This is a genomic window from Chromobacterium paludis (assembly GCF_008275125.1).
Classification (GTDB): domain Bacteria; phylum Pseudomonadota; class Gammaproteobacteria; order Burkholderiales; family Chromobacteriaceae; genus Chromobacterium; species Chromobacterium paludis.
The window spans coordinates 1713070-1764029 of record NZ_CP043473.1 but is presented as its reverse complement, the minus strand read 5'-3'; the positions used below and the strand labels follow the sequence as shown (position 1 = coordinate 1764029).

The following is a 50960-nucleotide window of genomic DNA, read 5'->3' as shown; positions in this document are numbered from 1 at the left end:
GGCGGCCAGCGCTTCGCTGAGTTCGGGGCCGGACAGGCGGCCGTCGCGGCCGATCACAATGGCTTTGACCTTGCGAGCCTTGGCCTCGGAGCCGACGGCCTGGCCGATCTGCTGAGCGACGGCTGCGGTCAGGGTCTTGCCGACGATGCCGCGGATGTCATAGGCCTTGAAAATGTCTTTGGATAGTTTGTTCATGATGTTCTGACACGGTCCAAGATTAATGGGCGCCACGCGCGCCGTGATTTCTCTGTCAATGGCCGAATTTTCCGGTCATTGCTATCAATTCATTGAGTTTCTGCCGAGCCTTGCCGCTATCCAAGGCTTCGCGCGCCATGGTAACACCATCGGCCAGACTTGCGGCGAGGTCCGCGGTGTAAATCGCCGCGCCGGCATTGTACAGCACGATGTCGCGCGCCGGACCCGGCTCGCCGTCCAGCACCGACAGCAGGCGATCCCGCGATTGTTCTGCCGTGTCGGCGCGCAAGGCCTTCAGTTCACAGGTCTGCAAGCCGAACTCGCCCGGTTCCAGCTCATATTCCAGGATCTCGCCATCCTTCAGTTCCGCTACCTGGCTGGGGCCGGACAGCGTCAGCTCGTCCAGGCCATCGCAGCCGTGCACGATCATCACGTGTTTGCTGCCCAGTTGCTTCAGCACGCGCGACTGGATGCCGACCAGATCGGGATGGAAGACGCCCATCAGTTGGTTTTCGGCATCCGCCGGATTGGTCAGCGGGCCCAGGATATTGAAGATGGTGCGCGCGCCCAGCTCCTTGCGTATCGGCGCCACATGCTTCATCGCGCTGTGGTGATTGGGCGCGAACATGAAGCCTAGGCCGATTTCATCCAGGCACAGGCCTACTTGTTCCGGCGTCAGCTGCAGATTGACGCCCAGTTTTTCCAGCACGTCGGCGCTGCCGGAGCTGGACGATACGGAACGGCCGCCATGCTTGGCCACGCGCGCGCCGGCGGCGGCGGCGACGAAGGACGAGGTGGTGGAGATATTGAAGGTATGGGACTTGTCGCCGCCGGTGCCGCAGGTGTCCACCAAGTGGCGGCGCTGGGCCACGGGCACGTGGGTGGCGAATTCGCGCATCACGGTGGCGGCAGCGGCGATTTCCGATACCGATTCCACCTTGACGCGCAGGCCGATCAAAATGGCCGCGGTCTGCGCGGGCGTCAATTCGCCGCGCATGATCTGGCGCATCAGCGCCAGCATTTCATCGTAAAACAGTTCGTTGCCGTCTATCAGGCGGTTCAGGGCGGCTTGGGGGGTAATCATAAGGTGATTCCTAATCAGCTTTGCCGGCCCAGCTCGGCCAGTCTTTGCGTGTCGAGGTCAATTTCGCAGGCCTGGCGCGCGCGCCCGGCGCCGTTGCCGCTGGCGTAGCTGGCCTCCACCCAGTCGCATTGCTGGCGGCGATAGGCCTCGTAGGCTTGGCGGGCGCGGCGCAGCTCGCGCGCGGCATGGAATCGATTGTCGGTGGCGGCGTCCAGCTTGCGCATGGCCTCCAGCGCGCGGTCTTCTTGCGCCTGAAGCTTGGCCAGGATGTCGGCGTGGCGCTGCTGAAGGCAGGCGGCGATGGCGGGGGTGTTCGGCTGGCGCTGCGTGCATTCGTCCAGCGCGCCCGCGCTCGCTGCCAGCGGCATCAGCAATGCCGCGATGAGCAACCGCGCCGAACGCATCAGGCGAACTCTTTCAGGAAATTGTCCAGCATGCGGTGGCCATGCTCGGTGAGGATGGATTCCGGATGGAACTGCACGCCCTCAATGGGCAGCGTTTTGTGGCGCACGCCCATGATTTCGCCGTCATCGGTCCAGGCGGTGATTTCCAGGCAGTCTGGCAGGGTCTCGCGTTCGATGACCAGCGAGTGGTAGCGGGTGCAGGTCACCGGATTGGGCAGGCCGCGGAACATGCCCTTGTCCAAATGGCTCACGGGGGAGACCTTGCCGTGCATCAACTGTTTGGCGTGGATGATCTTGCCGCCGAAGGCCTGGCCTATGCCCTGGTGGCCCAGGCATACGCCCATGATGGGCAGCTTGCCGGCGAAGTGCAGGATGGCCGGGACCGATACGCCTGCCTCGTTGGGGGTGCAAGGTCCGGGCGAAATGACGAGGTATTGAGGTTTCAGCGCCTCGATTTGTTCCACTGATATCTCGTCGTTGCGGAACACCTTCACCTCCTGCCCCAGCTCGCCGAAGTATTGCACCAGGTTGTAAGTGAAGGAGTCGTAGTTATCAATCATCAATAGCATTTTTGGCCTATATCCTTGATTTTACTGGCGTAAATTAGATGGCCAGCTATTTGATACCCCCATATGTACCCCCAATTTGTTTTGCTGGGGGAAGGGTAGGGTGAAATGTTACGGATTACTATACCGGATGATCGCCGGGTTCGCAGCAGGGCGGGTGCGATCAGCAACAGAGGAGTCTCCGTCATATCCCCACCGCTCGTCGGATGCCAGTTGCCGGCGGCGCGCCTATTCCGCATATTGAAATTGTACAAATTCAAGATGCGAATCACCCCATGACACGCCCCTATGACCTGATGGACTTGGCCGATGAGCTGGACATGGCCATGCCCGACATGATTCGCCCCTCGTACCAGTGTTTTGTCAATTCCGCTTGACAGTTTAAAGACAATCTGTGCACAATGAAAAAGCAGGATATTCAAGCGCCATATCTATCGACACCTCGTTGCCCATCCAAGTTGGTCTTCATTGTTTCCTTATCTATTCCTTGATTATCATGCCTTTGGCAATTTTATTGCCCTTAATTGACACGCAAGGAGTACATTATGGAAACTGGGATCGTTAAATTTTTCAACGACGCAAAAGGTTTTGGTTTTATCACCCCGGACAATGGTGGTGATGATCTGTTCGCACACTTTTCTGAAATTCGTGCAGATGGATTCAAATCTCTGAATGAAGGCCAAAAAGTGGGCTTCACCAGAGCGATGGGCCAAAAGGGCCCGGCAGCGACTGGCATTCAGCCGCTTTAAGCATTGCCGCTATCAAAAAAGCCCCATAGGGGCTTTTTTTGTTTTGGAGTAGAGCGGCAGCTGGCGATCAGCCTGCAAAATCACTTGGCAGGCGCTAAGCTGTTTTACGACGTCATCGGCCTCGCCGGCGAGTCGGAGAGCATCTTCTCCATGCGCTGCAAGAAAGTCGGCTGGCGGGGACGCATCACGTCGGCCGGCGCCGGCGGTAGTTGCGGGCAAATGCCCGGCACGGGCAAGCTGCTGGTCGCGCAGCCGGAGATTAGCACGCAGCCGATCAACGGCAGCAGCCAGGTCTTGTTTCCCATCTTCGAGTCCTTTCTGATATTGAGCGGAAGCCGCGGCTTCGCTGGCGGCCTTGGCATGCTCAGCTGCGCGCGCTGCCTGCACCTGATTCGCCAGCTGCTGAGCCTGCGCGGCCCTGGCGTCGGCAGCGTCTCGCTCCGCCATGACGGCGCGCGCCTCCCAGCCCAGTGCCACAAGGGCTGCGATGGCCAGCGCCAGCAGGATTTCGCGCCAGTATTTGAGGATGACCAGCATCACGGAGCCTCCTTGAATAGCGCCTGCTCAGCCTGCCGGCGCGACAGTAGCCCCAGCACTGCCTTGCCGCCGGCCTTGTCCCACAAGGGGAACTGCCTAGCCGCGCCCTGGTAGTCGCCCTGATTCAGCAGGCGCAGCAGGGTGGAGCTTTGCAGATTGCCCAGGCCCAGGTTGTAGCTGAAGCTGATCAAGGCGTCGAACTGGTTCTGATTGATGGGCGTCTTGACCAGATTGCCTACGCCTTGTTCAAAGCGGACCAGGTCCTGGCGCAGCAGCTGCTCCGCTTGATCGTTGCTGATGGTCAGGCCCGGCTTCACATCAGGACCGGTGTGGCCGTAGCCTATGGTCCAGACGCCTACCGAATCCTGGTAGGCGGCCAGTTTGAGCCCTTCGAACTGTTTGATCATATTGACGCCGTTGGCGCTGGTTTGCATTTCCGGTTCCTAAATGATTTTGGCCTGCACGGGCAGGCCATATGGACAGTTGGCGTTTGGAATGCTGCTGGATATAACGCATGCATCCCACATGAGAGAGTTCAGATGCTCCGCGCGTTACCGTTCGTGCTGTATGGCCTAGCCATTGCCGTCATCTTGTTTTTGCTGTCGCAATGGATCGAGTCTGCAAAAGCTCCCGGCGAATGCCCAGAGGCGGAACGGGTGGCCGGACTGAGCCTGGCATGCATCAAACAGCAGGCAGAGCGTGCCAGAGAGAACTAGCGCGGCAGCGCATCCGCCCGGCGCTTGAGCCAGGCTTCCAGGTATTGCGCGCCGAGTATGCCCAGGCCGGCGCCGATGCCGACCAGGGCGGGAAGCGGCAGATCCGGGAACTGCATCAGCGCCACTCCGGCGATTGTCGACGTGGCCCCGCCGAGGATGGCGCGGCCGACAGCCAGGCGAACGGTGATGGCTTCCTGGCTCACCAGCAATTTGCCCAGCCCGATCAGTGCGCCTACCACCAGCAGCGCGGCCAGCCCCTTCTCATGTTCCTGCATGTCCCCTCCCTTCAAAATGGCCCGGCCGGGCCGTTACACTTCAATCTCGATGAATGGCAAATCCGGCGCAGCCGACTTGACCGCGCCGCCCTGCAGGTAGACGCGCATCGGCGCCGCGAACTCAGCCGCGGCGCGGACGCGAAGCGTCCCGCCCTCGGCGAGCTGGACCAGCACCGTCCCATCCGCATAACGTTGCGAGATAGTGCCGACGCGCAGCGGATCATCGGCCAGCAGGTCGGTCAGCCGCTCATACAGGTTTTTCATGCTCGACGCTCCATATCCAGGGTTTGGCGCACTACCAGCGCGCTGCGCCGCTCGGCGCTGATCCGCACGCCGCGCACCATGGCGCGGAACGGATCGCCGCCGGTGACGGCCACCAGATCGCCCGGCAGGGCCAGGCGGGTATCGCTGAATACCGGCAGGCTGATGCTGACGCGGCAGCTGCGGCCCGATTGTGCGATGGCGTTGAGGCCGCGCATGCGTGCGGCGGCGGCATCCGTCACCAGCGGGTCGATGATGGTTTCGCCGACGCTGGCGCCAGCCGTGCCGGCCCGCTTGACGCGCGCGATCACGCCGGCGCGTTCGCCGGTGACGATCACGCTGTCGATGGCCGGCGTCTCGTCCCAATCCTCGCTCAGCGTCTCCAGCACCGCCTCGGGTAGTTGCAGCTGCGGCATGACGCTGCCCCAGCCCCATGGCGCAGCCGAATAAAGCGGCCTGGCCAGCAGCTGGCGCGCGCCCGGCGCGCCGATAACTGTGCCGCCGGCCGCCTCGGCCAGCCTAGCCACCCGAGCCAGCGGCGTCATCTGCTCCCAGCTCCAGGCGCCGGCCGGCACCAGCCAATCCGGCAGTTTCCAATCCAAGGTGTAGCCGCTCATTTCTAGGGCCTGGTCGGCCAGCTGGCGCGCATTCGTCGGCGCGCTGACGACGCCGCTGGCGGCCGGCCACAGCGGGGCATCCAGCTCGGCGTGGACCGAGCGGCCGGTCATGCGGATGGCGCGCGCGCCGCCGAATTGCCGGCTGCGGCTCCAGCGTTCGGCCAGCCACAGCACCTCGTGGCCGTTGATCGATAGGCGCATCACTTCTCGGGCAGAAAGGTCGCGCAGGGCCGCCTCGGGCAGGGTCACATCGACGCCCCACAGGGCAGTACCAGCGTCCAGCGAGACGGCGGCGGCCAGCACCGGGATTTCTTGCCCGTCGCGTTCGCGGGTCAGGATGACGGTTGCGGTCATCAAATACGTCCTCATGGCGGGGATCACGTCCGGGCCGTCGTCGCAGCAACGGAGCGCAAAATCCAGGTTGAGCTGGCAGGGCAGCAGTTCGCAGCGGAAATCCAGATCGATGCTGTGCTCGTGAATCGGCGGCTCGACGGGCGGCGGCGCCCACCAGCCTGGCCCCAGCACAGGCTGGCCGCGCTGGAAGCGGTTGCTGGCCAGGTGTGGCAGGCGCTTCGCTGGCTGATACTGCCCCAGCAGCAGAAATAGCGCGCTCCGCGCCGTCTGCCAGCCGCCGGAAGTGCCCGCGCGCGCCGCACCCATCACCTGATGCGGGCTGGCCATCTGCATCAACCGATGGTCGGAGACCTCCCAGGCAGCGCAGCGATGGGCGGGCGCGGGCAGCAGCGAGCGCGATGGCCCGGCAGTCGCCGCCGGCATCCGTTCAGTCAGCTGCCATTGGCCCACGCGGTCAAACTGCGTCCGGGGCGGGACGATCCACCCGGCAGCCGGCGCCGCCATCTGATGCGCGCCGCTCTGCCATGGCTCGCATCGTTCGACGTGCCGGCGGGCACTGGTTTCGTGCGCGCTGGCGGTCTGCGGAGCCGCGGTCAATCCGACGTGCCAGCCCGGCGCCGGACCTCCGGTTTTGCCGCGCCAGACATTGACGTCATAGGCGATAGAGGCGGTGTCCCTGGGCTTGGCTGCGGTCCCGGCCAGCGCTGCCGGCAGCAGGATCTGCATCGAGGCGTGAGCATGCGCAGCGGCAGCGCGGCCCTCGAGGCTGATTGGGAAGCTGGATTGCTCTATCCCCAGCGCCAGCTGCGCGCGCGGAGAGCCGGCGCGAGCCAGGAGGGTGCCGGCGTTGACGTCGGGCGGATTGAAGTCCAGCGCCACCTGGCTGCCGGGTGGCGGCGTGTACGGCCCGACGAATTCCAGATCGACTGGTCCGCTGGATGTTGAGAACGTCAGATTGACGGCGCCAGGGTCGGCCGGCGTGGCGATGCCGCGAAATTCCAAATCAGTGCGCGGCATCGTGTTTACTCCAGATTAGGGTTCCAGCAGCTTGGCGCCGCTGAGCCGGACCAGCGCGCCGGGTTGCAGGTCAATAATTGGCAACTCCACAGCCGCGCCAGCGCCGGGCAGGCCGACATCCATGTCCGCTACCGGCTGGCCATCACCGGTCACGAGGCGAGCCCATGCGGCGCGGCCTGCGGCAGAGACCATGCCCTCAGTCGCTCCAGCCAGGACCAGCTCAGCGGCGTCGCTGATCGTGCCGGACGGCTTGGACAGCGCGATTTCCACCAGCGCGCCGGAGACCGGGGCGAAGTCTTGCGGCGGCGAGCCGCCATACAGCAACAACTTGGCTGGTTTGCTGGCGCTGTCCAAGGTGTTCAGCACCGCCAGCGCGCGAGCGCGCCGGGCTGCGAGAGCGTAGCGAATTACGTCGCTCATTTCGGCATCTCCGGGGTGATGTTGTCGGCGATGACGGCGTTTTTTTGGCCGGCAGGGTCTGAACTGATAACCATGTAGCGCATACTCATGTCCAGATTATTGAATGCATATTTGCCACTTTCGTCAGAAATCGTGCGCGCAACCGGCGTCAGTGGCTTGGCAAGGAGGTACAAAACGGCACGCAAGCCGCTGCCATCTGATTTTATCGATCCCGATATTGAACCTGGTCCGCCAATTCCCGATCCAGGTCGTGTCAGATTGCTAGTAATGGTTTTGATTTCAATGATTACCGCCATGGCCCAATTACATCCATTATTATGCAGCCTATGAGTGAGTTATCTCTAATCTCATTTGTGGATCTTGCTGGATAGTTATCACATATACAATGCACGCAAAGGTACCGATTTTCTAGGTAGTATAAGTCCGGGAAGAGAAATGAGCTAATTTTTACACCAGGCGACATTCCGATAAAATATCCGCCTGCGGAGATTATGTCTGGAATAATTGCGGCAGAATCTTGAGTTGATTTGTTGCAGCAATCTTTGAAGTTGATAATATTTATTATCCTGTTTGGCGTGATGGGCGAGCCATTCGCAGACACATCATTTAATCCTCTTGACATGCTTGCGCTAGAGAATGAACCATTGAAGTATCTGCAATAGGTTGTGATAGTATAGGTCGTCCCGCCGCTCTCAAGATCCGCCTTTGGTCGCACGACACATGCGGCTCCTGGAGCAATTGGCGGAGTTGCATAACAAGGGTCGCCAAAGAAGAAGCTACCTCTAGCCTTTATTGAGCTATTTACACCTTTGTAGTCGCAAAATAGATAAAATGATTGATTGTCGCCAATCAATAGCCATGCCACCTCGTTGCTTCCATCGTAATTGCATAGCTTAGTGATTCCTCCATCTGCAAATATTCCAGTTGCAGTATTAATGTCAGACATCCTCTCTGATGCCTTAATAAGAGTGTATGGAGTTCCGGAATTTGACTTATCTGGATTGCTATCATCAATACGCAGATAGGCACCTGATGATCCAATTGCTTGCGATTTAAACACGCCAACATTGCCAGCGGCAAACGGCTTGCTAAAACCCAGCGGCGCCCGGCGCAGGCTGGCCGCCGAGACCGTTGTGATCGCAATCGGGCAGTCGACCTTGATGAAGTCCGCGCCGGCCTCTTTGACGCGATATTCGCCATTCGCGTCCGATGGCACCGCATCGCGCAGTTCGACCACGTCTGGCCACTTATAGCCATGGCCCTGGTCGAGCGAGATCGTCGCGACGCCGTTCGCCCACGAAACCGCGCGGCAGGGGCGGAGGTTGAAGCCGGTCACCAGGCAGGATTCCAGGATCGCCAACACCGAGCCTGGGGAGCGGTTCCACACCGGCGCGCCGGTATCGGTGCTGAAATAGGCTTTGACGGGCAGTTTGGCCATATCGACTCCAAAAATGAAGAACCCGGCGCGAGGCCGGGCTTGGGTTTAGGTTCTATCCGTGTCCCCGCGGATTTGCAGGGTGAAGCGGTCGTCGTTGACGGTTGGCGGTCCCATCAGCACGGTGCGGGCCAGCCAGATGGGCGAGTTCGCCGGCACCGTGTTGAAGCGCAGCACATTGCCGGCCGACCAGCCGCTGCCCCAGCCGACGTCGCGCAGCTGGAAGTAAGGCGTGCCGCTGACCGGGTTGATCGGCTTGCAGTCGGTGTTGATGGTGCCGACGCCGATCTGGCCCAGCGTCTCGCCAATGATGCGGAACTCGCTGGGGCTGGTAAAAATGAGCGCCCAGCGCTGCTGGATGGCGCCGTCGTTGCCGCACTCCACCGGATACTGCGCCTCGTTGTACTGCGCCAGGATGGGCGCGCCGTCCAGCACGTCCTGCCAGCGGTTGGTCCAGCTCTGCTGGCTGAACAGCTTGGTGGCGCGGGCCTTCAGATTGCCCAGCAGCATGGCACTGGACACCAGGGTCTCGCCGGCCGGGTAGTCGTGGCTGAGCTGGCGGGTCAGGGCGATGTCGCCGCTGATCTGCACGTCGTAGCAGCGCGCCATGTCCTCGATGCGATGCTCGGCCGTCAGCGGCGGAATCAGCCCGTCCAGTTTCAGCGGCGTTTTCAGGGTCAGCGTGCCGATATCCAGATCCGTCCAATACAGAGCCGGGTCCATCAGCGTGCCGACGCTGTCGCGGATGCGCAGGCTGGCCAGGCGTCCGCGGCCCACGTTGTACGGCACCCCGGCGCTGACGGGATTGGGCAGCGGAAACTTGCCGGTGTGATGCACCACCAGCACGTTATCGCTGGTGAATACCGGCACCCGGCCGTCCACCGGCAGGCGCACCGCGTCCAGGCCCAGAATGGCGCTGTCCATCGGCAGATAGGTGAAGCCGACCGCGTTGTAACGCAGGGTGTCGGCCAGCACCGGCTCCGGCCGCCAGATTTTGCCGTCGGCGTCCACCAGGTCGGCGCGATACCAGATTTGTTTCTCGTTGCCGGCGGCCGGCACCAGCTGGCCGAAGCGGATATGAACCACGCCGGTGGCGTAGTCCACCCGGCCCTGCATCTTGTCGTTGCCGAAGTAGCTGTCCATGTCGCTGTCCACGCGCAGCTGCGCGCCGCTGACCGAGGTGGCCGATACGCTGAGCGAGCCCGGCCGCATCGGCGCGACCGGCACGCGGAAGGTGATCTCGTCCACCGGCTGGCCGCCGATCTCGGTCAGCAGGGATTGCAGCGCAACTGTGGCGCTGGCGCCCGGCGTCCACGTTTTCAGCGTGGCCACACCGGTCTGGTAGTCCAGCGAGCCGGCCGTGGTGCCGGCACCGGTCGTCGGGTCGATATCCGTCACCAGCCGGCCGCCCACGTCGCGGTAGGTTTTACCCGCGCAGGCAAACTGGACGCTGCCGGACACGATGCGTTCGGCAAACTGGTCCGTCAGGTCCATGCTGAGCGTGGACACCGTGACCTGCTGCTGGGCGGATGTCGCGCCATTATCCGTGCGGTAGCGCACGGTGATGGTGCCGCTGATTCGACAATCCACCGGCCGGTAACTCCAACCCACGTAGGTCCAGCGGGCGGAACCGCCGCTTCCTATATCGGGGCGCCGATATTGCCAGTCCTCCACCGGGATCTGCACGCGCGCGGTTGGCTGGATGCGTAGTTTGCCGGCGGCGTAATCGATGGTGGCCACCACGTCGCCGCTGGTCCCGCCGGCACGGTTATCACGGCCGCGCGCCGTTCCCGGCGATCCGACGTATTTCTCGCGCATCGCGCCCCAGTCAGCGGGCTGGCCCAGATCGGACGAAGGCGGCACCGACAGCGGGAACTCGATTTCCAGCGAACCCGGCACAATGCCGGCATCCGGCAGAGACAGCGAGATGACGCCGTCCGCCCCCACCGATGGGCTGTCGAAGGTTGCGCGCAGCGGATTGCCAAACTGGTACTGGAAGGACAGCACGGCCCCGCCCAGCGGAGCGGCGGCCGGCTCGACGCGAACCTCGCCGGTGCTGTAACGGATGGTGCCACTGGCATCGCCCGTGATGGCGCCGTTGCCGTCGTCGCGGGCTGTGCGCGTTGCGTTGCCGTCCGGCCAGCTGATGGTCAGGGTGCCAGGTTGCACCGGACTGCGCTCCAGCGTCACCTCGATGGCCGGCCGGCGTACGGCCAGGCCGGCGCGGTTGAAATAGTTGGTCGGCGTGGCCCAGCTCAGCAGCACCACCGAGCCGACGTCGGGCAGGGCGCCCAGGGTGACCAGCACGGTGCCGGTGCTGAAGTTGATGTTGCCGGCGCCGAACGAGGCATCCTCGCCACGCAGCGCGCCGCTGCCATCGTCGCGCAGGTCATACCAGCGCCCTTGCGTCATGTAGGAGACCAGCAGCGAGCCCGGCGTGGGCGTCACGGGCAGCGTCATCGCATAGCTGAATCCACGGTTTTCCAGGGTGATGTCGATGCTGGCGGTGTCCATCACGCGGGACGGGCTGCCGGCCGGGCCGAACTGGACCGTTTTGGCCCCGCTGTAACTGCTGCCGCCTGGCGCGACGCTCACCACGCCGCGGGCATAGTCCACCGTACCGATGGCGGCCGAGCCGGCCAGCACCTGGCCGCCGGCATCGGTCAGCCGGTAGCCTGGCCCGGTGATCTGCAGCGTGCCGGGCAGGATGCTGCCGCCGACATACAGCGGCAGGATGGGCGACAGCATGGCGCCGTAATCGAAGCGCAGCGTGTCGCCGGACTTCACCAGCGCGATGCTGTCGCCGGCGGCGTTGACGTCGACAATCGGCGTTTCAGCGCGCGCGCTGGGCACCAGCTGGGAAAAGATGCTCTCCACGCGGATGCGCAGATCGCCGAGCTTGGCCGGCCGGGCCAGCTTGGCCGCACCATAGTATTTCGCCGCGTCCGCCACCACCGTTTGCAGGATCGCCGCGCGGGAGCTGGCTTGTGCCACGTTATCGAACGGGGAGACCGGCGCGCCGATGAAGTCATAGCGCAATGGGTCGCTGATGTCGCAGGTCACGATGCGCACGCGGTAGGTGATGGGTTGGCCGCCCGAGCCACCGTCCTGGGTGAACTCGCGCACCACCGCGTTGACGCGGGTGATGCGGACATACTGCTCCACCTCGCTCGGCTTGTCGGCATCGTTGACCAGGCACAGCACACTGCCCACCGCCGGCAACTCCACGCGCTCGCGCTGCCAGATCTGGATCACGCGCTGGCCGGCCAGCTGCCGCTCCCACAAATAGCCCTGCCAACGACCGCCGCGCGCCAGGTAGCGCTCCACGAAGTCGCGCGCATTGGCGCGTTTGTCGTTCCAGCTGCCGCTGGTGAACAGGGTCACGCTGACACGCGGGTCGGACGGCGGCGCATCCAGGATGACGTGGGAGCCGAAATAGGTGTCGGCCAGCGCCGTGCGCACCGCGGCATAGCATTTGCGCAGGCTGACCCGTCCATAGGTGCGGTCCAGCTCGCTGATGTCATCAAACAGATTGTTGCTGGCGCCGTCCACCACGACATTGCCGGTCATCATGCCGCCGCCGTCGTCAAAGTCGGTCAGGCGCTCGCTGGCCAGCAGCTGGATGGCGGAATCGGTGATGGGCATTTCAGGGCTCCAGAATAGAAAACGCCACGCGTGGGGCGTGGCGGGTGAGTACGAATTTTTACTTAGGTCCGGCATTGAGAGCACAGCGCCATCTAGGCGGGGTTGTGTGTCCCTTCGGGATGCCTATTTTTTCTTGGCGGGTGGTTTTTGAGCAAGTGCAGAGCCTGCAGCGGATTTTGCATTGCTTCCGGTGCTGCCACTTTTAAGTACATTTGAAGCCTGGGTTGCTGCAGGCTTAGATGTAACTTTCTTGGGTGCTTTGGTTTGAGAAAGAGCACTAGCCGCTGCAGTCTTGGATGCTTGGCTGGTGGAGTTGCTCGTTAACGTTTTGGAGGCGGCGGTTGCAGCCTTAGGCTGAGTGACTTTCTTTCTTGGATCCGATGGCATATAAACTCCAAAAATGAAAAAAATGATGTCAACGATACTGGGGTCGTTGCATTTTTAACTTATCACTATCAATAGCCATATGCCTAGATGACTTATTTCAGTGGAGTATGAAATCGTTTTATGATTGTAATTGTGTGCATTATTTGCACTTTTGATATCGCCTGTGAATTGCAGCCCCCGCTAAGGGGGCTCAAATTTGAGTTTCTTGAGAAGATTTTCGACCTATGCAGATGCACCCATGGCAATCATCTCCGCCAGCTTGGCCAAACCCTTCGGCGTGATCAGGGGCTGTAGCACCGTCTCAGCCTCGCCGCTGTTGTGGTGGATGGTTACTGGCTTGTGGGTCAGCACCCCTTGGCGCTCGCGCACCGCATTGCCGACGAGCCGACCGTTGCTCATCCTGCGGTAGACCCACTCCTGCTGGATCAGTAAAGCCTTGAAGTGCTTCTCCTGAATGTTGAGGGCTTTGGCAGCGTCTCGGATGCAAAGATCGCCCTTGGATATAGCCAGCATGTCTTGGGCGGCGACTTTCGGCGCCTGCTCAACGATCTGGTTTTCGAGCATCAGATTTTTCTGCTCAGCAATCTGCCTGCCTTCCAACTGATCCGCCCAGGCGCGTGCAGCGGCGACCGGGTCTTGGAAGTCCGGGAGGGCTGGGGCGACCGTTGCTTGCTCCAACTCAAGCCAGCGATCAATGATGCGCTTGCGCAGCTTCACGTTGTAGCCAGCGACCAGGGTTAAGGTCAGGTCTTTGGGGAGACGAAAGCAGGGGTATTCTTGCCCGTTTTGTTCATTACGGTAGGTATCCCCAAATTTGGGGACACCCTCTGCGCCATAAAGCTCAATCAGCATCAGGCGGATGTCACGCATAACGTGATCGTGGCGCTTTTCGCACAGCTCAGATATCTCCCGACTGCTCATGGTAATGGTCTGACCGTTTAGTGGCATCAGGTTCATGGCTCAGCCTCCGATCATCTGGATGGATTGGCGGCCAATCTGGAACGCGCGCTCCAAGTTGGCGAATAGGGTGGCGGTGTTGCCTTGCTTGGTGACGCGCATGGTGTTGTCTGGCAGCAGTTCGAGCAAGACCGCGCCTTGTGGGCGGGCTTGAGCTTTTTGCGCAGCACGCTGGGCACCCTCAAGTTTGGAGACGGCCCCTTCGCCTGGCCGATCTGCGGCCTTGCAGGTATTCATGGTCATTTGTTTCATGCTCGTCTCCTCAAGCGGCCAGCAAGTGGTTTTGGATCTGTTCGCGTAGCACATCGGCATCATTGTGCAAACCAGATGCCAGCACCTTGGCATGGATGGCCAAACCACGGATATCGTTGTCGTCGGCAGAAAGCCGAGCGATGGCGCTGGCCAGTGTGCGCAGGTCTTCCAGCTGGGAGGTGATGATGTCAAGTGTCTCGACGCTGTCGAGGAGGCTGAAGCCTTGACGAATAGGGGTTTTCTCACTATATTGCATAGCGAAATTTCCTTGAATTAGAGAGTTCAGGATTTTCGATACCGAGGCCTCAGCTGTTAGCGCAGCTGGGGCTTCACTCATTTCCGAGGTGGTTGTTTCAGGCTGCCTTGTCAAGTTGCTCCTCCTCGCGTTTTCGGCTTTCTTCAAGCCTTGCAATCACTTCGCCAGACAGTGTTCGCCTGTTGTCAACAGCCTTATGTTGAAGCCAGATCTTGAGATCATCTGGCAGCCTCATGCTTGTCGGCGGGGGCAGGTTGCTCATAGGTTCCTTTCATGGTTATTGAAGCACGGTGCTATGGTAGTACCGTGCTTTATTGAAGTCAAGCACCGTGCTGCACTACTATTCACCTCATGGCACGCACAGACCCCCAAGTAAACATGAGAATGCCGGCTGAGCTGAAGGACATGCTTCAGCAAGTCGCAGTTGCTAATGGCCGCTCGCTAAACGCAGAGATCGTCCATCGACTGCAGGGCAGCTTAGAACTGACTCCATCGGAAATTTCAGAGCATAAAAAAGTCGAAATCTTGTTGATCTTCGAAGACTGGTGCCCAAAAGCGCCAAGCGGTGGTGTGCCGAGATGTCATGAAGAAGATTTCGTCTTGTTTTGCCAGCTCTTGGAATCAAAGGCACCTGAATTACTTAATAAGTACGGCATGGACAGTCTTGATGTTTCGATCACGCCTCAATATCTGTCGGATCTATACTCGGCCTGGGGTGACTATGCCAACACCACTGAATCGGTTGTCTGGGACACGAAGCAACGCCTTGCTGACGAGCGCCGGAAAGGTGAGCTTTACTTTGGGTTCAGAAAGTGGTGGCAAGACCACCCAGTCCCAGAGTCCATGGCATTTACCATGTTTGTTGATCATTATAATTCCGGTAAATGCTATGAAACGCGAGGCAAGATCACAGACCTTACCAATATCACCAAGTCGTTTTTGGAATCGCTCCATTTTGTATGGGGTTGTGAGGTACCACACCGCTTGCGGGCACATGGCCTTCAAAATGATTGGGAGAGGTCTGACTATCAAAAGATCAGTGGCGAAATTGCTGAACTAAAGGCTCTTCTCCTCGCCAGGACAGCCCCGCCAGAGTCTGATAACTAAAGAATCAGAGGTTTGAAATGACCAAGCCCCGTAGTTACGGGGCTTGGTGTATCTTGACCTCATGCTCTTTTTTTCTAAGCTCCAGCCTCTCGCGGGAACTCACGGCAATTGGCGATTTCCTTGACCGCCTTCGTAGTCCATTTGGTTGCGTTGTCCTGCATGATGTACATCACGCCCTCGCGCTGGCTCATGAAGGCCAGGTAAGACGATATGCGGTCCTCCATCGAGAGCAGGACCTTGAGTTTTGCATCGTTGATGCAGGTGGAGAACGTCAGTTTTTGCAGCTTATCCTTGGCGTCCTTCATTCGAGTAACCGGCGTCGCCAATGAAATTCTTGGCGTGTTCGAAGCGATACGCTCCTCCTCGGTAAAGCTAGCCTCCAACTGCAACAGTTGCTGAGCCTCTCCCTCGGTTTTTGCGATCAGCGCATCTCGCTTGGCGCGGTCCGCCTCGACCTGCTTCCTGAAGGCTTCCCGCCCTTTGGCGAAAATTTCATCGGTGGAGAGTGGCGCCGATGCAGCGGCACCTGCAACTGCAACAGGAGCGGAGGCAGTTGCCCTCGGCGAGGTCTGCACGGGATCGGATCGGTGCTGTTTCATCAGCATGCCAAAGGCGGCAAGTGCAATGCCGATACCGATCAGCACATAGAACGAGGATGTTCTCATAGTAATGGGTGAATAGTTATGTCGTATGGATTATATCCCCAGTAGCCTGATTGTCAGCAGCATCCAGTCATTTTGCCGGGGCGATACCGCTAGCTCCAGCACCGGCCGCGCCTCCACCGCCTGACCATCCTGGCGGTTGAAGGTCACCGGGTAGTCTTGGCCATGCCTGGTCAGCTTGAGCCGGATACCCGGTTGCGAGGCCCACGCCTGGAGCTGGTCCACCGCCGCGCGGGGCACCCAGCCGGTATCGGGCTGACTCTGGAAGGTCATGGGCCGGCCCGCCTGCTTGATGCTCTCGTCCACCAGCAGCGCGCCGGTCAGGGTGTAGCTGATGGCCTGATCGACCGGCTGCCAGTAGGGCTGCAGCTCGGTCATGTCGTCGCTCAGCGTCACCGCCGTGGTTCCATCGCTTAGTATCATGCGCCTCTCCGTTTCAACGATTCCAGCGCGCGGACCAGCTGCTCGGCGTCGCCATCGCTGGCCACTTCCACGCTTTGCGATGGGCCGCCGGGCAGGGCCAGTTCGACGCGAACCGTCCGCGAAGGGCCAGCTGTCGCGGGTGAGGGCGTGGCGTCGTTTCTTCCAGCCGTTTGCCTGGCTTGCTCGTCTCGCTGCTGGGCCTCGCGGATGCGCTGGCGGGCCGCCTGCTCGACAGCGGCTCTCGCGGCCAGGGCCGCGGCGTTGTTGCCTGACTTCTGCGCCAGCTCATCCACTCGGGCCAGATCCTGCTGCAGCTTGCGCTGCTCGATGGCGGCAGTGTTGCCGGCCGAGCGGTCAAGCTCGTCCTGCGCGGCGGCGGCCATCTGCTCCAGCTGCTGCTGGGCTTGCGCCGCTTCTTCCTTCATGGTGCGGATGGCGCCGTTGACGCGCTCCACCTCGCTCTGCAGCCGGCCCAGGTCGGCATCATTCAGTAGATTGAATTGGCGCCGCAGATGGCCCGTGTTGATCTCCGCCGTCTGCGCGGTCACCGTCATCTGCTGGTAGCCGGCGATATTGGCCTCCAGCGCCTGTTGCTGCTCGCTGAATGCTGCTTTGGCGCCACGCAGCGATTGGTCAATCGCCCGCCACCACTGGTCTATCGAGCGCACGCCCTTCATGGCCTGCAGGTAGTTGGCGTTGGCCATCTGCGCCGTGGCTGCGCTGGTTTCCTGCGCCAGCCGTTGCAGCTCGACCGATATCATCGAGACGTAGCTGACGGTCTTCTCTTTCGCTTTGTTGGCACCGTCCGCCATATCGTCGCCGGCGGCTTTGGCTTCCTTGCCGGCGCTGCGCGCGGCGCTGGCCATCTTGTCCATGGAGGCCGCGCCGACGTTGCCGGCATGCTCGGCTTGCTCGGCTAGCTTGGCGAACTCCGTCCCCACGCCCAACACCTCGGCGCGCGACTTGAGCATGGCGCGCGTGATGAAGTCACCAGACGCCAGGGCCTTCTCGCTGTAAGCCAGGAAGGCGGCCTTCACATCTTTCTGCGTGGCCAGCCCCTTGCCGGCGGCTTGCTCGACTTGGTGAAAGGCCTTTTCCGCCTCGTTGGCCGCTTTCTTCAGCTCAGCCTGCGAGGTGATGCCCAGCGTGCGGTAGGCGGCCAGCGTGTCGTCAGCGTTCTTCTTGACCGCCGCGGCATGCGCGTCGGCGGCGCGGGTAGCGTTCTTCAGCGCCTGGACCTCGTCTTCCAGCGCGGTGATGCCTTGCCGGGCGGCCACTTCGCGTTGCCGGTCCGCGTCGGATAGCTTGGTCTTGGCGGCGTTTTGCTGTTCGATCAAGGCCAGCTCGCGCTGCGCCATTTCCAGTTCCGACGACTTGGCCTGCAGCTGCGCCTGTTGCAGCGCCAGCTCCGCCTGCGCCACAGCGACGGTCGCCGCGCGGGCGCCCTTGCTGTCCTCATTGGCCTGCGCCACCTCCAGCGTGGCCTTAGCCTCGTCCAGCCGCGCCTTGGCGCTGCGGATGGCGGTGCTGGAGGCCTCGTCGGCGGCCTTCTTGGCGTTCTGGTAGTCCAGCTGCAGCCGCTGCAACGATTGTCCGGTCAGCGCGTTGGCCGCCTGCGCCTGGGTCTGGCCATGCGCCTCTGCTTCCAGTGCCGCCAGTTTGCTGCGCGCGGCGGTCAGCTGCTGGTAGTCCTGCGCGGACAACACGCGCCGGCTGGCGTTCAGCTTCTCGATGCTGGCCAGCTCCGCGCGGGCCAGATCCAGCGCGCGGGCTTTTTCCGCGGCGCTGGCGCGCTCCAGCTCCTGCGCGGCGCCGGCTGCGCGGTTGGCCGCCGCTTTGGCGCCGGCCTCGTCGCCGGCGGCTTGGGCTGCCTGGCGGGCGGCTTCTGCCTCCTGAATCTTGGCCCGCGCCAGATTGGCGGCTTCGACGGCGGCATCATGCGAGGCGCGCGCCGCGGCTTCGGTTTTTTGTTCGGCGGACTGGAATATCAGGTCCAGCGCCGGTTTCACGGGGGATAGCTCCCGGAGCAGGCTGGCTGCCGCCTGGCTGAGCTGACTGAACGCGCTGACTTGGCCCTGGGCATCGCCGGACTGGAGCGCATCGCGGAAGTCCGACCAGCGCCGGCGCGCCTCTGTGATCTTGCCGTTGAACTGCTCAATGGCGCCGGACAGCTTGTCCATGCCGGCAGCCAGTACGCCGCCCAGCAGGCCATTGCCGGTCTCGCCGGCAGATGAGAACAGGCTGTTCTTCAGCCGTTGCCAGGCGCTGCCCAGCGATTCGACGCGCTGCGTCGAGTCGCCGAAGGTCTTGTTCAGCTCGACGGCGAGGCGCGGCAGCACTTGTTCGGCGGTCAGCGATCCCGTTTCCAGCAGTTTGGTCAGCTCGGAGTCGGTGACGCCGATGGCGCGTGCGGTGAGCTGAAAGGCGCCGGGCAGGCGCGAACCCAACTGCTCCTTCAGCTCCTCGCTTTGTATGGTGCCCTTTGACACCATTTGCTCCAGCGCGACCAGCGCTTCCTGCACGTCCTCCGAGCTTTTGCCCATGCGCGCCATCGAGGATGAGATCGCCTCGAACACGTCGCGCGCTTTCTGTCCTTCCAGCGCGCTGCCCTTGGTCGCGGACATGAAGCGCGCCCAAGCCTTGCCGGCGCTATCGACATCCAGGCCCAGCCGCTCGCACACCTCGCGCACGTATTTCAGCTCGGACGCGGCTTTCTGGCTACTGCCGGCCACCGTTTCCAGCGTCAGGCGCAGGCTGTCCATCGACAGCATGGCGTGAAAGCCGGCATCCACCGTCAGCGCGGCGGCGGCGGCCGATAGAGCGGCCAGCCCACCGCGTACAGCCAGCGCGGTGGCGTTCAGCTTATGGCCCGCCTGTTCGTGGGCGGCGGCCTGCTCGCGCGCGGCGGAGGCCGCGTGCCGGCTGGCGGCGCCGACTTGGTCCAGCGTGTTGCGCCAGCCGATGGCGGCCGTGCTCGATTGGTCCAGCGAGCGCACCACTTGCAGCTGGATCTGCATCAGCTGCTGCTCGGCGGCGCCGGTGCCGGCCAGCTGGTTGCGCAAGCCGGCCAGCGCCGGCTGCTGGGCGCGCAGCCGTTGTTCCAGCTGCATGGCGCTGCGCGCCGCGCTTTCGAATTCCCGCCGCTGCGCCGCGGTCGGGGCATTGGTTCTGGCCAGTTCAGCGCCGAGGCGCTGGGTCTCCGCGCGGGCCTTCTCGTATTCATTGCGCAGCCGGCCGATTTGCTGGCCAGCCTCCAGCGCTTCGCGGCGCTGCTGCGCCTGCGCGGCGGCGGCTTCGCGCTGGCTGGCTGCCAGAGCCTCGGCAGCCTGCTGAGCCTGGCGATCCTTCTCGGCCAGTTCCTGGGCGGCGGCAGCCGTCGCGCGCGCCAGCGCTTTTTCTTGCTCGGCCTGGCGGGCTGCGGCTTCTGTGGCAGCCGCCTGACGCGCGGCCAGCTCGGCAGGAAAGGCGCGCGCGGCTTGGGCGGTATCGGCCAGTTCCTTGGACAGCTTGCGCTGCGCGGCTGCGAGGGATTGCGTGCTGATGCCGCCATCAGCCAGTTCAGCACGCAGGGCGTTCAGCTGGCGCTGGGTGGTCTGGTAGCGCGCTTCCAGCGCGGCGGCGGCTTTGCGCGCGGCGTCGAACTCGCGGCGCTGCGCGGCGGTGGGTTTTTCCGACTCGGCCAGCGCGCGGCCCAGGCTGGTGGCGCGCTCCCGCGCCGTGTCCAGGGCGCCGCCCATCTCGCCGGCCTGCCGTTTCAGGTTGGCGAACTGCTGGATGGCGGCGTCTTGCCGCGCCAGTCCGCGCAGTTGCTCCGCCAGCGCCGCCGCCTCCGGCGCGGCCTGGCTGCCGCTTTGGGCAATGGCGTCCAGCTCGCGCGCCAGGGCCTTCAGTTCGTCGCCGCCTTCGCCCTTGGCTTGGACGGTGATCTGTACGCGCTTGTCGCTCATGGTCGTCATTCTCCAAAGCGCCCCGCGCGCGGCGGGGCAGGTGTGGATGGTTTAACTCAGTTGCAGCACTCGGCCGAAATAGCCGTAGGTGGGGTCTTGGCCGCGGTTCATGTCGGACAGCAGCTCGCCTTCCAGCTCCAGGCTGGCCGGGCTGTCGTTGATCAGGTCAAGCTTCTTCAACGGGTCCGGCAGGATGCGGTACAGCTCCACCAGCACCGGCTGGTTGCCGTTTGCCGTGTTCAGGCCCTGGAAGCGCAGGGCATAGGCCTGGTCGGTCTGCGTCAGGATGGCTACGCCGCTGGCGCCCTTGCTGGCGCCGCTGGCCTTGAACGGTTGCACATAGCCGTCCACCTTCAGCAACTTGATCGAGCCGTAGAGGTCGAAATCGAAATCCACGCCCTTGACCAGCGTCTTGGCCTTGTCCGGCGTGCTGTCGCTGAGGGTCAGGCTGGTGATGTTGGTGAGAGGCAGGGCGGCGATATCGCCGGCGGCGAGACCAGCCGGCAGCGCGATGTCCTTGAAGTCGCCGGCGGCCATGGTGCTGGCCGAACCGTACAGCGCCAGCTTGAGGTTGGCCTGATTCAGGGAATCCAGCGTGGCCTTGAAGCTGGCTTCCTTGCTCTTGGTCAGCGACAGCGCCTTGGTGCGGCTGCCGGTCATGGATTCGGTTTTTTCGACCTTCTCCACCTTCAGCGACAGCTCCAGATTGCTGACGTTGGACAGGTGGCGATACGGGCCGGGCAGGCCGGTCTTGGGGTCGATGGCGGCAATCAGCACATCGCCCTGGCCGGAGAAATACTCGATGGTGCGGTCAAACATGGCGGCTCCTATAAGCGCGAAGCCCGCCAGGTGGCGGGCGGGTTGGCCGTTTTACTCGGCCGGGTCGTCGTATTCCACCGTCAGCTCAACGGTGGCCAACGTGACGCCGGCGCCGTCATCCGGCATCGGCTCGATCTTGGTTTTGCTCAGCTGCACAGCGCCGCGCAGCAGGCCGGGCGGCATGCTGTTGGTGCGCAGGCAGCGCTTGATGTCGGCGAGGATGGCGTGAGCCTGGCGGCGGTAGTCTGGTCCGATGCCGCACACCTGGGCCTGCAGCGTCATGGTGGCGCTGCAGCGATACTGCCCGGCGCCGGCGCGGCCGGAGATGTCCTCCTCCAGCCCGCAGATCACCAGCACGGCCTCGTCATCGCGCAGCTGCGCGCCCTCGATCTGGACGAATTGGCCGATATTGGTCCGGTAGCCGTTGCTGCGCGTGATGCGGCACAGCAGTTCGGCCAGGCTATCCTCGACCTGCTGCGGCTTGGTCGGCGGCTTCTTGTCGCTCATTTGTCGATCTCCTTGGCGATTTCCAGCTCGAACTGCGCCTCCAGCCGCGCGCCGGCGTCGGCGACGAATTGGCTGTCGTACATTGCCTTCACCATCGAGGCGACGGAGGGCGCGAGCGCGGTGCGAGGGTAGGGCAGCGGCTTGTTGCGGCTGCGCGTGCGCATCGGCTTCAGCTTGCTGCCGGACGGGTTGACGAAGCCGGCCACCACCTTCTTGCCGCCGTCCACCCACGGAATCAGGATGCGCGCGCGGGTGCGGGTGATGGCTTGAACCTCGTAACGCCGGAACTCGGTCACGCGTATGCCCTTGGCGCTAGGCACGATGCGCGCCACATGCGGGCCACTGAGGATATTGGCGGTGCCGCCGTCCTTGCCGGGCTTGTCGAACTTCAGCGCCAACCGCTGGTTGACCGATTTGCGGCGCAGGCCGGTGCGGGCCATGATCGGCTCCACTACCATTTCCCGGCGGATGGTGGTGGCGGTGACCCGCACCGCGCGGCGCAGGGCGCGGTCGATCTGCTGGCCGGTAGCCACCAACTCGGCATTGGCCAACGCCAGCTCAGACAATTGCACGTCAATCTTCATCAATCGCCTTTCTGGCATCGCCCCATACCGCGCGGACGATGCCGTCATCGCCGTCATGCGCCAGCGCCGAAACGGTGTAGACCACGCCGCCGACTTCGATCTTGTCGCCGGGCTGCGGGCGCGGACATTCGATCAGCGGCACCTCCAGCCTGGCGCGGTACACCACGCGGCTGTTGTTCTCGCCCACCAGCACGGCATCGCGCTGCACATGGCAACGGGTCGGCACCGGCTGGCCCTCGCGTGGCAGATAGCGCGCCGGCTGGCCGGCCAGCTCCACCACGGCAGCAGCCTGGCCGCCCGGAGTAGCGCGCGAGAACATCACCACGAATAACCGCGCGCCGATCCGGACATGAGACATCGGGCTCAGCGGCGTATCCGCGCGGGCGCGCAGCTCGACAAACGAGGCCACGCGCAGGCCGGCGATGGCATTGTCGGCGCTGGCCGCTTTCTCCATCAAGCCGAACCAGGCGCGGCCCACGCCGATGATCTCGCCGCGGTGCCGAAGCAGGCCGGCCCTCATAGCGCCACCTCGTCCAGCCGGTACGGCGCCAGCAGGCCGTCCACGAAGTTGCTCGGCAGCTCGGTCAATGTGGCGCCGGCCAGCAAGGCCTCGCGGTGTTCGTAATAGGTGCCGACCCGGAACAGCAGCCAGTGCCGGATATCTTCCGGCACGGCGTCGCCGCTGTCGGCCAGGCCGGCGCGGTAGTCGATCTGGATCGCATCTGGCGCGGCATCCGTCGCCGGCCACGCGCCGGCGCGCGGCTTAAGCTGCAGCCGCGGCCCGCCCGCCAGTGCGATGAAGTCGGTCCAGGGCTGGCGCTGACCGCCTTGCAGCAGCTGGATGGCGGCCACCGTCCTGGCGTTCGCCGTGGGCAGGGTGAGCCAGGGCAGATCCGGCCAGGCGTCCAGCGTCAGCCGGTAGTTGGCTGCCAGCAGCGGCCCGCCGAGCTTGCCCTCGCCAGCGCGCACCGCGGCGCGCTCCAGCCGCTGCAGCAGCGCATCCTCGGCGGCGGTCTCCTCCGGCGACCAGCCGGCATCGATCCGGCACTGCTGCCGCATTTCCACGAGGGTCAGCACCGGCCCGTCATTTCGGTGAATGAGCGAGGCCGGCATGATCAATCCTTCTTATCAGGCTTGCTTGCCGATTCGGCGCTGAGTGCTTCGTCCGCCGGGCCGATGATGCCGGCTAGCGCCAGTCGCTCCAGCAGCTCGCGGTCGGCATCCGTGAAGCCGGCCACCTCGCCGGGGTTGTACTTGTTCCAGTGTTTGAGGATTTTCACGCTATGCATGGGGTTCTCCGGGATGGGTGGCCCGCCGAAGCGGGCCGGATGGGCTTACTTGCCCCACTTGACGCCGGTGCCGATGGCGACGCTTTCGACGTGGCGCGGGCCGAAGTCGTGCTTGGCGATCACGCGCACCAGGGTTTGGTCCTTGGAAAAGGCGCTGACCAATTTGCCGTCAGCGCCGGTGTAGGTGGCCTCCTTGGAGAAATCGATGGTCAGCGCCTTGTCCTCGCCGATGAAGCAGTCGGCGAAGTCGCAGAAATACAGCTCGGACTCGTTGCCGCCGGCGCCCAGGTTGTTAGGGATCTGGGTGGACTTGCCGACCGGGTAGCCCTTGAGCATGCCCTGGGCCAGCTCCGGATAAACCTTGTTGCTCTTGCCGTCGCGCAGGCCCTCCAGGAAACGGAAGGTACGCGGCGACATCACCCAGCCGGGGCTGACCATATTGGCGTCCACGCCCTCCAGCAGCAGAATCAGCGCGTTCAGGAAGTCCTCGACTGCCTGCAGGAAGGCAGCGTCCACCGTAGCCGGCGCCGGCGCGGCGATGCAGTTGCCGGGCAGCGCCCAGCCGCGCAGACCCTTGGGCGTATTGTTGCTGCCATCGCCGCGCAGAAAGGCCAGATCCTCGCGCGCGGCGACGGCGGAGGTCAGGTCGCCGACAACCACCTGTTCGACGTCCGGGCTGATGCCGGCGTTATCCAGCAAGTCATTGCTGATCGGCACCAGCGCCGCCATTTTCTTGGCCGACAGCTTCAGGTCATCGAAGCTCTGTTCGGTCGCCGGGATATCGTTGTCGGCGCCGATGTAGCCGACCGATGCGCCGCCCTTCAAGCGCGGAATGGCCAGATTGCCGTTTTTCAGCGGCAGGGAGCGAGCGCCCAAGCGGCGCACCACGGCCTTAGGCCGCAGCAGCTCGATGATCTCTGTCGCCATATTGGCCGGGATCAGCACGCCGCCGGCGGAGGGACTGCCGCCGTTCAGCGCCGCGGCCACGTCGGCGCCGAAGCCGTTCTTGTCGGCGTAATCGGCCGCCATGCGGTAGTTGCCCTGGGCGTGGATCAGCGCCACCGCCATGCGGGCGACGGAGGCACCCTTCACCGTAGGTTGGGCCGGGGTGGCATACGGACGAGCCGGCAAACCGGCGGCCACGCGAAGCACCTCCAAATCGTTGGCACTCGCACGATAGACGCCTCCTGCCGGCGGTGCGCCTTGGGCATTCAGGGTATCGACCTGCTGCGCGGCGGCGGCGATCATGCGCTCGGCGTCTTCCAGACGGGCCAGCTGCGCGCCCAGTTGGTCAAACTCGGCTTTCAGCGCATCCAACTGCTGCAGTTGTTCAGCGCTCAGCGCGGTGCCGCCGGACTCTTGCATGGCGAGGGTTTGCACGGTCGCCGCGATATCGGCACGGCGCTGCTTCAGTTCCAGAATCTTGGACATCAGGTTCTCCAGACGTAAAAAAACCGCCATCTAGGCGGGTGGTTGGCTTGCCCTGTCGGGCGCTGACGCCGTGCGGCGGTCAGGTGTGAATGCTCATCTGCATGGCGGCGGCCAGCGCGTTGGCGCGTCGGGTAGTAGGCGCGGTCGATTTGCGGCGCGCAGCCACCTCGGCAGCGATGCGGTTGGCGGCTTGCTGCTGGCTCTCCACGCGGTCGGCCAGACCGGCCTCCACGGCTTGCTGGCCGTAGAACAAACCTGCCTCGGTGTCTCGTATGGCTTGAACGTCCAGCCCCCGATAGTCGGCGACGGTTTGGCAGAATTGCTCGTAGTACAGGTCCAGCAGCCGGTCAGCGTTCGCGCGCGCGTCATCCGACAGTTGCGTGTCGCTGGCCATGTCGTTCTTGCGCGCGCCGCGGTACAGCGTGGTGACGGTGACGCCTTCGGCTTCCAGCTGCTTGCTGATGTCGACGTGCTTCATGATCACGCCGATGGAGCCGACGCCGGAGGTCTGGGACAGCACGATATCGGAGCAGGCGCAGGCGAGGGCATAGCCGGCGCTGAATGCGCTGTAGTGGACTAGAGCTGTGATCGGCTTTACCTCGCGGGCGGCGCGGATGTCGGCGGCCAGCTCGAAGCAGCCGGTAACGGCGCCGCCCGGCGTGGCCAGGTCAAGGATGATGTGCTCGATCTGCGGATCGGCCAGGCCGGCGTTCAGCTGCGCGCGGATGCTCTCGTAGCTGGTCTGGTTGGCGCACAGGCCGACATCGTTGGCGCGGGGCACCAGGATGCCGGACACAGGGGTGACCAGCACGCCGGTCTGCTGCGCGGCCTGCTGGCGGCGGTCGGCCGGGCTGGCGGCCGGGCTGGCGGCCTCGACTACGCCGGCGCCGTCGCCCTTCCAGGCCATGGCCGGCAGGCTGACGTTGACTTGTTGCAGATTCACGCCCATGCGCGTGCCGGCCCAGGCCACGGCCTCATGCAGCATGTCCGGCAGCACCATATGTGGCTGATTGAACAGCTGATGCAGGAAGAGGTGTTGTTTCATCAGGTCTCCAGAATCTGGTGGATGGCCGCTACGCTAGCGGGCGGCTGGCTCGCGCCGGCCTGCACCATGTTGAGCGGCTGCAGATAGATGTCGCCGCCCGGTATCGGCGGCAAGTTTTCCAGGCGGCGGATGTCGTTGACCGACAGCCAGCCCCATTGCCGGCCCACGGCATACGCGGCGTAGCGGCTGGCGGTGTCGCCGCGCATCAGGCCGCCGACGTTGAACTCGATGTAGTAGTCGCCGCGCTCGCTGGGCAGCAGCAGGTCGCGCATCATGGCCTGCTCGTGGCGGCGCAGCCACGGCAGCAGGCAGTAGATGACGAACTCGATGGCCTGGTGCTCGATATTGTTGTTGGTGGCGCGCTCCAACAACCCCACCTTGTGCGGCGGCACCTTGAAGATCTGCGCCAGCTCCAGCGCCGACATCTTGCGGCTGTCGATCAGCTGCGCGTCCTCGTTGGTCATCGACAGTGGGCGGAAGGTCATGCCGTCCTGCAGCAGCGCCACCTTCATGGCGTTGTCCGATCCGGCGTACTCGTTTTTCCAGGCCGCCTTGATCTGCTTCACGCGCTCCGGATCCAGCGGTTTGAGCTCCTGTTGCCCTACGACTGCGGGACGTTCAAGCACACCGGCCAGGTGGGTGCCGTTGGCGAACACCTTGGAGGCGTGGTTTTGCGTGGCCAGCGCCAGGCCGATGGTGTCGCAATGCAGCTGGACCGGACTGACGCCGGTATAGCCATTCAGCGTCCACCAGCGCACATGGTGGATCAGCCGCATCGGCACCGGTTCGGCACCGCCGATGCGGTAGTAGGGCAGGTTGTCGCTGCCGCGCAGCACCTGCACCTTGTTGAAGTCCAGCGGCAGCAGGGCGGTGGGCCGCCCCGCGCCGTCTCGCTCGATGAAAGAGAAGGCGCTGCCGCGCAAGGCTGCGCTGATCTGGCATTGCTCGCGGTATTCGATGGGCGTTTGCCACGCATTCGGCGTGTCGTGGACCAGGTTATAGACCGGATGATCGGTGGCGCGCTCGCGCGTGTCGCCCTGGCGGCGGTACAGTTCGCACGGCAACTGAGCCACAGATTCGGCGATCAGCGAGACGCAGGCCTGCAGTGTGGTCAGCGCCAGCGCCCGCTCCGGTGTCACCCGCAAGCCGGCTGCGCTTTGCGCGCTGGCGCCGAGCAGGCTGGAAATCCAGCCGGAATCCGGGCTGCCGACGCGCTGATCGCCAAATTGGCGGGACATGAACATCAGGTGACTCCTCTCGCGGCGGCGCGCGCCGTCAGGTAGGACCAGGCCAGCCCGAACAGGCCGCCCACGATCCAGCCGGCGGCCGGATGGAGCAGGGCGGCGCCGGTGGTGACGGCGCTCGCGCCGAGCAGGCCGATGGCCAGGGTGGCTTTGTCGGTGGGGGTCATAGGTAAACCTCGTCTTCGTAGGCCGACTTGTAGCCGGTGTCGGGTTGCTCCGGCGCCATGGCCCGCGTCATGCCGATGATCAGCGCGACCGCGCCGTCTATCTTGTTTTGCGGAGCCTGCTTGTCCGGGAACAGGTTGTCGTTCTTGTCGGCGCGGGCGGTCACGTTGGACATCATCCAAGTCAGCACCGGGTCGCCGTTGTGGTGCAGCCGGCCGGCCTTCAACGCGGCCTCGATTTCGCGCATGGCCGGCGTCAGGTAGATGGCCTTCATCGGCACGTCGACCACAGTCGCGCCGCCCTGCGTGAGTTGCTGCGCGACCCAGGCCGCGCCGAACTTGTCCTGGCAATACTCCGTCACCTGGAACTGGCTCGGGAGGTCTTCCAGATCCTGCAGGATCATGGCGAAGTCGTTCTCCGGCCCATCGTGCTGCTCGATCCAGCCGGCGTTGCGCCAGCGCACATAGGCGGCGCGGTTAGGGTTGTCGTCGGACTCTAGCGTCTGCTCCGGCAGGTAGTGCTTGGCAAAGACGTAGTAGTGGGCCTTGCCGAATACCTCGCGCTTGAAGATTTTCAGGATCGCGGCGAAGTCCAGCTTGCTTGCTAAGTCGTAGGCCGCGACGCACTCCTCGCCGGCGAAGTCCTCCTCGCGCAGCGTGGCATCCGCCGCGGCGTGCCAATGGACCATATTGACCCAGGCCGATTTGGCCGAGCACCAGACGTTCAGATGCTTGGTTTTGAAGGCGGTTTGCTTGGACGGGTTCTGCGCCGCTTGGCGCTGCTGCGCCAGCAGGTAGTCTTCAAGTACCGAGACGCCGAAATTCGGATTGGCCTTGCGCAGCGTGGCCGGGTCATACGGGTCGTCGTCTTCGTCGGCGCCGAACATGACGCAGAACAGCTGCTCATTCTCCACCAGCCCCTGCAGCACCTTCTCCGCCTCGATCCGCTTCTCGTAGCAGGGCCCGGCCAGGTTATAGCCGGCGGTGGTGATGATGAAGGCCAGCGGCTGCTCGCGCGCGCCCATGCCGGTGATCATGGTGTCGTACAGGTCCGGCGAGTCGTGCTCGTGAAACTCGTCGATGATCGCGCAGGACGGTGATGCGCCGTCGCCAGGCTTGCCAATGATGGGCTCGAAGCGGCTGCCGTCCTCCGGCAGGGCCATGGCCTTGGCGTAGATCTCCGCGCCGGCGGCCTCGACCAGCTCCGGCGACCGCTCCAGCATCAGCTTGGCCGGGCGAAACACCTCCCAGGCTTGTTTCTCGCTCGACGCGCCGCTGTATACCTCGGCGCCATACTCGCCATCGGCGGTGAAGCAGTACAGGCCGACGCCGGCGGCGATCACCGATTTGCCATTCTTCCGCGGCACCTCGTTGTAGGCCTCGCGGAAGCGGCGCAGCCGGGTCTTCTTGTGCAGCCAGCCGAAGGTGTTGACGAAGATGAAGGACTGCCAACCGGCCAACTTGATCAGTTGCTGCTCGCGCGCCCACTTGCCTTTGGTGTGCGGCAGCTGCTCGACAAAGGCGCAGGCGCGCTCGGCTTCCGCCTGGTCCAGCTTGAACGGAAAGGCCTTGGTTTTGCTGCGCCTCAGGTCATCGAGGAAGCGCTGGGCGGCAAGTCGCGTCCACTTGCCCGCCGGGATGCGGCCAGCCACCACGTCGCGCGCCCATTTCGTGGCAGCGGTGACGTGCTGTTGAGCCATGGATTCATGAGGCCTTCTTGGGTTTCAGCAGTTTGGTGAATCGGTTTTGCGTGGGCTTGTCGCCGCTCACGCCAATGCGCGTGCGGCTGGACGGATCCAGCCCCAGCAGGGCCCCGAAGCTGGCCAGCTGCCGGCCGGTCTCGTTGATGATGGTGCAGGCCGGGTTCTTCTTCGGCCCGAACGGCGTTTCCACCACCACGCCGGTGCGATGCACGATGTCCTCGGCGTCGCGCCAACGGCTATAGGCCTGGCAGAACATCTCCAGATTGTGCAGATCGACGCCGGTCAGCACGCGGGTGCCGGCCAACTGCGGCGCGAGTTCGTGCCACTTCTCTGTAGCCAGCGGCGCCAGCCAGGGCGGCGGGGCGGGGACGTCGATAGTTTCGTATTGCGGCTCGTCATCCCGCAGCGGGCGCTTGCCCGGATTGCCCTCAATCACCCGCAGCCGGTTGGGCTTCGGTTTACGCCCGCCGCCAGGCGCTCGCGGTCCTCCCATGCGCGACCCCCAAATTTTTTATTTCGCGGCGAAAAAATAAGGCCGAGACACGCGGTTCCGGCCGCCGTTTCCCCCTGAAGGATTGACTACCCCCTACCCATCTGGGCAGAAGCTGGCTGACACGCATCAGCGATTGCCGAATCCGCCATCCTCGCGCGCCGTCTTGCGCGAGTGGCAGGGCCGGCACAAGGACTGCCAGTTGCTGGCGTCCCAAAACAGCCGTTTGGCCTCGGCTATCCTGGCTGGATCACCGCTCTCCATTGCCTCGCGGTAGCGCGGCGGCTGGATGTGGTCCACATGCTCGGCGGCCACCAGCCGGCCGTCGCGCTGCTGACATTCCACGCAGAACGGATGCTGGGCCCGGTAAGCGCGCGAGGCGCGAGTCCACGCATTGCTGTAGCCGCGCTCATGCCGGCTGCCTCGGCGCTGGTCCGCCTGTTTGGCCTCTGCTTGTGTCCGCTGCTCATGGAAGGCACAGCGCCGTGCCGGTGGCCGGACCAGCGCGCCACAGCCCGGCGCGGCGCACAGCTGAGCTGTCAGCCCCGCCATAACCAGTCCTCCATCAACACCAGCCACGCCTCGCCCTTGCTAGCAGCCTCGCAGCTATCCAGCTCATGGAAGCCGCTGCGCACATGGTCATCGACCACATAGTCGCGGCCGTTGAATTGCAGATACCAGATGGGCATGAGGCGGGCTCCAGATACGACAAAGCCCCGCGCGGTGGCGGGGCTGCAGAATGCAAAAAGCCCGAACTCTAGACGTAGTTCGGGCTGCTGTAAAAATGGTAGTTTTGTTGCATCAGGCTGTCAAGCCCAATGTGCTATCTAGCCAAAATACTTCGACTATTCGCAAGGCCAGGCGTCATGTTGTGGTTTTTACGTAGCTCTGTGCCACTTCCCGGCTGCTAAACTATTCGGATCGAAATGCAAGTTCTAACAACGGCAAATAGAGGATGTGATTATGGATCAGGCAAAACTGACAGAAGCAAACGAACTGGCATATGAGGCGTCCAGGCAGTTAAATGCGATTATTGTGCGACGGGTTGCCATCCAAGATGCCATCATCCGCTGGCTTGCCAAAGGTGAAGACGAAATCTGCGATATTGTCCTTAGCAATGGAGCGGGAGAGAGCCAATTAAGACTCACTGTTTTTGGGTGGCCAATTGAGTTGCAGTTTCATACAGTTGCACAAAAAGGGTCTGCCTGCGAATTGGTTCTATTACTTGATTTTGTCTACCTGAACTTGGATAAGCCTGAGTCCATCTACACAGCCTGGGTTCCTTCAAATGGTCGATTATTTGATGCTTCAGGGTCGTCAGACTTCCCTTGCGATAAACCGATTTCTATTGAGAAACTGCTGAAAATGCTCATGCTTAGTGTATACAAGAGTAAACTCATGCAGGTTGATACAAGTTCTGGAAAATCATCCGGATTCTTTGAGATTTTCTAGGTAATGATGTGGGGCTGTGCATGGCCCCAATATTCGGTTCGTAAAAATCACCTCAACACCGCCTGCGCGCCGAAATAGATCACAACCATGCCGACGATGCTTCCTACGGTCTGGCCAATCTTCCGGCGCGCGCTTCTACTCAGGTTTGTGTTGCTCAGTAGCACCCGCGAGACAAGCAGTCCTGATACGAGTATTGCTAACGTTGCGATGAGGACGACATAGGCCAGCATTTTTACTGGCTCCATGGCGTGTTGGATCGGGCCGACGAGATCGATTTGGAGTGGCATAACAGTATCCATTCATATCATTTGGATAGATTGTAATGCCTTCTGCAGGCTAAAGCAGCCACCTCGTAAAACAAGGAGTAGCAGCGATGAGGGGAAATTTCAGGAGAGATCATGTCGAATAGAGCACAGCAAAGCAGTATGAAAAAAGAGGCTCGCACCACCGCGGAGGATGAGCTGGGCAATTCAGTAACAGATTTGTTGGTCGGTGCCGCCGGCAAGGTAGCTGAGGCGGCAGGGGCGGTAGATGCTGAATCGGCCCAAGTAACTATCGATAGCATTGATCAGAGTCTAGCTCGCCGTAAAGATCTGCAAGGCAAGCGATAAGCCTCACGCCGCTGCCGCCTCATATGCCGCCTCATACCTTAGCCGACTAATCATCTCCGCCAGCGGCGCCTCCAGAGCGGCGTAGGCCTGGTGCATCGCCTGCTCCAGCTGGCGGACGATCTTCTTGCCGTAGCGGTGCAGGGTAGTGTGGTGAACGCCGTGGCGGTCGCCCAGGTCGCGGCAGCCGGGGCCTTTGCCGGTGGCCCATTTACGGATGATGTCCAGGTCGGTCTTGTAGCCGTATTTGCAGGGCGTGTGGGTGGTCAGGTAGATCATTTCGGTTTCGCGCTTGGTGTGCAGCGCCCATAGCACAGCGCGCTGAAGGTTGGGCAGCCGGTTGATCTTTGCCATGATCATGCCCGTCTGTGCAATCTTCTCGTGCATCGTCAGCGACTCAAACTCCGGCGGCTCGTACACGCCGAATTTCTGGGTCTTAAGCAGCAGGGTGGTTTCCATTTGGAAGCACAGCCCCACCAGATTCTGAATTGTCGATGCGTGCATCTCACTCCCCCTGCTTGTTCATCATGCTGCCTGGGCGTTTTCGATCGGCTTGATCGTGACCTTTACGCCTGGTTGTTCTGCGTACCGCTTGCTCTTCACCACGTCACACACCAGCACGTCGTCCTGCCAGACGACTTTGTTCAGCGCGTCGTAAACCGCCTTTTCGATGTTGTCGATGTCCGGCTTCACCGTGGGCAACACCAGCCCGGCCAGGGCCAGCGCGCGGCGGCGCTTGGACCAACTGGCCGGCACCGGCACGAAGATCCGCATCACCACGTCAACGGGGCCGGTCAGCAGCGGCTGGCTGCCGATGGCCTGTTTGGCGATCCACGACACCAGCGCCTCGTAGTTGGCGGTTTTGGCCGGGGTGTAGTGCCGGGTCATGGCTTTGGCCTGGCCGTCGGCGCCCTTGCCGATGCGGGTGGCGCTGCGCGCGCGCTGCTTGCCGACCGGCGGGCCAGGGATGAAGAAGGTGATGGTGTTCAGGGTCTGGCCTCCGCGTCTTCAGCCTCGCACGATCCCTGTGTCTTGATCACGACAGGAATGGATGCTGATATCTCACGGGGCTCTCGCAGAGCAATAGCCATCCGGTCGCACCATTCGGCCATCTTTTCCAGCGCAGCATCGAAGCTCGGCGCATTCAGATCCGTCAGCGTCAGCTTGGCTGCCACCTCGCCGATGCGTGGATCAAAGACGACGATCAGTTCTTGGGACAGCCTTGTGCCATCCAGCCCAGACGTTTCGTGCGAAACCTCGTAGCATGCAAGGAGCGATCTTCCGAAAGGTCCGACTTGTTTCTCCTCGATTTTCTTAAGCTTGATGCTCATCCCAACTCCTTCAGCCGCTGCTTATCGATCTTCACCAAGCCGGCCAGCGCCAGCTTTTCCAGGGTCTGCACAATGGCGCGGTCCATTTCCTTGCGCCGGAATTCCAGGTTGAAGCGGTTGCCATTGTCGATGGCGTGGTGGCAGGGCAGGCAAAGGGCCGCGGTCAGGGCGTCGGGGTTCTTCAGCGCCAGGCCTTTGCCTTCGTTGCGATGCGCCACCTGGACGGCCAGATTGCTGCCGCAGCGGACGCATTGGCGGATGGTGCCCACGGCGGCCAGCCAGTCCGGGTTCTTGCGGTAGTCTTCGCGACGGCCGGTGCCGGGCAGGTCGCCTGGGCGCGGCACGACTTTGTCAGGCCGGGCGGTGCTGCTGCTCATTCGTCAAAACCTCCTGAGTGTTTGCGGTGGCCAATAGCGGGGCGGGGCGCCCAGCCGGCCTGCAGGTTGGTCATGCGTACGTATTGCCCCTCCCAGCCCAGGCGGACGGGCTTCACTTCGCCCTGGCGCAGCTTGCCGATGATGATTTCCACGGTGCCGATGTCCGGGCTGTCAGGGTTGTAGTATTCGTCGCGGTATGGAAACAGCACGGCGTCGGCGTCTTGCTCGATGGCGCCGGAGTCGCGCAGGTCGGACATCATCGGCCGCTTGTTCGCGCGGCTCTCAACCGCTCGGGACAGCTGGCTCAGCACCACAACCGGGCAGCCCATCTCTTTGGCTAGCGCCTTCAGGGCGGCGGAGATGTAGCCAATCTCGTAGTTCCGGTTGTCGCTGGATCCGTGGCCGGGACCGCGCATCAGCTGCAGGTAGTCGATGACGATCAAGGCCGGGCGGCCATGGCGGCGTGCCAGCTGGCGGCATTTGTTGCGGACTTGCTCCGGCGTGAGTTGCGCGCGGAAATCGATCTGCATCCTCAGTTCCTGCACCACGCCGGCGTAGTAGGTGAGGCGCTGCCAATCCTCGTCCTCAAACCTGCCGGAGCGAACGCGGTTAAGCGGGATACCGGCCAGGCTGGCGACCTGCCTGTCGCCCAGCTGCTTCTCGTCCATTTCCTGGCTGAAAACGAACGCGGGGCCGATGAAGCGCGAGACGTGTTCCGCGATGTTGATGCCCATGACGGTTTTGCCCATGGCCGGGCGGCCAGCGATGATGATCAGCTCGCCGGGCTGCATGCCGCCCATGCGTTGGTCCAGCTCGGCAAATCCTGTCGGCGTGCCGTCCATCTCCCCCTCGGGCATGGTGTAGCGGCGGTCGATATTTTCGATGGTGCGGCGGGCCAACTCGACGGCATCCAGGGTCTTTTCCTCCGAGCCGCGGTTGGTGGTCAGCATCTCCAGCGCGCCGGCGGCGCGGTCCACCAGCTCGGCGGACTTCACGCCCTTGGGCGTCTGTAGCCCCCCCACTAGCTCGCCGGTGATGTGGATGGCCTGGCGGGCAATGGTCTTGTCCAGCAGGATGGAGGCGTAGCGGCGGATATTGGCGGCGGACGGGGTGTTCTGCGCCATGGTGGCCAGGTAACCAAACCCGCCAGCAGCGTCCAGCTTGCCCTGGGCGTCGAGGGCTTCGCCAACGGTGACTACGTCTGCGGGCTTCCCATCGCTCAGCATGGCGAACAGCACCTGGGCGATGTAGCGGTGAGCCGGGTCGAAAAATTGCTCTGCAGCCAGGGTGTCGCTCACCTTGTCCCAGGCCAGGTTGTCCAGCAGCAGGCCGCCCAGCACTGCCTGTTCTGCTTCCGGGCTGTGCAGCTGGATGAACTCGCGGTCGTCGTGCATCAGTTTGCTCCCTTCCTGTCAGCGGCTTGGGCGGCGTTGCGCGCCTGCAGGCCGGCGGTGGTCAGTTCGCAGGTGCCGTCGTCTTTCAGGAACCACAGCTTGTACCAGTTGCGGCGCACGGCATCGCGGAAGTGGGCACGCCAGTCGAGCTGCTGCTTGCTGGCTTGCTTCTCGGTGTACGTGGTACGGAATTCAACCCAGGCCAGGCGCAGGAACTCGCGAGGCAGGCCGGCCTCGTCGGCGTAGGTGAACACCGGATCGTCCTCAGGGATCAACTTCACGGCGGCGGCCTTCATGGCGTCGCGCCATTGGGCGAAGGTCTGTTTCACGCCCTTGGCCCTCGGCTTGCGCTTGGGTTTGGGCGGCGTAGCGTCTGCAGCAGGGCTGTCGGCGGTGGCCGGTTCGCCCTGGGGGGATACAGGGGGGTTATTACTTGTCTTTTGGGATTGTTTATTGTGTGTATCGTTTTGATACGCTCCAGCGTATCGTTTTGATACGTCCGTATCGTCAGGCGTATCAATTTGATACGGGGAGGAGTCCCAAGCCGCCGGCGGGTTAATCGACACCAGCATGCCAAAGCGGCCCTTGCTGGCGCTGACGATTTTCATGCCCAGCAGCTGCTGCAAGGTCTTGCTGGCGGCTGGGCGCTGCATGCCTGCCACCTCGGCCAGCTGGGTGATGGTGCAGTCGTCCTGCTCTTTGCCGTAGCCTATGGTCTTGCGCACCACGGCCAGGGCCAGCTTGAGCTGGCGCGCGGTCAGGTCGGCCGCCAGCAGGGCGTCCATCAGTTCGTTGGGGAAGGCCAGATATCCCTCCTTGCGCGGCGGAGCGCTCTCCACCACGCGCGCGGCGCGGCGCTCAGCCAGGCTCACCACATTCTCGGCGGCGCTCATGGCTATGCCTCTCCGGACAGGGCAGTGAAGTGGTTGAAATCCTTGTTCATGTTCTGCATACTCATCACGAAACCTCCTCATAACCCCCGCGAGCCGCGCCAACGGCGTTGACCGGGGGTTTGGTTTTTCTGTGGGCCTGCCAGCCCGCCATTTCGATCAGTGCGCCGTTACGCGGGCCTGCGCCATAATCGTCCTCGACGGTCATCCTTCTTTCCTCTCGCCTGATTGCATGCCATGGCACGGGCGAGGGCTTTCTTTGATGACCAGTCGTCTCCAGGTAACAGCTTGCCTATGTATGGGCTCGCATCCCGGCAGTTCTTTCTGGCCTGTTGGGATGCGGTTTTTCTTCCATTTGCCATGCAAGTTGCTGTTTGAATTGGGTAATTCGTGCCCCATAATTCAAAGGCCATGTCGTTACCACTCGATGTGGCAGCCCTGCGTGGTTTGTGAGTACTGGCGCCACGTGTTTGTACGCCTCGCCTCGTGATCCCCAGGACGGGGCGAGGGCTTTTTCCCCTTCTCATTCCCGCCCACCTGACAACGCCGCGTTGAAGGCTTTCTCCCAGCCGGCCATCTGGCCCTTTAGGATGCGCATCTGCTGCTGAGCGCGGACAATGTCTTCCCTGTCCTGCTCGTCCACTACGCCATCCGCCACAATGCAGGCGAGGGCGCCTATCATGTCCGCGGTGGTGTGCATGGTCTTGGCGAAGGTGGCGGCGTCGGCGCGGTCAATGGCCGGCACCGCGGTCATGTTGTGCCGCTCAAGCAAGTCCGCCACGCAGCCGGCGCGGTACTCGCCCTGCAGAGTGGCGATCCAGGCATCCAGAATCTCCAGCGGCAGCTTGATGGTGCCCTTCACCCAGCGCTCCACGGCGAGGGCGTTTTTCTTCTGGATGCGGTAGTGGTCGTCCACGCTGCCGTCGATGGGGATTTCATCCAGCGGGCAGGTGCGGCGGTCCTCCGGCACCATGTCGAGGTAGGTGTCGGTCAGCGCTTCAGCGAACTTCAGCAGCGGCTGCCGGGTCTCGGTCATCTGCCGATCCGCCCAGAGGATCAGGGTGTCGGTGGGAGATTGAAACTGTGGTTTTCTCATCGTGGATTCCTTGCAAGGTGCTTGCCATACTTCACTCAGTAGATGGCCCTGATGAACTCGACTTTGCCCAGTCTTCCTTATCCATCCGGTCCAACTCAGGGAAACGTCGGATCAACTGGTAAGCGCTGCCGTCGGGCACGGTCTCGCCCCACTTTGCAACCGCAGCAGTGGAGACGCCTAGCGACCTGGCGATGCGAGCTTTTGAGCCGCGGCCAGGACCAAAGTACGAAACGACAATGGCTGTTCTCATGCTCAGGATGATAACTATGGTTTACACTCAATGCAATCCTAGGTTTGCAAAATATCCGCTAACCTTGGTTATCATGGAAAATACTCTTGGAAGCCGGATTCGCAAGGCGCTAGACGTCCTTAGCGAGAAGACCGGAAGCAAAAAAACGCCAAACTGGCTTGCTAACCAGGTTGGCGTGTCACGTCCTGCTGCCTACAAGTGGATGAACAATCCAACAGCCGGGATTGACGGGGAAAACCTCTACAAAGCTGCTAAAGCTCTGCAGGTCAGTGCGGACTGGTTGGCATCTGGTAAGGGCGAAATGCAATCAGAGGCTAGTGGCGGGGGATATGTTGCTGCCAATACTCTGGAAGAGTTGGTGCGCCAGGTGAAGGAGAAGGGGCCTGACGAGGTGCTGCAAGTCATTAGATTGCTTGCGGAAAATAGCGCGAAACTACCAAACTAAAAGGCGACCTTGCGGTCGCCATTTTTCATTCCATTCCTCTGAAAAGCTCTTTGAGTTTATCAAGTAGTGACTTCACCTCTCCTGCATACCTGAGTTTTAACTTACCAGCTTTGTCAATTTTAAGACTCAAGAACGCCAAATCCGTGCTGTGGTATGTATCGATCGGCCTGAAGTAATGGCAGCTTCTCGTGTGAATGCAAGGTGCTTCGGCCAACTTCTCATTGCAGGGCATTTCCTACTCCATTTATCACGTTATCAAACGTTTTATGCTTATGGCGGCTCTGAAATAGAGCGGCGGGTGCAGGAAATAGCCTACGGCAGAATGTCGAACAAGGGTAGTGTATGCAGTTGGAGTAATTATTCTGTTTGACACAAATCTGTGTCAGAAAACCTGTCTGCCAGGTCTATGAGCCGCTGTACGTCACTGGACGAAATGTCAGTCGACTTGGCGAATAGAATTTGGCATAGCATCATGTGCTCGGCATTCATGTCCGAGCCTCTTCGCAGGTGAGAGGGGCTGACGTTCAGATATGCGGATAGCCTGAATATCTGCTCATCATCCGGTATTTGGTATTTCAGCCAGCGATTTACGGTAGACCGGCTGACCTGAAGGTGGGCTGCAACGGCTGTTACGGTGATGCCGCGGGCCTTGATGGCTGCCCGCAGGCGGGAGTGAATCGTCTCGTCGGACACGGGCGGATACTACGCATTATTACGTACTCTTTACAATAGCATCCGAACCGAACAAATTTGTGTCAAAAATCAGGTGCGCATATACAACATTGCATTAAAGGTCAGTTGACTCTTACCCATTTCGTTCTGCTTGTTTTTTTATGAGAAGGGTCATCAATTTGCCGATTTCGCCTGCGCCGCGATCCAGCAGCTTGTCGGCCAGGTCATCTAGGCTGTCGGCGGCAATGTAGGCGGCCTCGGACGGCGATAGTGGATCGCGCGGGCCGCGGCCGGTCTGCAGCCACTCGGGCGTCACCCGGAGGGCTCTGGCCAAGTTCGCGAGCCGGGTGGTGCTGCGGTTGTAGCCGTTTTCCAGGCTCTTGATGGTGGAGGGGCTGACCGACGCTTTGCGCGCCAGCTCCGCTTGGGTCCAGCGGCGCTCCAGCCGCATGTGACGGATACGCTCGGCGAGAGATAGCATCCCGGAATTTTGAGCGACGCAAAGGTTGTGATAGTACGTTTCTTAGTTGTGATTATAACCAGCGAGGACGTGAAAAAGCCCGCGCTGGGCGGGCTTGTTGCTAGGGGCGGTCATCTCACTGTCAGGCTGATCATCCCGGTAACGGCCGCGTATGCTCCCGCATAATATCCGATCATTAACGCTGCCAATGCGGTGCTGGTCAGGGTTAGGCAAAATGTGATAAATCGCACGGGGTGGCTCCTGCTGGGTTGTGGAGACCCCAGCATGGCATGAGCACCCAATCGAGTCGCCCTAGAAATAGCCGGTTTTTGGCCGCATTCCGCGAAAATGGCTCAAATCGTGCCGCCGGCGAATCTGTTTTTTAAAAAAAAACGGATTGAGCAGTGCATTGTGAATTCGAAAAAACGCCCGCGAGCGCGGGCTGTCTGTCGTTGCCGGCCGGCGCGGCCAACAAAGAAAAAACCGCTGCAGCGGGTTTACTCTTCATCGGCAGAGGGCTGCGACAGGGGGAGGCTGATCTGCTTCATGCCTCTTCTGTGATCGAGAACCTTAAGTATGGTGTACTCAGATTTCAGCTTGTCTCCATCAAGACGCTGCTTTTCTTCAATCTCCACTCGAAGAGTGTCCCCACGGCTAAATGTAGCTTCGTTTAAAGCAATTCGGTTAATAAATTCCAAGTCAGCAATGGTTGCATAAAAAGAGCTGGAACCATCGAAGAACCGCCACTTATTTGCTTCAGAGAACTCAATGCGTTCGATCTGCACAGACTTCAGATACGTGTTCGAATCCAAGGAAATGCTGGCTGGCGGCGGCGACTTGAACCATGCAACCTGATCCTTCTTGATGACCTCGTACACTTCTTTGTCCGTGCCGACTGCAAACGTATCAATGCCTTCACGTTCTAGCGGCTCAAGCATGGCCTCAAGGGCGCGACGAAGCTCGTAGTCACGAATTAGCTCAAGCACTTCAAGCTCAACTTCTAGCGACTCCTCATCGATATACAAGGTGGCCTTGCCTTCCTCCGTCTCGATTTTGTGGACCGCCCTTCCTCTCGTCCAACGAATGACCTTTATGACACTATTGAGTCCATCTTTTGCGCTAATTCCCAGAAAAGACATTAGCGCAAGGGTGGCAGTCACTTCCTTGCCCGTCAGTAGATCCACTGCATGTGACAAAAAACCCTGCACCAAAGCAAAGTCTATATTTACGCTGCCAGTCTTCAGCGAGCCTTTGACGTTGACAGATACCTTTGCTCTGCCATCATTCAAGACCCTGTTGGCATGCTCAAGCACATCACCCACAGCTAATAGCGCAGGCGCAAGCACCCTCACATCAATCTCGTGAGTTTGAAGCGCGGGTCCATCGTAGGTGATGCGAAAATTCTCGTGTTTCATAGCATCCATTATGATGTATCACCTCTATTCCTGTCGGCATAAATTTCACATCAGCACCTCTACCAGCCAGTACGAAGTGTGATGCCTGCGTCAGGCGCAAGTGGGGTTGCGCTTATGGCAGCGGGGTTCCTTGGTGACAGCTAGGCTGCGATCGAAAAGGATGCCTGTAAGGTCTTCTCCGGCAGGATCGCAAGCCTCGCCCCCTTCTCACGGCATGCAACGGCTTTCTCGATCTTGTTGCCGAATGTGCTGTATTTCCAGTCCCTGCTGCCAATCTCTCCCACCACCAGGTAATCCAAGGCCATTTTCACGCCGGATGCAATGAGGCCGCCCCTGGCCTCTATCTCAGCGATGACCACGCTGCGCGGGCCCATCTCGAACGTCCCGGTTACGCAGAACAGCTTGCCTTCGAACTCGATGGCGGGCGCCGGCGTGGAGTAGGGTAAGTCCGTGCTCATGGAGGGCGCATCCTCGCATGGGTTCTTGCCGGCAATCTGCCCGATCAGCCGCAATAGCTCCAGCTGCTCGTCCTCGTCTACCGTCCCGTCAGACAAAATCTGCGGGATACGCTCCACCAGAACGGACATGGGCCACTGATCGAGCACGTGCGGATGGGTGTGCAGCCATTGACCCATGAACTCGACCTCTTCGGGCGCCACTAGGCCGTCTGCGACCACCCCTTTGCATATCCCGATGAACTCGGAAACGTCTCGCTTGATGCGTTCCTTGGCTTGAAAAGCTGCGGGTATCTGATCGTGCTCCATGAATTTTTCGCAATATTTGTCTGTGACATTGGCATTTTACTCCGCGATGGATGTGGCATAAATGCAAACTGAAGTTAAACAAAAAATGAAACCATGGTTGACATCAATGGAAACCAAGGTTTACATTACGTCTCATCAACACCGCAGCGCCCAGCGCGTTGCGCCCACACCGACACCGGAAAGCCTAAGCGGATGCGAAGAGCGAAGCGCGCGGCGAAGAGCAAGGGTCGGTTTAGCGGATGAATGGCGGAGAGCCAGGACGCGGGGGCCAGCTAAGAGGGGATGAGGTCGAGCCGCCCCTCTCGGAAGCCGCCACAGGGCGCGGTGCTGGTGACCGCTCTTGGAGATTTAGAAGGACTGGCGACTACGGCCAGGCGACCGAGCAAAGGAAGCGAACAGGTGGAGTTGGCGAAAGGCGAGTTACCCAGCCAAGGGAAGCGCTGCGGCGCATGGGGTACTGACCGCGTGGCGAGCGGGTAGCGCATAAATCAGCCTTTGACACGTAACGGCACACCGCATTGCCGATAGCGGCGCGACGATGGACGAAAGATTCGTGACGGCGGGAGAGACCGCGCACCCTAGCAATAGGGCTCACACTGAAGCGGCGGCGTGGAAGGACACGCGGGATAGCACAATAGACACTTTCCCGAAGCCGGTATCAAGCCCGGCCCGCTTCGGTGTGAGAGCAGCACACGTCGGCGCGGCGACGAAAAATAGCCCGTATCCGTGTTTTGACAAGGCTCGCTGGCCCGGCGGTTTGCTCAGGGCATGCAGGAAACAGGCGAGAGCGGCCTGCGCAAGAACGGCTTATACGACTGGCCCGGTCGCTAAACGGGCACCAACAGGAAAGAGGGGGCGCTAAAAAAAGGATCTCCCGAGCTGCGCGCAGTACCAAACGTCCGAGAGGGCGCAGCAACAAAGGGTGTACTCCTCTTTTTCCTGTTGGTGAATCAGCAGGCGACGTTAAAGGCCAGCACCAATACTGCCGCTCAGCCACCTGGCTGGGCGGTTTATTTTTGCACAGCAGCCTTTGCCAACGCCTCGGCTGAGACGTTGATCTTTGGGCGGCGTTTAACGGCCTCTTGTTGGATTTTGTCGGCCAATTTCATGACCGCCTCAACCACTTCATCGTCTTGGACGTAGCCTTCGCCCTCCATCGAGGCCAGCCGGCCGGCGTGAAGGGTGGCAGCAAGACGCAATGCTTCAGGTCTATCCATGTTTTTCCTCCTCGGCGACGCGAAGGTCGCTGTCTGCATGCAGTCTTCGTTGAAGGTCATCGGCCACGATCTTCGCTTCAGACTTGGGGCCGATGAAAAGCGTCACGCCACCCAGCGCGCCGGGTTCCAGCGGGTCACGATTCCGAAAGGCCCCTTGGTTTTTTCGGATCAATTCTTCCACGGTTTCAAAGCTCATCGTCGCTTGCTTTGGTAGCCAAGTTACAGACCACAACTCAGAGAGGTTTTCCATGATTCAAGGTCGAGTGATGTTCGTTGATGACGAGGACATGCTAGCTGATGTTGTCGGCAGACGCCCAACTCTTTATGACCTCAAGCCAGACATCGTTTCCGCAAGCGCCGAGTTTGATCTGGTCATCTACCAGGGTAGGAGGAGCCGGAATGTCGAATTCGTGCTTAAGAGCCGAATGGGGGCTGTGGGGCACATTGAGCCGCCGCGCACGGGCGTGAAGACCATTTCTCCGGGATTGTTTGTTGCAGAAACTGCCATGAACGTTATCCCTGAAATCGTGAAGGACCGGCTGGTACGATTCTACATCGTCTTCGGCATGCCCTCGGAAGGAGAGTCGCGCGAGTTCAATCGCGAAGTCCAGATCTGGACCGAACACTTCCAACACGTCCCGGCGGCTGCCTTCGAGATGGCCTGCTTTCACTGCGAGGGAAGCCTCACTTCCTTCCCGTGCATTGCCGATGTGGCCGGAAAGATTCCGAGCCTCAGTCAAGACGCGGCGGAATAGCCCGCGCACCCCCGAGCAGCTTGGCGACAGGCTGCTGCAGGATGCGTCAGCATCGAGCCGTTTCTTCCTACCCACGACTTGCCCGGCTTCGCGCCGGGCTTCTTTTTGCCTGGAGGTCATATGCGCTTTACGGAGTACATCATCGGCTGGATCGGCGAGGAGTTGGCTGATTTGTATCGGCTGCAGGGTAAGCGGCTCCACTTCGAGTTCTTCGGGAAAAGCGGACTACCCGTCCACACCATTCGGCGCGTGGCATGAGGCGCGCTGTCACCATTTTCATCGTTTACCTGGCTGTGCTGGCGGTATTGGCCGTGGCCGGGCAATGGAGGTAGCCATGTTTCGGAAATCGCTTTTCGCCAGCGCGCTGCGCCACACCAGCCAGCAGCTGATAAGCACCATGCAGCAACTGGAATCCCGCCGCGATGATTTCGATCTCGTGGAGGGGTTGGCGTCTGATACCCGCGGCGCGGGTCTGGAAGCCACCGCTATGTTTCGGCCGCCGGCCACGCCATATGTTTCGGTACGTGCGCAGTCGGGGATGGAGCGGGTCTTGCAATCTGTGGCGGGGGCGCGCGGCCTGAACCTGGCTCCTAACTATCCGGCCGGGTGGCTGATGGTGAATCCATCGCACGGCAAAAACGCCTGCGCCATTGAAGTTGTGGCGGAGGAGTAGGCGATGGCAAAGAAAGCCCAACACCAGCAGCTGGAAAAGTACCACGCCGCGCTTACGCTCCGAATTACCGATGGCGAGCATGACCTGCCGATGGGGCACGCCAGGATTGAGTGGGAAGCCCCCCCGGTTGCAGCTTTTCAGCAGTTCACCTTTTCACCGCGGCGCTGCTGGGCGCACAGCGTCACTTCTCGGCGCTGATGAAGGGCCTGGGCCTGCGTCATCGCTGGCGGATCTACGACAACGCGGGCAACAGCATCAGCCTGCAGGACTTTGACGCCAAGTTGGCTGAGGCCAAGGCCTTAAAAGAGCCTTTGACGCTGAAGCGCCTGGGTATTCAAACCGTTTCCATTGAAGGATGAGAATGACTTGGTTCAAAAACGTGGTTTTGTTCCGGCTTGCGGAAATGCTGGACGCGGCTGTCCTGAATGAAAAGTTGGCCGCACGCCAATTTCAGCCATGTGCCGGCCTGGATTGGTTCAGCGAGGGTTGGATGCCGGCGGCGTCGCACTTGGAAGGCATGGTGTACAGCGCGCGGGAGCGCCATCTGGTGCGGCTGCTGCGCGAGGACAAGATTCTGCCGCCAGCGGCGATCAAGAAGGCTCTGGCGGAGAGGGTGGCCACGGTAGAGGCCAAGGAGTTGCGCAAGGTGGGGCGCAAGGAGCAGCAGGCGCTGAAGGAGCAGGTCACGGATGACTTGCTGCCCAAGGCGCTGACAAAGGAGGGCGGCATCCCGGCCTTTATCTCCGGCAACTGGCTGGTGGTGGATGCCAGCTCATCCACCAAGGCGGAGGGGCTGGTTTCCAAGCTGCGCGAGGCATTGCCGCCGTTCCCCGCTGCGCTGCCGAGAACAAAGATCGCACCGCATACCGCTATGACGGATTGGCTGGCTGCCGGCGCGGCGCCGGCTGGCTTCGAGCTGGACGAGGACGCGCTGCTGAAAGACGGCAGTGAGAACGGCGCGGTGGTGCGCGTGAGCCGGATCGACCTGACCAGCGACGAGATCCGCCAGCACATCGCCACCGGCAAGCAGGCCACCAAGCTGGGCCTGATCTGGAACGAGAAGATCCGCTTCCAGCTGACCGACACGCTGCAGCTCAAGCGCATCCAGTTCCGGGACGTGCTGCAGGACGAGGCCAGCCATGCCGGCGATGACCGAGACAGTCTCTTCGAAGCCACCTTCCTGCTGATGACGGAGGCGCTGGGCGAGCTGATCGGTGATCTCGTTGCGGCCCTGGGAGGATTGGAGGAGAGCCAGGCAGGCAATCCTCAGCTCGAAGTTGCAGCAGAAAAGGACGCGCCATGGTCGAGCTGAGGCAAACCCGGCGGCCTGGTGCCGCCATCCCCATACCCACCCTGGCGCAACTGTTCCACTCCATCCCTGCGGCGAGCAAGTTGATGCCATGCGCCCGCATGGAAGACCTCGACACCAGCCGAATGGCACAGGTCGCCAAAGCCATGCGAGGGGCGCCATTCACCAGTTTGGATGTGGCCTACAAGCTGGGCCTGAGCCAGGGAGTGGCGCACGAGCTGGTCTCCATGATGGTGACGTCAGGCCTGGCTCGCCGACTGGCATTTTCCATTCAGAAGCGGAGAGCGTACAGGGTGCGCGCTCGCAGTTGATCCAGATAGGAAGGAGAGAGCAATGCAATCAGCAGTGGAGTTCACCACGACGATGCTGGATCGCATCGACCGCAATAGCGTTTTGAGTGCGGCCGAGCGTGTAGACGGGCTGATACAGCGCCTGATTGGTTCGGAGATTCATCTTCAAGAGCCGCCGTTTTCGGTATCGCGGCTGCAGCTTGGCGGCCTGTATAACCCATTTGATATTCACATCAGTTTCGCCTTGGTTGATGTCTCGAAAACTACGGATCTGCTGGAGTGGCTGAGCGATCAGCGCGTCGATGGCTATGTCACTAGCTTCCATCGTGGCGATGACATGGCGCTGTTCAAAATGGATTCTGCCATCTCGGTCTTTTTTCACAATATTGATGCCGCGGCAGCTCTCGATTTTGAGAATGCCAGGTAACAGAGCCTGGAGGGCAGATATGTCTGCGATTTTGATATTGATTCACCCTGACCACGAGCCGCTGCTCGAAGAGAATGAGGCCCTGAAATCCCTCTGCGCCAATCTGGAGCAGCGACTGGCCGAACAGGGCAGCAATATTGCCGAGCTGCGCTCCGCGGCTGAGCTGGTTGGTCAACTGCAGGAGCTGCTGGAGGAGCGCGACCGCGAAAACGACGAGTTGCGACATGCGCTGGCGGTAGCCAGGCTGTCGCCAGAGTCGCGCGCTAGGGTTATCCAGCTGATCCGGGAGAGTGCGGCATGAGCTGGAAGCGTACTTCGCGCAAGGTGTGGCAGCTGCCAAATGGCAGTATCCCTGGCCTGTCGGCTGCTGCTCAATACGGCCACGCCGGGATACGTTGCCAGGACCGCTCCATCAAGCGCCTTTTGACGGTGCAGCGTCCGCCATCTAAATGGACGCCCCAGGATGTCAACGAACTGATTTACCTAGCTAACACCTGCAGTTCTTTGCTAAGGCAGTGGCCGGAGTACAGCACGACGGCGCGCTTGGCGATAGGAAATGAGATGGTCGCAGTGCTGGCTGAGGTGAAGCGTCGCAAGCAACAACATGGGCGCTACGGCGTGACCGGTGATGAATGGCAGGCGCTCCGGCGCTCGGTTACGGAGCTGCAAACCTGGATTGCAGAAAGCGTGCCGGCCCAGCGACTGATGATGGCTGAGCTGGATGTCGATTACTGCGCGGCCCGTGAGGATCGCCGCCGCGAGATGGAGGGCAGGGCATGCACCAGTTCGCATATTGCCCAGGCTGCCGCAGCGTAGCGGAGCGTGAGGGCGGGGCGTATGTGCGGCGCGAGATTCGGATGGGTTTAATCTGGCGCTGCGCCGGCTGCATTCGTGTGGGACAGTTTGTGGAGATCACCAGCGAAATGCAGTGACGCGGTGTTGCAGCGCCTGTTCGCGGCCGAGATGGAGGTCGACCGCGAGATGGTGGCGGATGATTTTATGAAGGCGGTGTGAACATTGAAATGGTATTTTTTAGCCATATCTCATCCATTCCATCATCAAGAAAGGAATTGCATGTACCAGACCGTCACCCCGGCTCAAGATTGGTTCTTCGTTTTTAAATCCGAAGGCAGGCCCATTGTTCATCACATTGCAGCCTGGGAGCAGAGCGATGATGGAAAGCTAGTGGGGCTTATAGGGGGAACGAAAAGAAACCCTTACGAGACGTCCCACCTTGTAACCATCCCGCCGGTTGATGGTGTTTACCTTCATCGAGAGCAGCTGAGCGAAGAGGAGCTTGAGGCAGCCAAGCGCCGCTAATCAGGCAGAGAGAACAAGCAACCCGCCCAACGGCGGGTTTTTTATTGGCCCCGCGTGGGCCTTTTTTCATGGAGTCGCGCATGCGTTACCGAATCTGCGGCATTTGCAAAAGACGCCGTCCGATAGCCGGCGGCGGGTATGTGACGACACCGAGCGGCGCAGGCAGCGTGTGGCGCTGCGCATTGTGCAAGGGGGCGAAGTGATGCAGCAGGTACCTGATGCGCCGGCACCAATGCCCACCCAGGGCGAGGAGTGACTATGCCGACCGTTTTGATTGACGGCGTCGAGTATGTGCCGCGCGCCGAAGTGCCACCCCTCACTGACGAGCGGCTGCATTCATGTCTGAAGGAGCTGGTCAGCATTCAGTATTTCAGCGACTGCCCGCATAAGCACCGCGCTTGGGCCTGGGATGCAATGAAGGCGCTTTCTCCTGAGTTGGCCGAGCTGGCCTCGAATAACCCTCAAGCCGCCTACGAGCGGATCCATGGAAGTGAGGAGTAGCCATGCACCACCTGGAACTGATACCCGACCAGCGCCCGACTTGCGCTGTCCACGGCATGCCGCGTCCGCGCGCCATCTGCTCGCAGATCATCACCGGCATGAAGTACTGCGGCCACGCCGGCGAATGCCAGCACAAGCGCCAGCCTGCCGACACCGGCGCGGCGATTGCCGCAGTCAACGCGGCCCACGCTGCCGACATCATCGACATAAGCGAGGAGTGAGCCATGAGCATTGATCTACGCGACCATTTTGCAACGCACGCACCGGCAGATATCCCAGCCTGGTTTGAATGGAAGCCTGAGCGCGAGCGCCCGAGCATCCCCAGCAAGTTCGAACTGGATAGCGAGGAACTGCGCCAGCAGCTGGAAGGACTCGGCGACTGGTTGAATGAGAAGGATGTGCACCCTGATGTAGTCGAATTGGCGAGCCGCATGGCCCGCGCCCGGAAGGCCGCAGAGCAGTGGGACAAACAGCGCGACATCGGCCGCTACATCGCCTGGCGCTGGGCCTACGCCGACATGATGGTCGCTGCGCGCCTGAAAGCGGAGTTTTGACCATGAGCCATGCACTCAACACCCCTAAGAAGTGGGCCATTCACATTCCCGGCCCGGACGATCTATACGCCGCTCCCAGTCATGCCGAGGCCGTTTTTGTTGCTGAGCATCACAACAAAACGACCCTGCCTGCAATCCAGAAAATCATGGACAGCAAGCCACCGGAGGAGCGGCGGATGTACCCGCCAATCGAGTGCATCACAGCGGAGGTTGTGCCGTGGCCATGGGATGACTCCGAACATGAAGAGTCACTATCCGAAGGCTGGCCCGAGTTTCTGGAAGAACACGGATTGACCCCGGAAGGCGTCGCCTACGCCGCCAGGAATGCCACTACCAAGGACATGTTCGATGGCATCGCCACGAACACCAATTCTGACACCAAGAAAGCGGAGGCATGAGCATGCCCACCATCCAAGAGCGGCCGATTGCCTTCCATCCCGACATGATCTGCGCGCTGCTAAACGGCATCAAGACGCAGACGCGGCGCATGGTGGAAGACCTCCCGCCCTGGCCTATCACCGAGATCGTATGCGACGCAGGCAAAACGGACCTATGGATGCCGAATGGACCGGCCCCATCCGGGCGCGGTATGGCAGCTGGTCATTGGCGACCATGCCCCTACGGCAAGCCCGGCGACCGACTATGGGTTCAAGAGGAATGGGCGACCGACAGCAGCCTGGACGGGAAAGACCCGGCATTGTTCGCAGCTTGGCCGGTTCGCTACTTGGCTGACGGCGAAGTACGCGCCTGCGGCGCGTTCCACGGCAACACCAACGGCGAAGCTCGTCCGGCCAAGACCATGCCGCGCTGGGCAAGCCGCATCACGCTCGAAATCACGTCTATCCGTGCCGAGCCGCTGGATCGGATCACGCTCGGCGAAATCTGCAAAGAAGGGCTGGCCCGATCCATCTACGAATTCAGGCCGGCCACATACGGATTCGAAGCGTTCGCCAACCTGTGGGACAGCATTTATGGCCCAGGCAGTAGCGATTCAAACCCGTGGGTGTGGGTGGTGGAATTCAAAATAGTGGAGGAGGCAGCATGCAAACCCTGAACCAGCTGGCAGGCGCCGCGCGCGCCGTCATCGCGGCCGACCGCGCCGGCGAACTGACCGACGAGGATATTCAGCGGATGGAAATGGCCCTGGCCCTGCTGGAGCAGGCGCGTCACCAGGCCACCACGGAGGAGCAGCGCGCCGCGGCCGTGCTGTATCAAGTCCTTGGCGCATACGACGCGCCCGAGAAGGTGCTGGACCTGGCCAGCGCGCTGATGCGCGGCGAGCCGCTGCCGTTCGATCCGGAGGATTTGCTCCCGTTCGCGCCGCCGGCCGCCGAGCAGAGCGGCGAGGCGGTGGCAACGGTCAAGGATTCCTTGACGGTTCAGCCCGCGCTGGTTGTGCCGGATGCGCTGCGTCGATTTCGGGCGATATCTTTGGGAACAATAGGCGGTTTTGCAATGGAACAGGCCGTCGATGGCGAATGGGTGCGACTGGACGAATTACGCGCCATGCTCGCCGCCGCGCCGCAGCCGGCCCAGCAACTGCCGACCGTGGTCGAGGAGATAGCCGCCGAACGCCGCCGGCAGATAGAGGTCGAGGGCTGGACACCGGAGCATGACGACCAGCATCGGGACTACGCCCTGGCGGGCGCCGCCGGTTGCTACGCCATGCATACCCTCGCATTTCCCGCTGGCGACCCGCCGCAGCCCTGGCCGTGGGACAAGGCATGGTGGAAGCCAAGCCCGGATAAGCGCCGCAACTGGATCAAGGCCGCTGCCCTGCTAGTTGCTGCGATTGAACGGGAGGACAGAATGGCCGCGCCTCAGCCGAAGGAAGGGGGGTGCTGCATGACTCAGCTCAGACCCTCCATAGCCACCGGCGCGGAACTGACGCAGGAGACATTCGCTGACTTCATCGCCAGGCTGCGCCACGATGTCGATGGCGATGGCGTCGATGAACACTGCACTGCTGACGCGCTGTTTGTCGTCCAGGCCCGCCAGATCATCACCGGCATCGACACCGACTACACCGACCAGCTGTGCGTGTGCTGCGAAGACTCGATGTGGTTCACCCCGCAAGAATATTGGGACGACTGCGGAGAGGAAGAGCGCGAAGAGTTGAACAGGCTGGCCAGCGATGGCGAGGAGGCGGACATCCTATTCCTTGAGCTGGGCACGGCGGACCAGTGGGAAATACTGGGCGAGCGCGAGGACCACACCGTCACCGGCTGGGATGATCGGTGGGATTACGTGAATGCCCACTTCACCCAGGCGGCGGCAGAGGCCTTTATCCAGCGCAAGAAGCATGACTACAGGCATGGCCTGCGCGTGTACGTCGAATCGCAATACTACTGCTGGGAGTTCAACGCCATCGTCAAGGCGCTGCTCCGCGGCGAGCTGACGTTCAAGCCGAAGGAAGGGGGTGAGGCATGAGCCAAAACAACGGAGCCGCAGAGCGCGGCAAAAGCCTGGCGTTCCCAGATGCAGCGTGGGCAGGCTTTCCGCCGGCTGAGATGCAGCTAGCTGGCGAGTTGGCCGCAATTCGTACCGAGTTGGCCGCGCTGCGCGAAGCCTTGCAGCTGCCGCGCTCGATCATTATCACCGGACCGGAGGTGGAGCGGGTGTTAGCAGCGCTGAAGGGAGGTGTGTGATGGAATACCCCGAATTCGGCACCGCACCGATTAAATGCGGCCGCAGCAAATGCAAGTGGCGCGGGTATGAAACGCAGATGGCCAGGATGCCCGATGAACGGAGTGGCCTGGCAATTACCAGGGGTGTCTGCCCTGTATGTGGCTGCAGCTCCTATTCGTTCATGACCGAGCGCGAAATCAAGGCGTGGGAACGCAAGAAGGAGGCCGCCCATGCTAACCCCTGACCAACTCTCTGCTTTGCGCGCGGCGGCCGAGGCGGCGACGCCGGGGCCGTGGCGCACGGGAGGCAGCAAGCCTGATGGACTGCACGAGATTACGGTTTACGGCTCACAGGTGGTAATCGACACAGACATTGGCCCCAAGGTGCTGCTGGAGGGAAATAGCAATTTCCAGGCAGAGTCGGTCGCTAATGCCGCGTACATCGCCGCCGCCAACCCTGCCGCCATTCTTGCGCTCCTCGCCCACGTCGATGTCCAGGAGGCACGTATCACCGAGCTGGTTAGGGACGTGGCGCGGAGCGATCGGAGCATGACCGCCGACGACGTGATCGAGCTGGCCGCACAGATCGCC

Annotated in this window: 73 protein-coding genes (2 of these 73 only partly in view); 23 read left to right on the top strand and 50 right to left on the bottom strand. The window is 61.7% G+C overall.

Annotated features, from left to right (window positions below):
• The 4 genes in view from FYK34_RS08065 to FYK34_RS08050 are tightly spaced (at most 55 nt apart) and all read right to left on the bottom strand, a layout consistent with a single transcriptional unit that may run on beyond the window.
• Positions 1-195 carry the start of a phosphomannomutase/phosphoglucomutase gene (locus tag FYK34_RS08065; protein WP_149295888.1) on the bottom strand. The gene continues 1182 nt to the left of window position 1, outside the view, so the window shows 195 of its 1377 coding nt (coding positions 1-195); it begins with the start codon at positions 193-195; the stop codon falls past the left edge of the window.
• Between the two features lie 55 nt (positions 196-250).
• The gene (gene trpD / locus FYK34_RS08060; protein WP_149295887.1) at positions 251-1279 is read right to left on the bottom strand and encodes an anthranilate phosphoribosyltransferase; all 1029 of its coding nucleotides are present in this window, start codon (positions 1277-1279) and stop codon (positions 251-253) included.
• A 14-nt stretch (positions 1280-1293) separates the two neighbouring features.
• Positions 1294-1683 (bottom strand): lysozyme inhibitor LprI family protein, encoded by a 390-nt coding sequence (locus FYK34_RS08055; RefSeq protein WP_149295886.1) that lies wholly within the window; start codon positions 1681-1683, stop codon positions 1294-1296.
• On the bottom strand, positions 1683-2252 hold the full coding sequence (locus FYK34_RS08050) for an aminodeoxychorismate/anthranilate synthase component II (protein ID WP_149295885.1): 570 nt from the start codon (positions 2250-2252) through the stop codon (positions 1683-1685). Before FYK34_RS08050 ends, FYK34_RS08055 begins: the two co-directional genes overlap by 1 nt.
• 542 nt (positions 2253-2794) lie before the next feature.
• Between FYK34_RS08050 and FYK34_RS08045 the strand changes: the two genes are divergently transcribed.
• Entirely contained in the window at positions 2795-2998 is a 204-nt protein-coding gene (locus FYK34_RS08045) for a cold-shock protein (RefSeq protein ID WP_149295884.1), read from the top strand.
• Between the two features lie 12 nt (positions 2999-3010).
• Here the strand turns inward: FYK34_RS08045 and FYK34_RS08040 are convergent, their stop codons facing one another.
• From FYK34_RS08040 to FYK34_RS07980, 13 genes are all read right to left on the bottom strand, one after another.
• The gene (locus FYK34_RS08040; protein WP_149295883.1) at positions 3011-3535 is read right to left on the bottom strand and encodes a hypothetical protein; all 525 of its coding nucleotides are present in this window, start codon (positions 3533-3535) and stop codon (positions 3011-3013) included.
• Positions 3535-3969: a lysozyme gene (locus FYK34_RS08035; RefSeq protein ID WP_149295882.1), complete on the bottom strand. Its 435-nt coding sequence runs from the start codon at positions 3967-3969 to the stop codon at positions 3535-3537. Before FYK34_RS08035 ends, FYK34_RS08040 begins: the two co-directional genes overlap by 1 nt.
• A 278-nt stretch (positions 3970-4247) precedes the next feature.
• Complete coding sequence (locus FYK34_RS08030; protein WP_149295881.1) at positions 4248-4526, bottom strand: phage holin family protein; 279 nt, start codon at positions 4524-4526, stop codon at positions 4248-4250.
• A 33-nt stretch (positions 4527-4559) separates the two neighbouring features.
• A complete protein-coding gene (locus FYK34_RS08025; protein ID WP_149295880.1) occupies positions 4560-4790 on the bottom strand; it encodes a hypothetical protein in 231 nt (76 codons plus the stop codon).
• The gene (locus FYK34_RS08020) at positions 4787-6775 is read right to left on the bottom strand and encodes a hypothetical protein (RefSeq protein WP_149295879.1); all 1989 of its coding nucleotides are present in this window, start codon (positions 6773-6775) and stop codon (positions 4787-4789) included. The genes FYK34_RS08025 and FYK34_RS08020 overlap by 4 nt, the downstream gene beginning before the upstream one ends.
• Positions 6776-6790: 15 nt before the next feature.
• On the bottom strand, positions 6791-7195 hold the full coding sequence (locus FYK34_RS08015) for a hypothetical protein (RefSeq protein ID WP_149295878.1): 405 nt from the start codon (positions 7193-7195) through the stop codon (positions 6791-6793).
• On the bottom strand, positions 7192-7491 hold the full coding sequence (locus FYK34_RS08010; RefSeq protein ID WP_149295877.1) for a hypothetical protein: 300 nt from the start codon (positions 7489-7491) through the stop codon (positions 7192-7194). The genes FYK34_RS08015 and FYK34_RS08010 overlap by 4 nt, the downstream gene beginning before the upstream one ends.
• Positions 7482-8633 carry a hypothetical protein gene (locus FYK34_RS08005; RefSeq protein ID WP_149295876.1) on the bottom strand — a complete coding sequence of 384 codons (1152 nt, stop codon included), beginning with the start codon at positions 8631-8633 and terminating at the stop codon, positions 7482-7484. Before FYK34_RS08005 ends, FYK34_RS08010 begins: the two co-directional genes overlap by 10 nt.
• A 45-nt stretch (positions 8634-8678) precedes the next feature.
• Positions 8679-12275 (bottom strand): hypothetical protein, encoded by a 3597-nt coding sequence (locus tag FYK34_RS08000; protein WP_149295875.1) that lies wholly within the window; start codon positions 12273-12275, stop codon positions 8679-8681.
• A 123-nt stretch (positions 12276-12398) separates the two neighbouring features.
• Positions 12399-12662: a hypothetical protein gene (locus tag FYK34_RS07995; RefSeq protein ID WP_149295874.1), complete on the bottom strand. Its 264-nt coding sequence runs from the start codon at positions 12660-12662 to the stop codon at positions 12399-12401.
• A 222-nt stretch (positions 12663-12884) separates the two neighbouring features.
• The gene (locus FYK34_RS07990) at positions 12885-13619 is read right to left on the bottom strand and encodes a phage regulatory protein/antirepressor Ant (protein WP_149295873.1); all 735 of its coding nucleotides are present in this window, start codon (positions 13617-13619) and stop codon (positions 12885-12887) included.
• A gap of 3 nt (positions 13620-13622) precedes the next feature.
• Positions 13623-13871 (bottom strand): hypothetical protein, encoded by a 249-nt coding sequence (locus FYK34_RS07985; RefSeq protein WP_149295872.1) that lies wholly within the window; start codon positions 13869-13871, stop codon positions 13623-13625.
• A 10-nt stretch (positions 13872-13881) separates the two neighbouring features.
• Positions 13882-14283 carry a hypothetical protein gene (locus FYK34_RS07980; protein WP_168209686.1) on the bottom strand — a complete coding sequence of 134 codons (402 nt, stop codon included), beginning with the start codon at positions 14281-14283 and terminating at the stop codon, positions 13882-13884.
• A 195-nt stretch (positions 14284-14478) separates the two neighbouring features.
• On the opposite strand from FYK34_RS07980, the gene FYK34_RS07975 reads away from it, so the two are divergent.
• A complete protein-coding gene (locus tag FYK34_RS07975; RefSeq protein ID WP_149295870.1) occupies positions 14479-15234 on the top strand; it encodes an Arc family DNA-binding protein in 756 nt (251 codons plus the stop codon).
• 74 nt (positions 15235-15308) lie between these two features.
• On the opposite strand, the gene FYK34_RS07970 is transcribed toward FYK34_RS07975, so the two are convergent.
• The 17 genes from FYK34_RS07970 to FYK34_RS20465 form a co-directional block, all read right to left on the bottom strand.
• Positions 15309-15899 (bottom strand): hypothetical protein, encoded by a 591-nt coding sequence (locus tag FYK34_RS07970; RefSeq protein WP_149295869.1) that lies wholly within the window; start codon positions 15897-15899, stop codon positions 15309-15311.
• 30 nt (positions 15900-15929) lie between these two features.
• On the bottom strand, positions 15930-16319 hold the full coding sequence (locus FYK34_RS07965) for a hypothetical protein (RefSeq protein WP_149295868.1): 390 nt from the start codon (positions 16317-16319) through the stop codon (positions 15930-15932).
• On the bottom strand, positions 16316-20266 hold the full coding sequence (locus tag FYK34_RS07960) for a tape measure protein (protein ID WP_149295867.1): 3951 nt from the start codon (positions 20264-20266) through the stop codon (positions 16316-16318). The genes FYK34_RS07965 and FYK34_RS07960 overlap by 4 nt, the downstream gene beginning before the upstream one ends.
• Positions 20267-20317: 51 nt before the next feature.
• Positions 20318-21085 (bottom strand): phage tail tube protein, encoded by a 768-nt coding sequence (locus tag FYK34_RS07955; RefSeq protein WP_149295866.1) that lies wholly within the window; start codon positions 21083-21085, stop codon positions 20318-20320.
• A 51-nt stretch (positions 21086-21136) separates the two neighbouring features.
• Complete coding sequence (locus tag FYK34_RS07950; RefSeq protein WP_149295865.1) at positions 21137-21592, bottom strand: hypothetical protein; 456 nt, start codon at positions 21590-21592, stop codon at positions 21137-21139.
• Positions 21589-22176 carry a hypothetical protein gene (locus FYK34_RS07945; protein ID WP_149295864.1) on the bottom strand — a complete coding sequence of 196 codons (588 nt, stop codon included), beginning with the start codon at positions 22174-22176 and terminating at the stop codon, positions 21589-21591. Before FYK34_RS07945 ends, FYK34_RS07950 begins: the two co-directional genes overlap by 4 nt.
• Positions 22166-22696, bottom strand: coding sequence for a head-tail joining protein (locus FYK34_RS07940; protein WP_149295863.1), 531 nt, complete (start codon positions 22694-22696; stop codon positions 22166-22168). The genes FYK34_RS07945 and FYK34_RS07940 overlap by 11 nt, the downstream gene beginning before the upstream one ends.
• Positions 22693-23289 carry a head-tail connector protein gene (locus FYK34_RS07935; RefSeq protein WP_149295862.1) on the bottom strand — a complete coding sequence of 199 codons (597 nt, stop codon included), beginning with the start codon at positions 23287-23289 and terminating at the stop codon, positions 22693-22695. The genes FYK34_RS07940 and FYK34_RS07935 overlap by 4 nt, the downstream gene beginning before the upstream one ends.
• Positions 23290-23291: 2 nt before the next feature.
• The gene (locus FYK34_RS20475) at positions 23292-23465 is read right to left on the bottom strand and encodes a hypothetical protein (RefSeq protein ID WP_168209685.1); all 174 of its coding nucleotides are present in this window, start codon (positions 23463-23465) and stop codon (positions 23292-23294) included.
• Positions 23466-23510: 45 nt separating this feature from the next.
• Positions 23511-24896, bottom strand: a complete 1386-nt coding sequence (locus FYK34_RS07930; protein ID WP_149295861.1) for a phage major capsid protein — start codon at positions 24894-24896, stop codon at positions 23511-23513.
• A 79-nt stretch (positions 24897-24975) separates the two neighbouring features.
• On the bottom strand, positions 24976-25941 hold the full coding sequence (locus FYK34_RS07925; RefSeq protein ID WP_149295860.1) for a S49 family peptidase: 966 nt from the start codon (positions 25939-25941) through the stop codon (positions 24976-24978).
• On the bottom strand, positions 25941-27185 hold the full coding sequence (locus FYK34_RS07920) for a phage portal protein (RefSeq protein WP_149295859.1): 1245 nt from the start codon (positions 27183-27185) through the stop codon (positions 25941-25943). The genes FYK34_RS07925 and FYK34_RS07920 overlap by 1 nt, the downstream gene beginning before the upstream one ends.
• On the bottom strand, positions 27185-27352 hold the full coding sequence (locus tag FYK34_RS20470) for a hypothetical protein (RefSeq protein ID WP_168209684.1): 168 nt from the start codon (positions 27350-27352) through the stop codon (positions 27185-27187). The genes FYK34_RS07920 and FYK34_RS20470 overlap by 1 nt, the downstream gene beginning before the upstream one ends.
• A complete protein-coding gene (locus FYK34_RS07915) occupies positions 27349-29049 on the bottom strand; it encodes a terminase large subunit (RefSeq protein ID WP_149295858.1) in 1701 nt (566 codons plus the stop codon). Before FYK34_RS07915 ends, FYK34_RS20470 begins: the two co-directional genes overlap by 4 nt.
• 4 nt (positions 29050-29053) lie before the next feature.
• A complete protein-coding gene (locus FYK34_RS07910; protein ID WP_149295857.1) occupies positions 29054-29545 on the bottom strand; it encodes a phage terminase small subunit P27 family in 492 nt (163 codons plus the stop codon).
• A gap of 126 nt (positions 29546-29671) precedes the next feature.
• Positions 29672-30094, bottom strand: a complete 423-nt coding sequence (locus tag FYK34_RS07905; protein ID WP_149295856.1) for an HNH endonuclease signature motif containing protein — start codon at positions 30092-30094, stop codon at positions 29672-29674.
• Entirely contained in the window at positions 30082-30231 is a 150-nt protein-coding gene (locus FYK34_RS20465; protein WP_168209683.1) for a hypothetical protein, read from the bottom strand. Before FYK34_RS20465 ends, FYK34_RS07905 begins: the two co-directional genes overlap by 13 nt.
• 274 nt (positions 30232-30505) lie before the next feature.
• Between FYK34_RS20465 and FYK34_RS07900 the strand changes: the two genes are divergently transcribed.
• Positions 30506-30994 carry a hypothetical protein gene (locus FYK34_RS07900; protein ID WP_149295855.1) on the top strand — a complete coding sequence of 163 codons (489 nt, stop codon included), beginning with the start codon at positions 30506-30508 and terminating at the stop codon, positions 30992-30994.
• A 47-nt stretch (positions 30995-31041) separates the two neighbouring features.
• On the opposite strand, the gene FYK34_RS07895 is transcribed toward FYK34_RS07900, so the two are convergent.
• On the bottom strand, positions 31042-31281 hold the full coding sequence (locus FYK34_RS07895) for a hypothetical protein (protein ID WP_149295854.1): 240 nt from the start codon (positions 31279-31281) through the stop codon (positions 31042-31044).
• A gap of 111 nt (positions 31282-31392) precedes the next feature.
• On the opposite strand from FYK34_RS07895, the gene FYK34_RS07890 reads away from it, so the two are divergent.
• The gene (locus FYK34_RS07890) at positions 31393-31605 is read left to right on the top strand and encodes a hypothetical protein (RefSeq protein WP_149295853.1); all 213 of its coding nucleotides are present in this window, start codon (positions 31393-31395) and stop codon (positions 31603-31605) included.
• 3 nt (positions 31606-31608) lie between these two features.
• Here the strand turns inward: FYK34_RS07890 and FYK34_RS07885 are convergent, their stop codons facing one another.
• The 9 genes from FYK34_RS07885 to FYK34_RS21170 all read right to left on the bottom strand — a co-directional run bounded on the left by FYK34_RS07885 (position 31609) and on the right by FYK34_RS21170 (position 36940).
• Positions 31609-32106, bottom strand: a complete 498-nt coding sequence (locus FYK34_RS07885; protein WP_149295852.1) for a hypothetical protein — start codon at positions 32104-32106, stop codon at positions 31609-31611.
• Positions 32107-32127: 21 nt separating this feature from the next.
• Complete coding sequence (locus FYK34_RS07880; RefSeq protein ID WP_407923604.1) at positions 32128-32571, bottom strand: RusA family crossover junction endodeoxyribonuclease; 444 nt, start codon at positions 32569-32571, stop codon at positions 32128-32130.
• 17 nt (positions 32572-32588) lie between these two features.
• Positions 32589-32933 carry a hypothetical protein gene (locus FYK34_RS07875; protein WP_149295850.1) on the bottom strand — a complete coding sequence of 115 codons (345 nt, stop codon included), beginning with the start codon at positions 32931-32933 and terminating at the stop codon, positions 32589-32591.
• The gene (locus tag FYK34_RS07870; protein ID WP_231137401.1) at positions 32930-33310 is read right to left on the bottom strand and encodes a hypothetical protein; all 381 of its coding nucleotides are present in this window, start codon (positions 33308-33310) and stop codon (positions 32930-32932) included. The genes FYK34_RS07875 and FYK34_RS07870 overlap by 4 nt, the downstream gene beginning before the upstream one ends.
• Positions 33307-34704 (bottom strand): replicative DNA helicase, encoded by a 1398-nt coding sequence (gene dnaB, locus FYK34_RS07865; protein ID WP_149295849.1) that lies wholly within the window; start codon positions 34702-34704, stop codon positions 33307-33309. Before dnaB ends, FYK34_RS07870 begins: the two co-directional genes overlap by 4 nt.
• Positions 34704-35597 carry a replication protein gene (locus FYK34_RS07860; RefSeq protein ID WP_168209682.1) on the bottom strand — a complete coding sequence of 298 codons (894 nt, stop codon included), beginning with the start codon at positions 35595-35597 and terminating at the stop codon, positions 34704-34706. Before FYK34_RS07860 ends, dnaB begins: the two co-directional genes overlap by 1 nt.
• A 64-nt stretch (positions 35598-35661) precedes the next feature.
• Complete coding sequence (locus FYK34_RS20460; RefSeq protein WP_168209681.1) at positions 35662-35802, bottom strand: hypothetical protein; 141 nt, start codon at positions 35800-35802, stop codon at positions 35662-35664.
• Positions 35803-36117: 315 nt separating this feature from the next.
• Positions 36118-36690 (bottom strand): hypothetical protein, encoded by a 573-nt coding sequence (locus tag FYK34_RS07855; protein WP_149295847.1) that lies wholly within the window; start codon positions 36688-36690, stop codon positions 36118-36120.
• 31 nt (positions 36691-36721) lie between these two features.
• Positions 36722-36940 (bottom strand): Cro/CI family transcriptional regulator, encoded by a 219-nt coding sequence (locus FYK34_RS21170; RefSeq protein WP_149295846.1) that lies wholly within the window; start codon positions 36938-36940, stop codon positions 36722-36724.
• 16 nt (positions 36941-36956) lie between these two features.
• Here FYK34_RS21170 and FYK34_RS07845 point away from each other — a divergent pair, with 16 nt between their 5' ends.
• A complete protein-coding gene (locus FYK34_RS07845) occupies positions 36957-37385 on the top strand; it encodes a helix-turn-helix domain-containing protein (RefSeq protein WP_168209680.1) in 429 nt (142 codons plus the stop codon).
• Positions 37386-37742: 357 nt separating this feature from the next.
• On the opposite strand, the gene FYK34_RS21165 is transcribed toward FYK34_RS07845, so the two are convergent.
• The 6 genes from FYK34_RS21165 to FYK34_RS07815 all read right to left on the bottom strand — a co-directional run bounded on the left by FYK34_RS21165 (position 37743) and on the right by FYK34_RS07815 (position 42109).
• Positions 37743-38078 (bottom strand): helix-turn-helix domain-containing protein, encoded by a 336-nt coding sequence (locus tag FYK34_RS21165; RefSeq protein WP_149295844.1) that lies wholly within the window; start codon positions 38076-38078, stop codon positions 37743-37745.
• Positions 38079-38190: 112 nt separating this feature from the next.
• Positions 38191-38538, bottom strand: coding sequence for a helix-turn-helix domain-containing protein (locus tag FYK34_RS07835; RefSeq protein WP_149295843.1), 348 nt, complete (start codon positions 38536-38538; stop codon positions 38191-38193).
• Between the two features lie 476 nt (positions 38539-39014).
• Complete coding sequence (locus FYK34_RS07830) at positions 39015-39932, bottom strand: hypothetical protein (protein ID WP_149295842.1); 918 nt, start codon at positions 39930-39932, stop codon at positions 39015-39017.
• 140 nt (positions 39933-40072) lie between these two features.
• On the bottom strand, positions 40073-40696 hold the full coding sequence (locus FYK34_RS07825) for a BRCT domain-containing protein (protein ID WP_149295841.1): 624 nt from the start codon (positions 40694-40696) through the stop codon (positions 40073-40075).
• Between the two features lie 1010 nt (positions 40697-41706).
• Positions 41707-41913 (bottom strand): hypothetical protein, encoded by a 207-nt coding sequence (locus tag FYK34_RS07820; protein WP_149295840.1) that lies wholly within the window; start codon positions 41911-41913, stop codon positions 41707-41709.
• The gene (locus tag FYK34_RS07815) at positions 41906-42109 is read right to left on the bottom strand and encodes a hypothetical protein (protein WP_149295839.1); all 204 of its coding nucleotides are present in this window, start codon (positions 42107-42109) and stop codon (positions 41906-41908) included. Before FYK34_RS07815 ends, FYK34_RS07820 begins: the two co-directional genes overlap by 8 nt.
• A 52-nt stretch (positions 42110-42161) precedes the next feature.
• On the opposite strand from FYK34_RS07815, the gene FYK34_RS07810 reads away from it, so the two are divergent.
• The 18 genes from FYK34_RS07810 to FYK34_RS07725 all read left to right on the top strand — a co-directional run.
• On the top strand, positions 42162-42668 hold the full coding sequence (locus tag FYK34_RS07810; RefSeq protein WP_149295838.1) for a hypothetical protein: 507 nt from the start codon (positions 42162-42164) through the stop codon (positions 42666-42668).
• 334 nt (positions 42669-43002) lie between these two features.
• Entirely contained in the window at positions 43003-43341 is a 339-nt protein-coding gene (locus FYK34_RS07805; protein WP_149295837.1) for a hypothetical protein, read from the top strand.
• Between the two features lie 110 nt (positions 43342-43451).
• Entirely contained in the window at positions 43452-43700 is a 249-nt protein-coding gene (locus FYK34_RS07800; RefSeq protein WP_149295836.1) for a hypothetical protein, read from the top strand.
• Between the two features lie 2 nt (positions 43701-43702).
• A complete protein-coding gene (locus FYK34_RS07795; protein ID WP_149295835.1) occupies positions 43703-44653 on the top strand; it encodes a recombination-associated protein RdgC in 951 nt (316 codons plus the stop codon).
• Complete coding sequence (locus FYK34_RS07790; protein WP_149295834.1) at positions 44641-44961, top strand: hypothetical protein; 321 nt, start codon at positions 44641-44643, stop codon at positions 44959-44961. Before FYK34_RS07795 ends, FYK34_RS07790 begins: the two co-directional genes overlap by 13 nt.
• Positions 44962-44983: 22 nt before the next feature.
• On the top strand, positions 44984-45367 hold the full coding sequence (locus FYK34_RS07785) for a hypothetical protein (RefSeq protein WP_149295833.1): 384 nt from the start codon (positions 44984-44986) through the stop codon (positions 45365-45367).
• A 19-nt stretch (positions 45368-45386) separates the two neighbouring features.
• Positions 45387-45668, top strand: a complete 282-nt coding sequence (locus tag FYK34_RS07780) for a hypothetical protein (protein WP_149295832.1) — start codon at positions 45387-45389, stop codon at positions 45666-45668.
• Positions 45665-46183: a hypothetical protein gene (locus tag FYK34_RS07775; RefSeq protein ID WP_149295831.1), complete on the top strand. Its 519-nt coding sequence runs from the start codon at positions 45665-45667 to the stop codon at positions 46181-46183. Before FYK34_RS07780 ends, FYK34_RS07775 begins: the two co-directional genes overlap by 4 nt.
• A 258-nt stretch (positions 46184-46441) precedes the next feature.
• Entirely contained in the window at positions 46442-46687 is a 246-nt protein-coding gene (locus tag FYK34_RS07770; RefSeq protein WP_149295830.1) for a methionyl-tRNA formyltransferase, read from the top strand.
• Positions 46688-46945: 258 nt separating this feature from the next.
• On the top strand, positions 46946-47188 hold the full coding sequence (locus tag FYK34_RS07765; protein WP_149295829.1) for a hypothetical protein: 243 nt from the start codon (positions 46946-46948) through the stop codon (positions 47186-47188).
• Between the two features lie 2 nt (positions 47189-47190).
• The gene (locus tag FYK34_RS07760; protein WP_149295828.1) at positions 47191-47409 is read left to right on the top strand and encodes a hypothetical protein; all 219 of its coding nucleotides are present in this window, start codon (positions 47191-47193) and stop codon (positions 47407-47409) included.
• A gap of 3 nt (positions 47410-47412) precedes the next feature.
• Positions 47413-47742, top strand: coding sequence for a hypothetical protein (locus FYK34_RS07755; protein ID WP_149295827.1), 330 nt, complete (start codon positions 47413-47415; stop codon positions 47740-47742).
• Positions 47743-47744: 2 nt separating this feature from the next.
• The gene (locus FYK34_RS07750) at positions 47745-48140 is read left to right on the top strand and encodes a hypothetical protein (RefSeq protein WP_149295826.1); all 396 of its coding nucleotides are present in this window, start codon (positions 47745-47747) and stop codon (positions 48138-48140) included.
• A gap of 2 nt (positions 48141-48142) precedes the next feature.
• The gene (locus FYK34_RS07745; protein ID WP_196782651.1) at positions 48143-48796 is read left to right on the top strand and encodes a hypothetical protein; all 654 of its coding nucleotides are present in this window, start codon (positions 48143-48145) and stop codon (positions 48794-48796) included.
• Positions 48784-50172, top strand: a complete 1389-nt coding sequence (locus FYK34_RS20695) for a hypothetical protein (protein WP_196782649.1) — start codon at positions 48784-48786, stop codon at positions 50170-50172. The genes FYK34_RS07745 and FYK34_RS20695 overlap by 13 nt, the downstream gene beginning before the upstream one ends.
• On the top strand, positions 50169-50390 hold the full coding sequence (locus FYK34_RS07735) for a hypothetical protein (protein WP_149295825.1): 222 nt from the start codon (positions 50169-50171) through the stop codon (positions 50388-50390). Before FYK34_RS20695 ends, FYK34_RS07735 begins: the two co-directional genes overlap by 4 nt.
• Positions 50390-50614 (top strand): hypothetical protein, encoded by a 225-nt coding sequence (locus FYK34_RS07730; RefSeq protein WP_196782647.1) that lies wholly within the window; start codon positions 50390-50392, stop codon positions 50612-50614. The genes FYK34_RS07735 and FYK34_RS07730 overlap by 1 nt, the downstream gene beginning before the upstream one ends.
• Positions 50601-50960: the 5' portion of an ead/Ea22-like family protein gene (locus FYK34_RS07725; protein WP_149295823.1), read on the top strand. It continues 153 nt past the right edge of the window; the window shows 360 of its 513 coding nt (coding positions 1-360); it begins with the start codon at positions 50601-50603; its stop codon lies off the right edge, out of view. Before FYK34_RS07730 ends, FYK34_RS07725 begins: the two co-directional genes overlap by 14 nt.

What these genes read in the sequence shown, in the direction of transcription:
- trpD (WP_149295887.1), bottom strand. Translation starts at nt 1,279, where the DNA reads ATGATTACCCCCCAAGCCGCCCTGAACCGCCTGATAGACGGCAACGAA.
- FYK34_RS08055 (WP_149295886.1), bottom strand. Translation starts at nt 1,683, where the DNA reads ATGCGTTCGGCGCGGTTGCTCATCGCGGCATTGCTGATGCCGCTGGCA.
- FYK34_RS08050 (WP_149295885.1), bottom strand. Translation starts at nt 2,252, where the DNA reads ATGCTATTGATGATTGATAACTACGACTCCTTCACTTACAACCTGGTG.
- FYK34_RS08045 (WP_149295884.1), top strand. Translation starts at nt 2,795, where the DNA reads ATGGAAACTGGGATCGTTAAATTTTTCAACGACGCAAAAGGTTTTGGT.
- FYK34_RS08040 (WP_149295883.1), bottom strand. Translation starts at nt 3,535, where the DNA reads ATGCTGGTCATCCTCAAATACTGGCGCGAAATCCTGCTGGCGCTGGCC.
- FYK34_RS08035 (WP_149295882.1), bottom strand. Translation starts at nt 3,969, where the DNA reads ATGCAAACCAGCGCCAACGGCGTCAATATGATCAAACAGTTCGAAGGG.
- FYK34_RS08030 (WP_149295881.1), bottom strand. Translation starts at nt 4,526, where the DNA reads ATGCAGGAACATGAGAAGGGGCTGGCCGCGCTGCTGGTGGTAGGCGCA.
- FYK34_RS08025 (WP_149295880.1), bottom strand. Translation starts at nt 4,790, where the DNA reads ATGAAAAACCTGTATGAGCGGCTGACCGACCTGCTGGCCGATGATCCG.
- FYK34_RS08020 (WP_149295879.1), bottom strand. Translation starts at nt 6,775, where the DNA reads ATGCCGCGCACTGATTTGGAATTTCGCGGCATCGCCACGCCGGCCGAC.
- FYK34_RS08015 (WP_149295878.1), bottom strand. Translation starts at nt 7,195, where the DNA reads ATGAGCGACGTAATTCGCTACGCTCTCGCAGCCCGGCGCGCTCGCGCG.
- FYK34_RS08010 (WP_149295877.1), bottom strand. Translation starts at nt 7,491, where the DNA reads ATGGCGGTAATCATTGAAATCAAAACCATTACTAGCAATCTGACACGA.
- FYK34_RS08005 (WP_149295876.1), bottom strand. Translation starts at nt 8,633, where the DNA reads ATGGCCAAACTGCCCGTCAAAGCCTATTTCAGCACCGATACCGGCGCG.
- FYK34_RS08000 (WP_149295875.1), bottom strand. Translation starts at nt 12,275, where the DNA reads ATGCCCATCACCGATTCCGCCATCCAGCTGCTGGCCAGCGAGCGCCTG.
- FYK34_RS07995 (WP_149295874.1), bottom strand. Translation starts at nt 12,662, where the DNA reads ATGCCATCGGATCCAAGAAAGAAAGTCACTCAGCCTAAGGCTGCAACC.
- FYK34_RS07990 (WP_149295873.1), bottom strand. Translation starts at nt 13,619, where the DNA reads ATGAACCTGATGCCACTAAACGGTCAGACCATTACCATGAGCAGTCGG.
- FYK34_RS07985 (WP_149295872.1), bottom strand. Translation starts at nt 13,871, where the DNA reads ATGAAACAAATGACCATGAATACCTGCAAGGCCGCAGATCGGCCAGGC.
- FYK34_RS07975 (WP_149295870.1), top strand. Translation starts at nt 14,479, where the DNA reads ATGGCACGCACAGACCCCCAAGTAAACATGAGAATGCCGGCTGAGCTG.
- FYK34_RS07970 (WP_149295869.1), bottom strand. Translation starts at nt 15,899, where the DNA reads ATGAGAACATCCTCGTTCTATGTGCTGATCGGTATCGGCATTGCACTT.
- FYK34_RS07965 (WP_149295868.1), bottom strand. Translation starts at nt 16,319, where the DNA reads ATGATACTAAGCGATGGAACCACGGCGGTGACGCTGAGCGACGACATG.
- FYK34_RS07960 (WP_149295867.1), bottom strand. Translation starts at nt 20,266, where the DNA reads ATGAGCGACAAGCGCGTACAGATCACCGTCCAAGCCAAGGGCGAAGGC.
- FYK34_RS07955 (WP_149295866.1), bottom strand. Translation starts at nt 21,085, where the DNA reads ATGTTTGACCGCACCATCGAGTATTTCTCCGGCCAGGGCGATGTGCTG.
- FYK34_RS07950 (WP_149295865.1), bottom strand. Translation starts at nt 21,592, where the DNA reads ATGAGCGACAAGAAGCCGCCGACCAAGCCGCAGCAGGTCGAGGATAGC.
- FYK34_RS07945 (WP_149295864.1), bottom strand. Translation starts at nt 22,176, where the DNA reads ATGAAGATTGACGTGCAATTGTCTGAGCTGGCGTTGGCCAATGCCGAG.
- FYK34_RS07940 (WP_149295863.1), bottom strand. Translation starts at nt 22,696, where the DNA reads ATGAGGGCCGGCCTGCTTCGGCACCGCGGCGAGATCATCGGCGTGGGC.
- FYK34_RS07935 (WP_149295862.1), bottom strand. Translation starts at nt 23,289, where the DNA reads ATGCCGGCCTCGCTCATTCACCGAAATGACGGGCCGGTGCTGACCCTC.
- FYK34_RS20475 (WP_168209685.1), bottom strand. Translation starts at nt 23,465, where the DNA reads ATGCATAGCGTGAAAATCCTCAAACACTGGAACAAGTACAACCCCGGC.
- FYK34_RS07930 (WP_149295861.1), bottom strand. Translation starts at nt 24,896, where the DNA reads ATGTCCAAGATTCTGGAACTGAAGCAGCGCCGTGCCGATATCGCGGCG.
- FYK34_RS07925 (WP_149295860.1), bottom strand. Translation starts at nt 25,941, where the DNA reads ATGAAACAACACCTCTTCCTGCATCAGCTGTTCAATCAGCCACATATG.
- FYK34_RS07920 (WP_149295859.1), bottom strand. Translation starts at nt 27,185, where the DNA reads ATGTTCATGTCCCGCCAATTTGGCGATCAGCGCGTCGGCAGCCCGGAT.
- FYK34_RS20470 (WP_168209684.1), bottom strand. Translation starts at nt 27,352, where the DNA reads ATGACCCCCACCGACAAAGCCACCCTGGCCATCGGCCTGCTCGGCGCG.
- FYK34_RS07915 (WP_149295858.1), bottom strand. Translation starts at nt 29,049, where the DNA reads ATGGCTCAACAGCACGTCACCGCTGCCACGAAATGGGCGCGCGACGTG.
- FYK34_RS07910 (WP_149295857.1), bottom strand. Translation starts at nt 29,545, where the DNA reads ATGGGAGGACCGCGAGCGCCTGGCGGCGGGCGTAAACCGAAGCCCAAC.
- FYK34_RS07905 (WP_149295856.1), bottom strand. Translation starts at nt 30,094, where the DNA reads ATGGCGGGGCTGACAGCTCAGCTGTGCGCCGCGCCGGGCTGTGGCGCG.
- FYK34_RS20465 (WP_168209683.1), bottom strand. Translation starts at nt 30,231, where the DNA reads ATGCCCATCTGGTATCTGCAATTCAACGGCCGCGACTATGTGGTCGAT.
- FYK34_RS07900 (WP_149295855.1), top strand. Translation starts at nt 30,506, where the DNA reads ATGGATCAGGCAAAACTGACAGAAGCAAACGAACTGGCATATGAGGCG.
- FYK34_RS07895 (WP_149295854.1), bottom strand. Translation starts at nt 31,281, where the DNA reads ATGCCACTCCAAATCGATCTCGTCGGCCCGATCCAACACGCCATGGAG.
- FYK34_RS07890 (WP_149295853.1), top strand. Translation starts at nt 31,393, where the DNA reads ATGTCGAATAGAGCACAGCAAAGCAGTATGAAAAAAGAGGCTCGCACC.
- FYK34_RS07885 (WP_149295852.1), bottom strand. Translation starts at nt 32,106, where the DNA reads ATGCACGCATCGACAATTCAGAATCTGGTGGGGCTGTGCTTCCAAATG.
- FYK34_RS07875 (WP_149295850.1), bottom strand. Translation starts at nt 32,933, where the DNA reads ATGAGCATCAAGCTTAAGAAAATCGAGGAGAAACAAGTCGGACCTTTC.
- FYK34_RS07870 (WP_231137401.1), bottom strand. Translation starts at nt 33,310, where the DNA reads ATGAGCAGCAGCACCGCCCGGCCTGACAAAGTCGTGCCGCGCCCAGGC.
- dnaB (WP_149295849.1), bottom strand. Translation starts at nt 34,704, where the DNA reads ATGCACGACGACCGCGAGTTCATCCAGCTGCACAGCCCGGAAGCAGAA.
- FYK34_RS07860 (WP_168209682.1), bottom strand. Translation starts at nt 35,597, where the DNA reads ATGAGCGCCGCCGAGAATGTGGTGAGCCTGGCTGAGCGCCGCGCCGCG.
- FYK34_RS20460 (WP_168209681.1), bottom strand. Translation starts at nt 35,802, where the DNA reads ATGACCGTCGAGGACGATTATGGCGCAGGCCCGCGTAACGGCGCACTG.
- FYK34_RS07855 (WP_149295847.1), bottom strand. Translation starts at nt 36,690, where the DNA reads ATGAGAAAACCACAGTTTCAATCTCCCACCGACACCCTGATCCTCTGG.
- FYK34_RS21170 (WP_149295846.1), bottom strand. Translation starts at nt 36,940, where the DNA reads ATGAGAACAGCCATTGTCGTTTCGTACTTTGGTCCTGGCCGCGGCTCA.
- FYK34_RS07845 (WP_168209680.1), top strand. Translation starts at nt 36,957, where the DNA reads ATGGTTTACACTCAATGCAATCCTAGGTTTGCAAAATATCCGCTAACC.
- FYK34_RS07835 (WP_149295843.1), bottom strand. Translation starts at nt 38,538, where the DNA reads ATGCTATCTCTCGCCGAGCGTATCCGTCACATGCGGCTGGAGCGCCGC.
- FYK34_RS07830 (WP_149295842.1), bottom strand. Translation starts at nt 39,932, where the DNA reads ATGAAACACGAGAATTTTCGCATCACCTACGATGGACCCGCGCTTCAA.
- FYK34_RS07825 (WP_149295841.1), bottom strand. Translation starts at nt 40,696, where the DNA reads ATGGAGCACGATCAGATACCCGCAGCTTTTCAAGCCAAGGAACGCATC.
- FYK34_RS07820 (WP_149295840.1), bottom strand. Translation starts at nt 41,913, where the DNA reads ATGGATAGACCTGAAGCATTGCGTCTTGCTGCCACCCTTCACGCCGGC.
- FYK34_RS07815 (WP_149295839.1), bottom strand. Translation starts at nt 42,109, where the DNA reads ATGAGCTTTGAAACCGTGGAAGAATTGATCCGAAAAAACCAAGGGGCC.
- FYK34_RS07810 (WP_149295838.1), top strand. Translation starts at nt 42,162, where the DNA reads ATGATTCAAGGTCGAGTGATGTTCGTTGATGACGAGGACATGCTAGCT.
- FYK34_RS07805 (WP_149295837.1), top strand. Translation starts at nt 43,003, where the DNA reads ATGTTTCGGAAATCGCTTTTCGCCAGCGCGCTGCGCCACACCAGCCAG.
- FYK34_RS07795 (WP_149295835.1), top strand. Translation starts at nt 43,703, where the DNA reads ATGACTTGGTTCAAAAACGTGGTTTTGTTCCGGCTTGCGGAAATGCTG.
- FYK34_RS07790 (WP_149295834.1), top strand. Translation starts at nt 44,641, where the DNA reads ATGGTCGAGCTGAGGCAAACCCGGCGGCCTGGTGCCGCCATCCCCATA.
- FYK34_RS07785 (WP_149295833.1), top strand. Translation starts at nt 44,984, where the DNA reads ATGCAATCAGCAGTGGAGTTCACCACGACGATGCTGGATCGCATCGAC.
- FYK34_RS07780 (WP_149295832.1), top strand. Translation starts at nt 45,387, where the DNA reads ATGTCTGCGATTTTGATATTGATTCACCCTGACCACGAGCCGCTGCTC.
- FYK34_RS07775 (WP_149295831.1), top strand. Translation starts at nt 45,665, where the DNA reads ATGAGCTGGAAGCGTACTTCGCGCAAGGTGTGGCAGCTGCCAAATGGC.
- FYK34_RS07770 (WP_149295830.1), top strand. Translation starts at nt 46,442, where the DNA reads ATGTACCAGACCGTCACCCCGGCTCAAGATTGGTTCTTCGTTTTTAAA.
- FYK34_RS07765 (WP_149295829.1), top strand. Translation starts at nt 46,946, where the DNA reads ATGCCGACCGTTTTGATTGACGGCGTCGAGTATGTGCCGCGCGCCGAA.
- FYK34_RS07760 (WP_149295828.1), top strand. Translation starts at nt 47,191, where the DNA reads ATGCACCACCTGGAACTGATACCCGACCAGCGCCCGACTTGCGCTGTC.
- FYK34_RS07755 (WP_149295827.1), top strand. Translation starts at nt 47,413, where the DNA reads ATGAGCATTGATCTACGCGACCATTTTGCAACGCACGCACCGGCAGAT.
- FYK34_RS07750 (WP_149295826.1), top strand. Translation starts at nt 47,745, where the DNA reads ATGAGCCATGCACTCAACACCCCTAAGAAGTGGGCCATTCACATTCCC.
- FYK34_RS07745 (WP_196782651.1), top strand. Translation starts at nt 48,143, where the DNA reads ATGCCCACCATCCAAGAGCGGCCGATTGCCTTCCATCCCGACATGATC.
- FYK34_RS20695 (WP_196782649.1), top strand. Translation starts at nt 48,784, where the DNA reads ATGCAAACCCTGAACCAGCTGGCAGGCGCCGCGCGCGCCGTCATCGCG.
- FYK34_RS07735 (WP_149295825.1), top strand. Translation starts at nt 50,169, where the DNA reads ATGAGCCAAAACAACGGAGCCGCAGAGCGCGGCAAAAGCCTGGCGTTC.
- FYK34_RS07730 (WP_196782647.1), top strand. Translation starts at nt 50,390, where the DNA reads ATGGAATACCCCGAATTCGGCACCGCACCGATTAAATGCGGCCGCAGC.